This is a genomic window from Pseudoalteromonas sp. SWYJZ12 (assembly GCF_015864395.1).
GTDB lineage: Bacteria > Pseudomonadota > Gammaproteobacteria > Enterobacterales > Alteromonadaceae > Pseudoalteromonas > Pseudoalteromonas arctica.
Map to the genome: position 1 here is coordinate 57,672 of NZ_JADYXH010000011.1, position 53,569 is coordinate 111,240.

44 protein-coding genes and 4 pseudogenes (1 of these 48 running past the window's edge) are annotated in these 53,569 nt (G+C 39.2%); 33 read left to right on the top strand and 15 right to left on the bottom strand.

Annotation, left to right across the window (positions count from 1 at the left end; genetic code table 11):
- The 12 genes and pseudogenes from I6F42_RS13075 to I6F42_RS20375 all read left to right on the top strand — a co-directional run.
- On the top strand, nt 1–3,919 hold the 3' portion of the coding sequence (locus tag I6F42_RS13075; protein ID WP_197152401.1) for an RHS repeat-associated core domain-containing protein. Its footprint begins 497 nt before the window's first position; only the last 3,919 of its 4,416 coding nucleotides appear in the window; its start codon lies beyond the left edge, outside the window; its stop codon occupies nt 3,917–3,919.
- A gap of 314 nt (nt 3,920–4,233) precedes the next feature.
- Nucleotides 4,234–4,515, top strand: a pseudogene (locus I6F42_RS13085) (RHS repeat-associated core domain-containing protein); the annotation flags it as partial.
- A gap of 141 nt (nt 4,516–4,656) precedes the next feature.
- Nucleotides 4,657–4,998, top strand: a complete 342-nt coding sequence (locus I6F42_RS13090) for a polymorphic toxin type 37 domain-containing protein (RefSeq protein ID WP_197152403.1) — start codon at nt 4,657–4,659, stop codon at nt 4,996–4,998.
- Nucleotides 4,999–5,592: a hypothetical protein gene (locus tag I6F42_RS13095; RefSeq protein WP_010554428.1), complete on the top strand. Its 594-nt coding sequence runs from the start codon at nt 4,999–5,001 to the stop codon at nt 5,590–5,592.
- A 74-nt stretch (nt 5,593–5,666) separates the two neighbouring features.
- Nucleotides 5,667–6,347, top strand: a pseudogene (locus I6F42_RS13100) (RHS repeat-associated core domain-containing protein); the annotation flags it as partial.
- Nucleotides 6,348–6,353: 6 nt separating this feature from the next.
- Nucleotides 6,354–6,590: a hypothetical protein gene (locus I6F42_RS13105; protein ID WP_010554430.1), complete on the top strand. Its 237-nt coding sequence runs from the start codon at nt 6,354–6,356 to the stop codon at nt 6,588–6,590.
- Between the two features lie 10 nt (nt 6,591–6,600).
- Nucleotides 6,601–6,714 (top strand): annotated as a pseudogene (locus I6F42_RS20335) (RHS repeat-associated core domain-containing protein); the annotation flags it as partial.
- A gap of 102 nt (nt 6,715–6,816) precedes the next feature.
- Nucleotides 6,817–7,077: a hypothetical protein gene (locus I6F42_RS20210; protein ID WP_231616360.1), complete on the top strand. Its 261-nt coding sequence runs from the start codon at nt 6,817–6,819 to the stop codon at nt 7,075–7,077.
- Nucleotides 7,078–7,503, top strand: coding sequence for a hypothetical protein (locus I6F42_RS13115; RefSeq protein WP_010554432.1), 426 nt, complete (start codon nt 7,078–7,080; stop codon nt 7,501–7,503).
- Nucleotides 7,504–7,617: 114 nt separating this feature from the next.
- Nucleotides 7,618–8,262 (top strand): annotated as a pseudogene (locus tag I6F42_RS13120) (RHS repeat-associated core domain-containing protein); the annotation flags it as partial.
- A gap of 434 nt (nt 8,263–8,696) precedes the next feature.
- Nucleotides 8,697–8,993 (top strand): SH3 domain-containing protein, encoded by a 297-nt coding sequence (locus I6F42_RS13125; RefSeq protein WP_010554434.1) that lies wholly within the window; start codon nt 8,697–8,699, stop codon nt 8,991–8,993.
- A 128-nt stretch (nt 8,994–9,121) separates the two neighbouring features.
- Nucleotides 9,122–9,487: an RHS domain-containing protein gene (locus I6F42_RS20375; protein ID WP_010554435.1), complete on the top strand. Its 366-nt coding sequence runs from the start codon at nt 9,122–9,124 to the stop codon at nt 9,485–9,487.
- Between the two features lie 37 nt (nt 9,488–9,524).
- On the opposite strand, the gene I6F42_RS13135 is transcribed toward I6F42_RS20375, so the two are convergent.
- The 3 genes from I6F42_RS13135 to I6F42_RS13145 all read right to left on the bottom strand — a co-directional run bounded on the left by I6F42_RS13135 (nt 9,525) and on the right by I6F42_RS13145 (nt 12,119).
- A complete protein-coding gene (locus I6F42_RS13135; protein ID WP_197152405.1) occupies nt 9,525–10,712 on the bottom strand; it encodes a VWA domain-containing protein in 1,188 nt (395 codons plus the stop codon).
- Nucleotides 10,713–10,978: 266 nt separating this feature from the next.
- Complete coding sequence (locus I6F42_RS13140; RefSeq protein WP_010554437.1) at nt 10,979–11,827, bottom strand: MoxR family ATPase; 849 nt, start codon at nt 11,825–11,827, stop codon at nt 10,979–10,981.
- A 52-nt stretch (nt 11,828–11,879) separates the two neighbouring features.
- Entirely contained in the window at nt 11,880–12,119 is a 240-nt protein-coding gene (locus tag I6F42_RS13145; RefSeq protein WP_024594065.1) for a DUF1653 domain-containing protein, read from the bottom strand.
- 60 nt (nt 12,120–12,179) lie between these two features.
- Between I6F42_RS13145 and I6F42_RS13150 the strand changes: the two genes are divergently transcribed.
- The 11 genes from I6F42_RS13150 (at nt 12,180) to rpoS (ending at nt 19,765) form a co-directional block, all read left to right on the top strand.
- Nucleotides 12,180–12,659: a DUF2947 domain-containing protein gene (locus I6F42_RS13150; RefSeq protein ID WP_010554439.1), complete on the top strand. Its 480-nt coding sequence runs from the start codon at nt 12,180–12,182 to the stop codon at nt 12,657–12,659.
- Nucleotides 12,660–12,733: 74 nt separating this feature from the next.
- The gene (locus I6F42_RS13155; RefSeq protein WP_002958964.1) at nt 12,734–13,369 is read left to right on the top strand and encodes a hypothetical protein; all 636 of its coding nucleotides are present in this window, start codon (nt 12,734–12,736) and stop codon (nt 13,367–13,369) included.
- Between the two features lie 37 nt (nt 13,370–13,406).
- The gene (ftsB, locus tag I6F42_RS13160; RefSeq protein ID WP_007584772.1) at nt 13,407–13,694 is read left to right on the top strand and encodes a cell division protein FtsB; all 288 of its coding nucleotides are present in this window, start codon (nt 13,407–13,409) and stop codon (nt 13,692–13,694) included.
- The gene (ispD, locus tag I6F42_RS13165; RefSeq protein ID WP_197152407.1) at nt 13,684–14,385 is read left to right on the top strand and encodes a 2-C-methyl-D-erythritol 4-phosphate cytidylyltransferase; all 702 of its coding nucleotides are present in this window, start codon (nt 13,684–13,686) and stop codon (nt 14,383–14,385) included. The genes ftsB and ispD overlap by 11 nt, the downstream gene beginning before the upstream one ends.
- Nucleotides 14,382–14,879, top strand: a complete 498-nt coding sequence (gene ispF, locus I6F42_RS13170; RefSeq protein WP_197152409.1) for a 2-C-methyl-D-erythritol 2,4-cyclodiphosphate synthase — start codon at nt 14,382–14,384, stop codon at nt 14,877–14,879. Before ispD ends, ispF begins: the two co-directional genes overlap by 4 nt.
- Nucleotides 14,876–15,928: a tRNA pseudouridine(13) synthase TruD gene (gene truD, locus I6F42_RS13175; RefSeq protein ID WP_197152411.1), complete on the top strand. Its 1,053-nt coding sequence runs from the start codon at nt 14,876–14,878 to the stop codon at nt 15,926–15,928. The genes ispF and truD overlap by 4 nt, the downstream gene beginning before the upstream one ends.
- Nucleotides 15,909–16,673 carry a 5'/3'-nucleotidase SurE gene (surE, locus tag I6F42_RS13180; protein WP_007584778.1) on the top strand — a complete coding sequence of 255 codons (765 nt, stop codon included), beginning with the start codon at nt 15,909–15,911 and terminating at the stop codon, nt 16,671–16,673. The genes truD and surE overlap by 20 nt, the downstream gene beginning before the upstream one ends.
- Nucleotides 16,663–17,301, top strand: coding sequence for a protein-L-isoaspartate(D-aspartate) O-methyltransferase (locus I6F42_RS13185; RefSeq protein WP_007584780.1), 639 nt, complete (start codon nt 16,663–16,665; stop codon nt 17,299–17,301). The genes surE and I6F42_RS13185 overlap by 11 nt, the downstream gene beginning before the upstream one ends.
- 9 nt (nt 17,302–17,310) lie before the next feature.
- A complete protein-coding gene (locus tag I6F42_RS13190; RefSeq protein ID WP_007584782.1) occupies nt 17,311–17,889 on the top strand; it encodes a YqaA family protein in 579 nt (192 codons plus the stop codon).
- A gap of 41 nt (nt 17,890–17,930) precedes the next feature.
- A complete protein-coding gene (locus tag I6F42_RS13195) occupies nt 17,931–18,755 on the top strand; it encodes a peptidoglycan DD-metalloendopeptidase family protein (protein WP_197152414.1) in 825 nt (274 codons plus the stop codon).
- A 35-nt stretch (nt 18,756–18,790) separates the two neighbouring features.
- A complete protein-coding gene (gene rpoS / locus I6F42_RS13200; protein ID WP_197152416.1) occupies nt 18,791–19,765 on the top strand; it encodes an RNA polymerase sigma factor RpoS in 975 nt (324 codons plus the stop codon).
- 91 nt (nt 19,766–19,856) lie between these two features.
- Here rpoS and mutS read toward each other — a convergent pair whose 3' ends face one another.
- Nucleotides 19,857–22,442 (bottom strand): DNA mismatch repair protein MutS, encoded by a 2,586-nt coding sequence (gene mutS, locus I6F42_RS13205; protein ID WP_197152417.1) that lies wholly within the window; start codon nt 22,440–22,442, stop codon nt 19,857–19,859.
- A 21-nt stretch (nt 22,443–22,463) separates the two neighbouring features.
- Here mutS and I6F42_RS13210 point away from each other — a divergent pair, with 21 nt between their 5' ends.
- On the top strand, nt 22,464–22,952 hold the full coding sequence (locus I6F42_RS13210; protein WP_197152418.1) for a CinA family protein: 489 nt from the start codon (nt 22,464–22,466) through the stop codon (nt 22,950–22,952).
- 68 nt (nt 22,953–23,020) lie between these two features.
- On the top strand, nt 23,021–24,064 hold the full coding sequence (gene recA / locus I6F42_RS13215) for a recombinase RecA (protein ID WP_024591486.1): 1,044 nt from the start codon (nt 23,021–23,023) through the stop codon (nt 24,062–24,064).
- 313 nt (nt 24,065–24,377) lie between these two features.
- On the opposite strand, the gene I6F42_RS13220 is transcribed toward recA, so the two are convergent.
- Nucleotides 24,378–26,501: a TonB-dependent siderophore receptor gene (locus I6F42_RS13220; protein WP_197152419.1), complete on the bottom strand. Its 2,124-nt coding sequence runs from the start codon at nt 26,499–26,501 to the stop codon at nt 24,378–24,380.
- Nucleotides 26,502–26,722: 221 nt separating this feature from the next.
- Nucleotides 26,723–27,889, bottom strand: coding sequence for a DcaP family trimeric outer membrane transporter (locus I6F42_RS13225; protein ID WP_197152420.1), 1,167 nt, complete (start codon nt 27,887–27,889; stop codon nt 26,723–26,725).
- Between the two features lie 440 nt (nt 27,890–28,329).
- Here I6F42_RS13225 and acs point away from each other — a divergent pair, with 440 nt between their 5' ends.
- Nucleotides 28,330–30,270, top strand: coding sequence for an acetate--CoA ligase (gene acs, locus I6F42_RS13230; protein ID WP_197152421.1), 1,941 nt, complete (start codon nt 28,330–28,332; stop codon nt 30,268–30,270).
- Between the two features lie 104 nt (nt 30,271–30,374).
- Nucleotides 30,375–31,025: a response regulator transcription factor gene (locus tag I6F42_RS13235; RefSeq protein ID WP_007584799.1), complete on the top strand. Its 651-nt coding sequence runs from the start codon at nt 30,375–30,377 to the stop codon at nt 31,023–31,025.
- 181 nt (nt 31,026–31,206) lie between these two features.
- On the opposite strand, the gene purU is transcribed toward I6F42_RS13235, so the two are convergent.
- A complete protein-coding gene (gene purU / locus I6F42_RS13240) occupies nt 31,207–32,037 on the bottom strand; it encodes a formyltetrahydrofolate deformylase (RefSeq protein ID WP_007584800.1) in 831 nt (276 codons plus the stop codon).
- 213 nt (nt 32,038–32,250) lie between these two features.
- Complete coding sequence (locus tag I6F42_RS13245) at nt 32,251–34,137, bottom strand: hypothetical protein (protein WP_165722861.1); 1,887 nt, start codon at nt 34,135–34,137, stop codon at nt 32,251–32,253.
- 217 nt (nt 34,138–34,354) lie between these two features.
- On the opposite strand from I6F42_RS13245, the gene I6F42_RS13250 reads away from it, so the two are divergent.
- Nucleotides 34,355–35,329, top strand: a complete 975-nt coding sequence (locus I6F42_RS13250; RefSeq protein ID WP_197152422.1) for a DNA topoisomerase IB — start codon at nt 34,355–34,357, stop codon at nt 35,327–35,329.
- Nucleotides 35,330–35,377: 48 nt separating this feature from the next.
- On the opposite strand, the gene pelG is transcribed toward I6F42_RS13250, so the two are convergent.
- From pelG to I6F42_RS13285, 7 genes are read right to left on the bottom strand one after another with little or no spacing between them, the layout of a single operon-like run.
- Nucleotides 35,378–36,742, bottom strand: coding sequence for an exopolysaccharide Pel transporter PelG (pelG, locus tag I6F42_RS13255; protein WP_197152425.1), 1,365 nt, complete (start codon nt 36,740–36,742; stop codon nt 35,378–35,380).
- Complete coding sequence (gene pelF / locus I6F42_RS13260) at nt 36,730–38,247, bottom strand: GT4 family glycosyltransferase PelF (protein WP_197152427.1); 1,518 nt, start codon at nt 38,245–38,247, stop codon at nt 36,730–36,732. The genes pelG and pelF overlap by 13 nt, the downstream gene beginning before the upstream one ends.
- Nucleotides 38,240–39,223 (bottom strand): protein PelE, encoded by a 984-nt coding sequence (locus I6F42_RS13265; protein ID WP_197152429.1) that lies wholly within the window; start codon nt 39,221–39,223, stop codon nt 38,240–38,242. The genes pelF and I6F42_RS13265 overlap by 8 nt, the downstream gene beginning before the upstream one ends.
- Entirely contained in the window at nt 39,220–40,518 is a 1,299-nt protein-coding gene (locus I6F42_RS13270) for a PelD GGDEF domain-containing protein (protein WP_197152430.1), read from the bottom strand. The genes I6F42_RS13265 and I6F42_RS13270 overlap by 4 nt, the downstream gene beginning before the upstream one ends.
- Nucleotides 40,515–41,030 (bottom strand): hypothetical protein, encoded by a 516-nt coding sequence (locus I6F42_RS13275; RefSeq protein WP_007584808.1) that lies wholly within the window; start codon nt 41,028–41,030, stop codon nt 40,515–40,517. Before I6F42_RS13275 ends, I6F42_RS13270 begins: the two co-directional genes overlap by 4 nt.
- 14 nt (nt 41,031–41,044) lie before the next feature.
- Nucleotides 41,045–44,326, bottom strand: coding sequence for a tetratricopeptide repeat protein (locus I6F42_RS13280; RefSeq protein ID WP_197152431.1), 3,282 nt, complete (start codon nt 44,324–44,326; stop codon nt 41,045–41,047).
- Nucleotides 44,326–47,034 carry an endo alpha-1,4 polygalactosaminidase gene (locus I6F42_RS13285; RefSeq protein WP_197152432.1) on the bottom strand — a complete coding sequence of 903 codons (2,709 nt, stop codon included), beginning with the start codon at nt 47,032–47,034 and terminating at the stop codon, nt 44,326–44,328. The genes I6F42_RS13280 and I6F42_RS13285 overlap by 1 nt, the downstream gene beginning before the upstream one ends.
- 487 nt (nt 47,035–47,521) lie before the next feature.
- Here I6F42_RS13285 and I6F42_RS13290 point away from each other — a divergent pair, with 487 nt between their 5' ends.
- The 5 genes from I6F42_RS13290 (at nt 47,522) to I6F42_RS13310 (ending at nt 53,498) form a co-directional block, all read left to right on the top strand.
- Complete coding sequence (locus tag I6F42_RS13290; RefSeq protein WP_197152433.1) at nt 47,522–49,189, top strand: methyl-accepting chemotaxis protein; 1,668 nt, start codon at nt 47,522–47,524, stop codon at nt 49,187–49,189.
- Between the two features lie 120 nt (nt 49,190–49,309).
- Nucleotides 49,310–49,825, top strand: a complete 516-nt coding sequence (locus tag I6F42_RS13295) for a MarR family winged helix-turn-helix transcriptional regulator (RefSeq protein ID WP_231388420.1) — start codon at nt 49,310–49,312, stop codon at nt 49,823–49,825.
- A gap of 133 nt (nt 49,826–49,958) precedes the next feature.
- The gene (locus I6F42_RS13300) at nt 49,959–50,708 is read left to right on the top strand and encodes a serine/threonine protein kinase (RefSeq protein ID WP_197152434.1); all 750 of its coding nucleotides are present in this window, start codon (nt 49,959–49,961) and stop codon (nt 50,706–50,708) included.
- Between the two features lie 314 nt (nt 50,709–51,022).
- A complete protein-coding gene (locus tag I6F42_RS13305; protein ID WP_007584828.1) occupies nt 51,023–52,375 on the top strand; it encodes a magnesium transporter in 1,353 nt (450 codons plus the stop codon).
- Nucleotides 52,376–52,430: 55 nt separating this feature from the next.
- Entirely contained in the window at nt 52,431–53,498 is a 1,068-nt protein-coding gene (locus I6F42_RS13310; RefSeq protein ID WP_197152436.1) for a CNNM domain-containing protein, read from the top strand.
- Nucleotides 53,499–53,569 lie beyond the last annotated feature (71 nt).

Below are 53,569 nucleotides of genomic sequence, written 5' to 3' on the forward strand. Positions count from 1 at the left end.
CTATATATTCCAATATGGTTTTACATATCAAAAAATATACTGGCAAAAAGCTGCATGTACCCAGCCTGGTTATGGAACGGGGGCTCCTTCATATATTTATCCTTTGCCATTTATCATTACTTATGATGCAAATGAAGAAAAAGACTGTGATGATGGTTGCCCACAAGATAATGGCGTAGATGCTTTCTCAGGGCAGATAAATAACTCAATACCTGCATTAGCACAAAAAGAATCAACGAGTTACAGTTCTGGTGTGTTCCATACTTTACAAGACTATTTTCCGCTTGATTTTATTTATTCAACCAATACGACTACCGAAACTGAAAATATTACTGAGATAAGTGGTCAATGGGTTAACCAACTTGATATACGAATGAATACAGGATTTGTATCGCCATACAAAGATGAAAATTGGCAAGCAGTAAATTTTCTTAAAGAAGTTAGTAACATACAAATTTGGCGAAAAGGAAAGCTATCATCGTCATTTGGTTACTTCGATTACGACATAAACAACCCACAATGGGTTAGCCGCGTTGGTAAATATCAAGAAAAGTTAACCGGCGGGCAACAACTCAATACTGAAAGTTCTGATTTTATTTTAAGCAAAGCCAACTTAGACAAAGAATACTTTAGTAAAGGGCAACTCACTAAAATAAAAAAAGCGGATGGTACGGTAGTAAAAATTAATTACTTATCCAAGGTTACCTCTACTTTTAGTATTTCTAAGGGGCCTGTACCCAGTGTTCAAGGTAGTATTACTACCATATACGATGATACCGGTTACTTTTACGATGTTACTCTGGGTAATTCATTGTTTAGGCATCGTTTTGATAATAATAAACGGCTACTGTATATAGAAAAACCTAAGAATAAAAAGGGTATCCACTCAAGAGTTAATTACCATTATGATGATGAGCGTAATTCAAGCTTGTTAACTTCAGTAACCAATGAATTAGGCAAAACAACATTAACGTATCAATACGATGATAAAGGCCGTGTAGTCGAAACTTCAGACGGCAGCGATTATGGTGTTACGAGTATTAACTATAAAAATGATAACCAAAGAGAAGTCACAGGCAAAACCGGTAAAGTTGAGCTGTTTGACTTTGTGATGGGCAAAATAGCAAAAGTAGAATGCTTAACTTGCTTAAATGAATCGGTTAAAACTCAAATTATTGATTTTGATAAAGAGTATGTTGATGTAAATGGTACAGTGACATTGCAAGAAAAGGACTATTTCACAGGACTTTTATCATCAGTTACAGTGGATGCAGAAGGCCTAGAGTCAGACATAACAGAGTATTCTTGGGAATATGAAAAACCTTTGCTAAGTGGAATTAATAATAACGGTATTTATACCCGTTTTAATTATGATGAAAATGACTGGCTAACAGAAACGTCAATTGGGAATCGTCAAACAACGCAATACGAATATAATGAGTACGGGAATATTACTAAAGTCGATGGCCCAAGAGTCGATGTTAGTGATATCACCCTGCTAACCTATAACGACCAAGGTTTAGTGACTGAAATAAAAAATGCACTATATCAACCGCAGTTAGTTGTCTCAGCGTATGATGATATGGGCCGTATTACACAGTATAAAGAGTTAGATAACCATAGTGTTAGTATGAGCTATACAAACACCGGGCAAGTGTCCTTATGGGATAATGGTATAACCCAACTTAACTACGACTATTATTTAAATGACCAATTAAAATCGGTGACAGACAGTCAGGGTATTACCTCAAGTTATACTTATGATGACAATCAAAATTTAAACACGATAGCAGTCAATGCGACGAATAAAATTAAGTATCAGCGAGATAGCGCAGGGCGTGTGATTGCCACCCAACTTATCAATGAAAATAATACCGTTGTTTACAATCAAAGCAATCGTTACGATGTAGACGGAAATCTTGCCTCGGTGTCTGACTTTGGTGTTGAAAACACATTTACCTACGATGCCAAAGGCAACGCCCTCACTAATTTAGATGCGAACCAGCAAGCAATCAATTATCAGTATGATGGCTTAAATCGGTTAACTCAAATACAAGACCAAAATGGCTATACCACACTGTACGACTACACTGTAACAGGTAAGTTATCTGCGGTGACAGACGCAACAGGCAAGGTAACACAGTACACCTACAATGATATTGACGAGCTAATTACACGTACCAGCCCTGATTCAGGTATAACACATTACGAATACGATGAGGCCGGTAACCTGATAAGCTCTACCGATGCGCGTAATATCACAGTAAACATTGAATACGATGCACTTAATCGCCCTATTGCTATTCGATATCCAACTCCTCACGAGCAAGTGTTATTTACGTATGACGAAGCAACCGGCAGTAATAATGGCACAGGTCATCTAACGTCGGTTACTGAGCACAGCGGTACTACTGGCTTTAAATACAATCAATTTGCTCAATTAAGCGAAACAAGCTGGTCTAATAATCAAGTCCAATTTGCGTTAGGGTTTGATTATGGAGATAGTGACCGATTACAACGTTTGCATTACCCAAGTGGTAATAGTGTTAGCTACAGTTACGATACGTTGGGGAATATTCAATCAGTTGAGTTAACTACAACAAAAGGGGTAACGCAAATAGCATCGGGCATCCAGTATTTACCATTTGGACCGATGACGTCAGCCGAATTAGGGAATGGGCTTACATTACAAAAAACGTTCGATACAGCGTACCGTGTGACCAGCCAGCAAGTAACAGGGTTGAATCATATAAATTATATTTATGACTTGGTTGGCAATATTTCAGATATTACGGACCAAGAGCAACCGCAATTGAGTCGTCATTATACATACACTCATGTCGGGCAGCTTGCCCTAGACAGCTGGGTTGCGCGTGAATTTGAATACGACGGCATAGGAAATCGTTTAACGCATACACAAGGTGACACACCTAATGTAAATTATGTTTATGCTGATACCGAGCACAGATTATTAGCCGTGAACAGTCAAACCCCGTTATTATTTACCTATGATGCACGAGGAAATGCCATTAGCCGTGGGAAAATGACGCTGAACTATAATGACGCAAACCGTTTAGAGTCGGCCACCAACAATGGGTCAACCACGCACTATCAGTACAACTACAAAGGGTTAAGGGTTCAAAAAACAGTTGCAGGTAATAACCGCTATTATTTTTATGATGAAAATGGTTTATTAATCAGTGAGGCTAATAGCAGTGGGCAAATAACCAAAGAATACATTTATCTACAGGGTGAGCCATTGGCAATGGTAAAAGCAGGCGCTATTTATTATTTTCATAACTCGCACTTAGGCGCCCCACAAAGGCTAACCGATGAATATAAACAAACAGTATGGCAAGCCCAGTATAATGCCTTTGGTACAACCCAGATTCTTAATGAGCAAGTAACGAATAATCTTCGTTTTCCGGGGCAGTACTTTGATGCAGAAACAGGGCTCTATTACAACTGGCACAGATACTACGACCCAGAAATTGGTAGGTACTTACAATCAGATCCGATAGGATTAGCCGGTGGAATTAATACCTATGGGTATGTTGGGGGGAATCCGGTCATGAGATATGACCCAGATGGAAAAGAGTTTCTAAATTTTCAAAGCTGTGCAATGACTGTTGGTGCTTTTCAGTTATACAGCGATACCAGTACATTATTATCCGCAATGGATTCTTCCCTTGTGAATATCAACCATTTAGAAGAGCTAGTTGATCAGGAGATTTTAGAGTGCAGTAAAAGTGATACTGAAAAGCTAAATACGCTATTAGATCTTAAACACTCTTTAGTAAAACAAAAGGGGCAGATTATGAATGGAAAATTTGGAAATATTAACCTGGTTTTAAGTGGCGCAATGGTTGCGACTGCAGGTGCTGTCTGTGGTACGTTATCTTTAGTTCCAGGAGTATAAAGTGAATAAGTATATTAAATTGAGCTTGATGTGTTTGTGGGGGGGAGTGGTGTACGTTCTTGTTTCAACTTTAATACATGTATGGATATTATGCGATACCCTAAAGAATAATGAATCGGCCCCTATCGATATATCAATAGTGACGCATAATGCTGAATTAGCTACAAAGTTATTAAAAATAGAGCGAAGTGAAAAAGAGAGTATTTATCAAACTTTACTTATGCAATTAGATAAAGACGTTAAATTGCTATCTTTTCTATTATGTGTGTTGTTAATAACTGCATTAATTTTACTCATAAGTAAGTACAGGCGCCCCACAAAGGCTCACTGATGAATATAAACAAACAGTATGGCAAGCCCAGTATAATGCCTTTGGTACAACCCAGATAATTACTCAACAAGCAGTCGCTGAGCAAATAACGAATAATATTCGTTTTCCGGGGCAGTACTTTGATGTAGAAACGGGGCTCTATTACAACTGGCACAGATACTACGACCCAGAGATTGGTCGGTACTTACAATCAGATCCGATAGGATTAGCGGGGGGTATCAATACCTATGGGTATGTTGGGGGGAATCCAGTTAGTTATGTCGATGCGAATGGTTTAAGAGCCATCCCCGTTACGCCGATTAATAGGCCTTACATATCACCTTTGGCGCCAACGGCTTCTCCTGTTTACCAAGGAGGACAAAGTGTTACTGGACTACCTACAAGTTATACCCGCCCAGCTGTCAACTTGGATATTGGCAGTTTATTTAGACCAAACCCAATTGCTCAAGCTCTGTTTAACTATGTGTTTAATGAAGAAGATAATGAATGTCCTAATAATTTGCCTGATTTTGATTTTGAAAGTCCTGCTAATCATCCTATTGGGCAAGATGGTCTTAAGTGGCCTTGGCATGGAAAACAACCACAAAGAGGTAAATTCGGAGGGTATAAAAATCCCAATGGACCTGAAAGTATACACCCTGATTTAGATCACGGAGAGCCTATCGGTCCCCACTGGGATTTTAACGATAGAAAAGGACCTGGATGGAGAATTTACCCTAATGGTGGAGTTAAAAAGAAAGGAAAATAAATGTTAAATATTGAAGATGAAAATAACGTAAAAAATTATATTGATGAAGTACTGTCTTTTAACAACACCATTTGTAAGCAAGCTAAATTATTTATTAGTTCTAATGATGTTTCATATAATATGGAGTTACCAGTACTAGGTAATATAGATAGAACTTTTACTCCTAGGGATGGTGGGAAAATAAAAAAAGAAATAACTAACTCTAAAGGAGTAAGCCCAGTAAAAGATATGTCACATTGGCTTGCTCATTATTTATATAAAAAAATAATAGAGTTAGATGTAATTTGTATTTTTGATGATGTAATGGGTACGGAGGGGGATTTAGTTGGTTTTGAAAAAACTTCATTTATAAATAAACATGAAGAGATGGTGCATATTGCTTGTAAAAAAAATATTAGTTCAAAAAATGAATTGATGAAATTGATTTTTGCATCAAAGGTGAGTTGGCATTTTGTATGTGTAATTGCTTATACGGATAAAGGTTTTACGACCCCTGAATATTATGAGACTGACTCTCTAAAAGTAAAGGAGGTTGTGATAGGTGCATGTGATGGTGAAGCTTTTATAGTGGTAAAAAAGCTTTACGAAAAGTAGTTAAACTATGCGCCTCACAAAGGCTTACCGATGAATATAAACAAACAGTATGGCAAGCCCAGTATAATGCCTTTGGTACAACCCAGATTATTACTCAACAAGCAGTCGCTGAGCAAGTAACGAATAATATTCGTTTTCCGGGGCAGTACTTTGATGCAGAAACAGGGCTTTATTACAACTGGCACAGATACTACGACCCAGAGATTGGTCGATATATTCAAAGTGACCCAATAGGATTAGCCGGTGGCATAAATACTTACGCTTACGTCTTAAATAATCCTTTGAAATACATTGATCCGTTTGGATTAGAAACTCGTGCGTTAACTTTTGAAGGTGTTGATTGGGGTTCGTCTTCATTTGGTCATACCGCAACAGATATAAATGGCACTACATATACATATGGGCCAAATGGTATGACAGTTCTACCGACCTCTGAATATTTGGAAAGAAATAATTTTAGAGATGCGAGAGCATTAACTTTAGATTTAACTCCAGAGCAAGAGAGAAAGCTCGAAAAGAGAATGAAGTGGTTAGTAGATAAAGGTAGCTATGGTCCTTTAGGTAATAATTGTACAGACCCTTTAGAAAATGCACTTGAAGAACAGGGGTATGATTTAGGCATTAACGTTACCCCAAGTGGTTTGCATGATGCTCTCAATAATCAAAGTCTTATTACTGGAGAAAGCTATTACCCAAGAGGCTCATCTAATGAAGCGCCTAGTTGGTATCAGAGTGCTCCATGGGCGGGATGGTAATTAAAAGTGAAAAAATTATCTTTAGCTGTGTTATCTATTGTCGTATTGTATTTTGGTTTTATTGTTTTCCTGGCCTTCTCGAAAGGATATGACATTGAACATATGGATTGGAATAATGATGGCACTACAACATTTTTTGAAATGCTTGATTCTGAAGGTATTGGATTTAGAAATATTGATGAAAAGTGTGGGGAATACTATTCCCTTAAAGATGGTTTAGAAGTCAAGAAAGTTTGTAAATAACTACAACTGGCACAGATACTACGACCCAGAAATTGGTCGGTACTTACAATCAGATCCAATAGGATTAGCGGGCGGTATCAATACCTATGGGTATGTTGGTGGGAATCCGATTACTAGATATGATTTAAATGGATTAGTATGGATAACAAGGGATTATGATCACCATGCACTCAAAAATTTGACAATTGGTCTCTTAGATAGAATATCTTCATTGCAGGAAGGGGCTGTGATGAACGCTCACAACTTTGAACATTCGACGAGAGATGTGGTGCAGCAGTGGTACGGTACAAAGGAAGATAAACGTATTGAAGAGCAATACAATGAAAATGGACAATGCTCGACTAATTATGGCGTGCAAGATGGTGATTACAGAAAGATTGAACAAGCATTTGGCAACTATAAAGATGATTGGTCTGTAAGTGGTAAATCTTGGCATTGGGCTCCTGCTGTCCCCAATAAAACTTATAAACATTTTCCGAGCAATTAAATGAATAAAATTATTAAACTTTTTGGCGTAATAGATTTGCTGTTTATTTCTTGGTTGGTTATTTCGTCGGTTATAAATGGGAGTATTCCATTCTACACTGGTTTACTCGATGATATTAAATCGTCAGGCGGTTTTGCTATATGGGCTGTCGCTTTTACTATTTTGGCTCATTTGGTTAAAGTGTCAATAATTGCTTCTGGTTATCTTTTAATTAAGGAGAGGAAACTTGGTGCGTACGTAGCTCTAATACAATTCCCATTTAGGTTGCTACTTATCATACCGCCAACACTTTTCTTTTTTAGCGCCTTAAAAAGTATAATCCCTTCTTTTACAATCGTAATTATAACATTGTTATTAGTTTTGGAGGTCGCAAAAGTACTTATACTTCTCAAGTGGCTACGAAATAGTAAACGTAGTGAGAATTAATTTTAAATATTATTGCTAATAAAAACGGTGTTTTAATTTGTTGTATTTCATAACTCGTACTTAGGCGCCGATGAATATAAACAAACAGTATGGCAAGCCCAGTATAATGCATTTGGTACAACCCAGATAATTACTCAACAAGCCGTCGCTGAGCAAATAACGAATAATATTCGTTTTCCAGGGCAGTACTTTGATGTTGAAACAGGGCTCTATTATAACTGGCACAGATACTACGATCCAGAGATTGGTCGGTACTTACAATCAGATCCGATAGGATTAGCCGGTGGCATAAATACCTATACTTACGCTCTAGGTAACCCTGTGAGGTATAGTGATCCGCTTGGCTTAAAAGTGCAGATATGCAGCCAACCCGCATTTGGTTTTATGCCTATAGATCACCAGTGGCTAAGAACCGATACAAGGGAAGCAGGAATGGGGCCTGTAGGCGGTGATGGTAATGCTGGAAATCAAAGTGGTGATATGCCTGGAGACCATGTCGAGGTAACTGCTCATACAGGAAGGAACTCTCAGAAGGGGGCGAGCTGTGAAGTGGTTGATGATGTTGATGAAGATAGAGTAAACGAACGTCTTCAAATTGGCAGAGGCTTAGGCCGTTGGGGGCCAACAAATCAGTGTCAATCATTTGTTTCTAGTGTGATTGATTCTTCTCGAACTGAAAGTTGGCGTCAACAGGAAGCTCGAAGAATACAAGAGCGAACAAGAAGAATAATTGAGAGCCTTAACCAGTTGAATTTATAAAGAGCAGAAAAACGTGAAGAAATATATATATTTTATTTTTAGTTTTGTCTTTCTCGTTGTTTCCTTATGGGGATTGATGTGGGTATTCTCATCTGCAAGTTTAGCTAGTGGTTTTTGTGAAAATGAATTTGATTTGTTTCATGAAAGCTTTAGGTGCAGACAGCCTTATATTGCGGCAGTCCTGTTTATTTTTTCAACCTTGACATCTATTGTTTTACTTGTTTTTGGTGTCAGAAATAGGAAAAAGTAGATTTATATTCAATTAAGGGAAAGTACTACCAAAAGCCTGCTCAGCAAGGCTTGCAGAATGTTGGGGTTAATATTGGCAACAGCATCTTGCCGGTATCAGTAGGGAATGCGATATTGAATTCCGGCGCTGCTAATGGGTACTCTTTCCAAGCAGCGTCACAGCCAGCAACGGGGACCAGTGCGCCATGGGCAAGATAAAATCGTTCTTATTATCATTTTGGGTTATTGGTCTGATGGCTGGTTGTGATGCATCTTTAGAAAGACTTGAACTTCATGAAACCACAGAATTGTTGAAAGAGCCGGGGGTGCAAAATTTGGGTTTCCCTGAAAAACAGGTTGCCATTCTACCCAGTGGGACTAAAGTCGTTGTTCTTGATAAGAGGTACGGTAAAGATTATTTGGCATACAAAGTCGAAACAGATGATGGGTTAAAAGGGTATATTATTCATTCAAGCCGAATGACCCTTACAACCCACCAGTAACTAACATGTCGGGCAGCTTGCCCTAGACTGCAGGGCTGCACGGCATAGAAAATCGTTTAACGCATACACAAGGTGACACACCTAATGTAAATTATGTTGATGCTGATACAGAGCACAGATTATTAGCCGTGAACAGTCAAACCCCGTTATTATTTATCTATGATGCACGAAGAAATGCCATTAGCCGTGGTGAAATGACGCTGAAAACAGTTGCAGGTAATAACCGCTATTATTTTTATGATGAAAATGGTTTATTAATCAGTGAGGCTAATAGCAGTAGGCAAATAACCAAAGAATACGTTTATCTACAGGGTGAGCCACTGGCAATGGTAAAAGCAGGCGCTATTTATTATTTTCATAACTCGCACTTAGGCGCCCCACAAAGGCTTTTTGATGAATATAAACAAACAGTATGGCAAGTCCAGTATAATGCATTTGGCACAACCCGGATTTTAATGAACAAGGAAAGAGTGGGGTCGTGTCTTGCTTTTTGATGATCGGAAGTGCTGCTTAGTTGTGGTTAATTCACCTTTAACTCAGCTCTTTTATCGCTCTACTTATCCCATCTAAGCTCAGCGGGTACATGCGGTTATCCATTAGCTGCTTTATAAAATCAATTGATTGATAGTACGGCCAGTGTTCAACGGGTTGTGGGTTGAGCCACGCGACTTTATCAAAGTGATTGGTGACTCGTTGTAACCAAGCACTGCCGGGCTCTTCGTTGTAGTGCTCTACTGAGCCGCCGGGGTAGGCGATTTCATAGGGGCCCATAGTGGCATCACCCACAAATATCACTTTATAGTCGCTGGTAAACTTGTTTATGAGCGTCATGGTGTCGATTACGTTTGAGTGGCGCCGCGTATTGTCTTGCCAAACGTGCTCGTATAAACAGTTATGAAAGTAGTAAAACTCTAAGTGCTTAAACTCACCATGCGCGGCACTAAATAACTCTTCACAGGTATGAATGTAGTCATCCATTGAGCCGCCAATATCAAACAGCATCAACACTTTTACGGCATTGTGGCGTTCGGGTGCCATTTTCACATCAAGCATGCCGCCTTGTTTTGCAGTAGCGCGAATAGTCTCGTTTAAATCAAGCGTGTCGCTTGCGCCAGTGCGGGCAAATTTGCGTAATTTTTTAAGGGCGAGCTTAATTGTGCGCGAGCCAATCTCTCTGTCGGTATCGAGGTTTTTATATTTGCGTTTATCCCACACTTTTACTGCTTGGCGATTACGGTTACCGTCTTGCTCTATACGCACACCTTCTGGGTTATAACCGTATGCACCAAAAGGTGAGGTGCCACCGGTGCCCACCCATTTATTGCCGCCAGCGTGGCGTTTTTGTTGCTCTTCTAAACGTTCTTTTAGGGTTTTCATAAGCTCATCGAGCCCGCCCATGGCTTTAAGTTGGGCTTTTTCTTCATCGCTTAGGTTTTTTTCGAATTCTTTACGTAGCCAGTCTTCAGGTAAGTTGTGCTGTTGCTTTAAGCTCTCGAGCAAATCGAGGTCAGCAATACCACTAAAATAGTCGCTAAAGGCTTTGTCAAATCGGTCAAAGTGCGTTTCGTCTTTTACCATTATGGAGCGTGCTAAATGGTAAAAGGCGTCTACGTCGGCAAATATAACGCCTTTTTTTAAGGCGTTTATTAAATCGAGTAGCTCGCGCAGGCTTACCGGTAAGCGGTATTTTCGTAGCGTGAAAAAAAACTGTACTAACATGTTAGGGCCTGTTTATCTTTCGAGGTTAAATTTGCAGCAGTGTGTTTGGTATTTAGGCAAGGCAGAGCCTATGTAGTGTGGTTATTCCCCATAAATAGGCGATAACACAGCATAAATACCAAACACGCGCTGCCTGAAGGTTCGTCCTAGGGACGAATAACTCTTTGTTGCTCGGCTTTTACTTAGCCCACTAGGTTACAAACCTCGCGCCACGATTAAATCGTCCCTAGTTAGAACAAATTTTAATCCTGAAAGGTCAACAGGCCCTAGCGACGGCTCATAAAGGCAAGTTTTTCGATTAGGCTTATGTCTTGCTCATTTTTAAGTAATGCGCCAAACATTGGCATTAAACCGCCTTTTTTAGCTTTGTCGTGCAGTGTTTTAGCGTCTATGTCTTCTGCCATTAGTAATTTAAGCCAGTCGAGTAATTCGCTGGTGGATGGCTTCTTTTTAAGACCGTTTGCTTCGCGCAGGTTAAAAAACACTTCGAGTGCTTGGCGTACTAAATCCTGTTTAACGTTAGGGTAGTGCACGTCAATAATTTGCTGCATTTCGTCGCTGCTAGGAAAATCAATATAATGAAAAAAGCAGCGGCGTAAAAATGCGTCCGGCAATTCTTTTTCGTTATTTGATGTGATGATTACAATAGGGCGCTCTTTTGCGACAATGCGCTCGTTAGTCTCATAAACATGAAACTCCATTTTATCAAGCTCAAGTAGTAAGTCGTTTGGGAACTCTATGTCGGCTTTGTCTATTTCATCAATCAAAAGCACTGGGCGTTTGCCGTTAAGCTCTGCATACGTAAATGCCTGCCAAAGCTTACCTTTAACAATGTAGTTGCCAATATTGTGTACACGTTCGTCACCTAATTGACTGTCGCGCAGGCGCGAAACCGCGTCGTATTCGTATAAGCCTTGCTGTGCTTTAGTGGTCGATTTTATGTGCCACTGAATAAGCGTGGTATCTAAGCTTTTAGCCAACTCCTCAGCCAGCATGGTTTTACCTGTGCCTGGTTCACCTTTAATTAAAAGTGGTTTTTCAAGCATAATGGCAGCATTTACAGCTTGTTTAAGCGCGCTACTCGCTATGTAATTGTCAGTTGAATTAAATTGCACGGTGTACCCTTGTCTGGTCTGAGGAGTAAGTTATTTTGTTATAATGCCATAGTTAAACGGCAGGTCCAAGGTAGGCAAAACGCTGTATGACCTCACCTTCTTTTTCAACAGTTTCTAAAAACATACTAAGTGGGCGCGCCCACATACCAAATTCACCATATAGCGCTTGATAAATCACAAGCTGCTCCTCGGTTTCGCTATGGGTGGCAACATGAACAACTTTGTATTGCGGCCCTTTGTAGTGTTGGTATATGCCTGGTTTGAGTGAAAGTGGTTTTATTGCTGTAGTCATGTTTTGATCTCTTGTATAATTTGGCTTTGCACTTTTAATGTTAACTAATTTGCCAATACTATGAACTATATTTCGCTAGATGATTACAAAAAAGCATGGGTTTTTCGTCATAAAGACTTACCTGTATCAGATGAAGACGCAGTAAAAATAAAGCCTATGGGAGATGAGCGCGCAGCCGTACTTTGGACAACCATGGTAAGCCGTGAGTTTGATCACCCAGATTTTTTTGAAGACACCGATTGGTGTGGCCAAGAAAAAAGCTTTAGCCAAGAAGTAGATTGGCAAGATGCGTGGGAAAATGGTGATGCGCAACCACCAGAAGCAATCTTAACGTTTTTAGATTGGGAAGCTAACACCACTGTTTATTTTTGTATGGCACGCGATAATATTATCGAAACAACATTTGATGTATTTAAACGCAATTGGCAAAACTTTATGTTTTTAGCTGATGGCAGTTTGCTGATTGGTAAAAAGCGTAATACGGTTGTGCAATTTTTAGAATCAGGTAAAGCAAAATTAGGTGAAAAGCCAAGCGCTTAATTAGTGCGCTGTGCTTAAAAAACATTCAATACTGTGTTATAAAACATTTACCCGAATATTTTTGAGTACAGCTTTTGGTCGCTAAAAATCAGTCACTTGGTGCTCAGCAGCAAGTTGAAATTTGGCAAACTGATGCACAAAAAGTGTTGTATGCACAATTGTGTAATGCGTTTTATCAGCGTGAGGTTCAGCGATTAGTTGCAGAGCCTAATGCCGATAAACTGCGCCGCCAGTTAAAAAGCCTACCTTATTATATTGAGCGAGCTGCAACGTTAGTTGCCAATGGTGACACGCCTTTTACGCTGGACGCGCAAAATGGTACGTGGCTCGAAAAGCAAAAACCGACCCCACCCGATGTGAATGTTCAAGCTAATGAACTTTTTTATCAAACGTATGCCAAAGTGGGGCTTATAGTGCCCGTTATATTGCATGGCTACGATCAGGTGCGTCTTAGAATAGACAGTATCGATCAGTTAGGCGAAAATAAGCTGCATTGTAACGAGCTTGGTTGGTTTGATTTTTTAGGAAATGGGCTAGAGCAGCAAAATGCTCAGCTAATAAAGCCAAGTAAAGTGAGTTTAACCGCTGCATGTTGCGGGCATCAGTGGCAATTTTCGAAGCGTTGTATGCCACGGGTTTTATCACTACGCGAAATGCTTTTAGCGGGTAGTATTAATTGGCGCAATTTAAAGCGTCCCTTAGCGTATTAAAGTTAAGGTATTTGGAATTTAAAATAAGGAGTGTTAAATGCGTATTTTTCAAGTTGGCTTACTGTGCTTAGCACTGTTTGTACAATACAGATTATGGTTTGGTCATAATGGTTTACAAGACTACACACGGCTAAAAGGTGCTGTAGCGTCGCATCAAGAAACCAACGAAAAGCTCATTAAACGTAATAAAGTACTTAAAGCAGATATTGAAGACTTAAAGCTTGGCCAAGAAGGCATTGAAGAGCGTGCACGCAACGAATTGGGAATGATTAAACCGGACGAAACATTTATTCGTGTTTTACCGGGCAAACAATATGACAAATAAACAGACTATTGCAGCAATTGTACCTGCTGCGGGCGTTGGCAGTAGAATGCAGCACAATGCGCCTAAGCAATATATACAATTAGCCGGTAAAACCATTTTAGAACACACCTTAGCTAAACTTTCTCAATTATCTCAATTACGCACTATTGTTGTTGCCCTTAGCGACAGCGACCCCTATTTTGACGAACTCCCACTGCTTGATAAGCGCATTGTTCGCGCCAGTGGCGGTAAAGAGCGTGCTGATTCTGTGCTCAATAGTTTACTTTTTTTAGCGCCTAACCCCCCAACATGGGTGCTGGTGCACGACGCTGCCCGTCCGCTAGTTAATATCAGTGATATAGAACGTTTAATTGATGAATGTATACGCGCTGATGAAGGCGGTATTTTAGCTAGCAAAGTAAAAGACACCATAAAACGCGGCCACACTCATGCCCTACAAACTGTGCCACGAGACGATTTATGGCAAGCACTTACCCCGCAGTTTTTTAAATATGACGAGCTTAAAAATGCACTTCAAGGCGCATTAGCAAGTGGGGCAACTATTACAGACGAAGCAAGTGCAATTGAATGGGCGGGTAAGCCAGTAAAGCTTGTAGCAGGTCGCAGCGATAATATTAAAATAACCACGCCAGAGGATTTAGAATTAGCTGGGTTTTTATTACATAAACAACAAAACGAGAGTGCATTATGATACGAATTGGCCATGGTTTTGACGTACATAAATTTGGCGGCGAAGGCCCGTTAACTATTTGTGGTGAAAAAATTGATTACCCACAGGGCTTTTTAGCGCACTCAGATGGCGATGTTGCTATTCATGCATTATGCGATGCTATTTTAGGCTCGCTTGCAATGGGTGATATTGGTAAGCACTTCCCAGATACGGCAAGCGAGTATGAAAATATCGATAGCCGTATTTTACTTCGCCATGTGGTGAGCTTAGCTAAAGAGCAAGGTTATGTAATTGGCAATGGCGATGTGACTATTGTTGCACAGGCGCCAAAAATGCTGCCACACATTCAAGCTATGCGTGCTAATTTAGCCAGCGATTTAAATTGTGACCTTAGCCAAATTAACGTTAAAGCCACTACTACCGAAAAGCTAGGCTTTGAAGGGCGCAGGGAAGGTATTTCGAGCCATGCAGTGGTTATTATGAGTAAAGAGTCTATGAGTACAAAAAACGCATGAGCGATCTAAATTATTTATACGGTGCGCCGCTTTCTAAAGCTGATTTTAAAACCACTGCTGAAGACTTTATGGTTGATGAAGACTTAGGTATAGAGTTTACCGGTAGTGGCGAACACGTGTGTTTGCAGGTGGTTAAAAAAGGCGAAAATACGCAATATGTTGCCAAGCTAATTGCGCAGCGTGCGGGTGTTTCACCGCGAGACGTAAGTTACGCCGGCATGAAAGATCGCCACGGTGTGTGCTCACAGTGGTTTAGTGTAAAAGTACCGATTAAAAAGCCTATCGATTTTAGCGATTTAAATAGCGAGAGTATTTTTATTGTGTCGCAACAGCGCCACGACCGTAAATTACGCACGGGCTGCCACAAAGGTAATAAATTTACTATTACGCTTCGTAACGTAACCAAGCCCCTCGATATTTTATGCCGCATTAACGCAGTACGCGCAGGTGTGCCTAATTACTTTGGCGAACAACGATTTGGGCATAGCGGTCATAACTTAGTTATGGCTGAAAAAATGTTTGCCGGTGAGCGCATTCGCGATAAAAAACTGCGCGGTATTATTATTTCAGCAGCGCGCTCTCATGTGTTTAATCAAATAGTAAATTTACGTGTTAAAGAGCATGGTTTAGCTAAAACAATGCACCGTGAAGTATTTATGCTCAGCGGCAGTAATGCATTTTTTGAAGATGCAATTAACGACGAAAACATAGAGCGATTAGCTACTGGCGATATTATGATGTCGGCACCTATGGTGGGGAAAAGCGAAAAAGGTTTAACTGAACAAGAAAAAATATGGCTTGAACCTTTCCAAACATGGTGTGATGGCTTGGGTGAGTTAGGCCTTAAAAATGAGCGCAGAATGCTGCGTTTAATTCCGCAAAACTTAACGGTTGAGACCATAGATGAAACCAGTTTAAAACTGAGTTTTGGTTTGCCAAAAGGGTGTTTTGCAACTGCATTATTACGTGAGCTGGTGGATTATAAAGATGCTAGCCCTCGAGAGCGCAAAGAAAAGGATAATGACATAAATGAAGATACTGTTAAGTAACGATGATGGCGTAAATGCTAAAGGCATTGCGGTTTTATATCAGGCGCTTATACAAATTGCAGATGTAACCCTTGTTGCACCTGATCGCAACTGTAGTGGCGCAAGTAATTCTTTAACATTAATGAACCCACTACGAGCGACTACACTCGAAAATGGTTTTATGTCGGTTAATGGCACACCTACTGATTGTGTACATTTAGGTGTAAATCAGTTAGCTGATGAAAAACCAGACCTTGTTGTTGCTGGTATTAACCATGGTGCCAATTTAGGCGATGATACGCTTTACTCTGGCACTGTTGCAGCTGCAACTGAAGGTCGCCATTTAGGCTTACCTGCAATTGCGGTATCGCTTTGCTCACATAAAGGTGAGCATTTTGAAACAGCCGCTGCTGTTACCGTAAATATTATTAAAGGTTTGGCTTCGCATCCGCTTCCAAAAGATCAAATAATAAATATAAATGTGCCAGATATTCCATTAAGTGAATTAAAAGGGGTGCAAGTAACTCGTTTAGGTGCTCGTCATAAAGCAGAAACCATGACCAAACAAACCGATCCTTGGGGTCGAGATATTTATTGGTATGGATCGCTGGGCATAGAAAGCGATGCAGGTGAGGGTACCGACTTTTACGCAATCAATAACGGTTATGCCTCTGTTACGCCATTAAGTGTTGATATGACAGCCAAAGACAGCCTAAAAGCAGTAGGAGACTGGTTAGCCGATTTGGAGATTAATCGTGCTCGCTAATTATACCCGCAGTGCAAAAGCGCTATCTGATTTACTAAAGCGCGAAGGCGTTGAAGATACACAAGTACTGAGTGCTATAGCTGATATTCCGCGACACATATTCGTAGACGATGTGCTAAAACACAAAGCTTATGAAAATACGGCGCTACCTATTGGGCAAGGGCAAACTATTTCCCAGCCTTATATAGTAGCGCGCATGACAGAGCTACTTCGCTTAGCAGGTGTACGCAATAAAGTGCTGGAAATTGGTACTGGCTCTGGATATCAAACTGCAATATTAGCCAAAACGTTTACAAAGGTTTATTCGGTAGAGCGTATTAAAACGCTTCAGTGGCAGGCAAAGCGTCGATTGCAACAACTCGATTTATATAATGTAACCATGAAGCATGGTGATGGTTGGCAAGGCTGGCAATCACAAGCACCTTTTGATGGTATTATAGTGACTGCTGCGGCCTCTAAAGTTCCGCAAGACTTACTTGCTCAGTTAGCCGATGGAGGCGTGTTATTAGCGCCCATTGGTGAGAGCGATCAAAAATTAGTAATGGTTATTCGCGAAGGCGATAATTATAAAGAGCATGTTATTGCTCCCGTTAGATTTGTGCCGTTAGTACCTGGCGATATTGAATAGGAATTCATTTTGAAGTTGTTTACCAAGTTATACGATATGGCCCTAGTGTGGGCAAAGCACCGCCATGCGGAACGTTATTTAGCTGCAATGAGCTTTGCAGAGTCAGTTTTTTTTCCAATACCGCCCGATGTAATGCTTGCACCTATGTCGCTTGCGCAACCCAAAAAAGCATGGCGTTTTGCAAGCTTTGCCACAATAGCATCGGTTGTTGGTGGAGTAGTTGGTTACTTGCTTGGGTTTTGGCTATTTGAACCCGTTGTTGAGCCATTGATTGCACAAATGCACTGGCAAGAAAAGTTTGATATCGCATTAAATTGGTTTAAAGATTACGGTGTTTGGGTTGTGTTTTTAGCTGGTTTTTCGCCTATACCATATAAAGTATTTACCATTGGCGCAGGTGTTTTACAAATGGCGTTTTTGCCATTTTTACTCGCATCGGCGATTGGACGTGGTGCGCGATTCTTTTTAGTTTCAGCCTTAATGAAGTGGGGCGGGGCTAAAATGGAAGCAAAATTACGTCAATATATTGAAATACTTGGTTGGGGATTAGTGGTATTAATTGCGCTAGCGTACTTTTTATTGCGTTAAGCGTTAAAAATATCAATTGTCTAATTTGGGAGAAAAATACAATGAATAAACAGTTTTTACTGTATGTGACTATATTTGTTGGTGTTTTTCTTTCTGGTTGCTCTTCTCGCCATGTTCCTGCGCCTGTTAGCAGTCTAAATAATAATGTTAACGATTTAGGTCATACTATTAACATTAATGGAAGCAACTATAAAGTACAAAGAGGAGATACCCTTTATTCTATCGCCTTTAGTGCCGGTCAAGATTTTAGATTACTTGCAAAAAACAATTCAATTCCATCACCTTACACTATTTTTCCTGGACAAAATATATCCTTAATCCCTAAGCCAAAAAAAATAAAAAGGGATGAAAAATATACGAATCCGAGTAAAAAGTCTACAAAAAAAACACAAAAAAATAACATTATATTAAAGAAAGAGCTTGATCCTCCAAAACAACGAGAGTATGTTCAGAAACAAGCCAGTAACAAAGTTAGTAATACTAAACGTTTGTCGAGCAGTAAAGTTAAGTGGTCTTGGCCTGCAAAGGGCAAAATTACCAAACGCTTTTCTAATAAGGAAAACGGTTATAAAGGTTTACAGATTACTAATCGCAAAGGGGCTTCAGTCTTAGCCGCGGCACAAGGAACAGTGGTGTACGCGGGTAACGCTCTACGAGGTTATGGTAGTTTAATCATATTGAAACATAATGATGATTACCTAAGTGCTTATGCACATAACTCAAAATTACTTGTTAAAGAAAAGCAGAAGGTTAAGGCAGGACAAAAAATAGCAGAAATTGGTAATTCAGAATCTCCGGTCACCGCGCTTCGTTTTGAAATTCGCTACCGAGGGCAAGCTGTCAATCCTGCTAAATACCTACCCTAATTTTCAGGTATTGATAATTGCTCGGGAGAAGGCTTATGGCTAGCGCAGCAAAACTTGACAAACACACTACGACTGACGAAAAATTCGATGACATCGCTGCTGATGAAAGCACAACTCTACTAGAAAAAGTAGAAGACGATGAAATCTTTGCAAAAGAAGAAGTAACTAAAAATCTTGATGCAACCCAACTTTATTTAGGCGAAATTGGTTTTTCTCCTTTGCTTAGCGCAGAAGAAGAAGTGTTTTTTTCTCGTAAATCACTTCGAGGTTGTGAAGCCTCACGCAAACGTATGATTGAAAGTAACTTACGTTTAGTTGTTAAAATAGCACGCCGTTATAATAACCGTGGCCTTGCTCTACTTGATTTAATTGAAGAAGGTAACTTAGGCCTAATCCGCGCCGTTGAAAAATTTGACCCTGAGCGTGGCTTTAGATTCTCTACTTACGCTACATGGTGGATACGTCAAACAATCGAACGTGCCATTATGAATCAAACTCGCACCATCCGCCTACCAATACATGTGGTTAAAGAGCTTAATGTTTACTTACGTACAGCGCGTGAATTAACTCAAAAACTTGACCATGAACCAACAGCTGACGAAATTGCAGCTTGCCTAGACAGACCCGTTGAAGACGTAACTAAAATGCTACGTTTAAACGAGAGAATAGCATCGGTTGATATGCCGATTGGTGGAGAAAACGACAGTGTACTGCTTGATATCATCCCAGATGAAAAAAGTGCAGGCCCTGAAGGCGAAGTACAAAATAATGATATTAATAAACACATTGTAGACTGGTTAGGTGAATTGAACCCTAAACAACGCGAAGTGTTAGCACGTCGATTTGGATTACTTGGCTACGAGCCATCTACACTTGAAGATGTAGGTCGTGAAATAGGCTTAACACGTGAGCGTGTAAGGCAAATTCAGGTAGAAGCATTACGTCGTTTAAAAGACATTTTGCAACAAGAAGGTTTAAGTACAGATAGCTTGTTTAATCAGTTTTCGTAACAGCGTAAATAACTTAAAAGACTATGTGTGTTAAAAAGCCGAAGAATTTATTCTTCGGCTTTTTTTATGTTTGTAAATTAGATGATATAAATTACAACAATGCTTTTAGTTTATATAATAAATCGTGCGCTTGGCGTGGCGATAAATTATCAGGGTCAATAGCTCCCAACTGCTCTTCCACTTCTGAAGGTGTATTTTGTGCAGCTTCATTATTAAAAGTAAATGCTTGTTGCTCTGTATTTGGTGCAGTAACGCTTTGATGATTTTCGAGTAACTTAAGTTTTTGCTTTGCTTGTGCAATAACAGCTTTTGGCACACCCGCAAGAGCAGCTACCTGTAAGCCAAAGCTCTTACTTGCTGCGCCATCAAGTACTGTATGCATAAAGGCGATTGTATCGTTATGTTCTATTGCATCGAGGTGCACGTTTACCAGACCTGTTGTTTGTTCAGCAAGTTCTGTTAACTCAAAGTAGTGCGTTGCAAACAATGTTTTAGCTGATATTTTTGACGCTAAATGATCGGCTGTTGCATACGCAAGCGAGAGACCATCGTAGGTACTTGTACCGCGACCAATTTCATCCATTAATACCAAAGACTGCGCCGTGGCATTATTTAAAATAGTCGCTGTTTCGGTCATTTCTACCATGAAGGTCGAGCGACCTGATGCTAAATCATCGCTTGCACCAATACGTGTAAATATGCGATCGATATTGCCAATTTTAGCGCTGTCTGCAGGTACGTAACTGCCAATGTGAGCCATTAATACAATAAGTGCTGTTTGGCGCATATAGGTTGATTTACCGCCCATGTTTGGACCTGTAATAATCAACATTTTACGTTGGCTGTTTAATTCAACAGGGTTAGCAATAAACGGTTCTTTCATTACTTGTTCAACAACAGGGTGACGACCTTGCTTAATGCTTATATTGTCGTTATCGCACAGTTCTGGTTTTGCATAATTGAGTGAAAGTGCACGTTCGGCCAAGTTATTTAATACGTCTAAATCGGCCAGTGTTGCTGCCATCATTTGCAGCTGTTCAATATGTGGAGCGATAAATCTAAACAACTCTTCGTATAGTTGCTTTTCAAGTGCGAGTGCTTTTGATTGGCTACCAAGTACTTTATCTTCGTGCTCTTTAAGCTCAGGAATAATATAGCGTTCGTTATTTTTAAGCGTTTGGCGGCGAATGTAGTCGGCTGGCACTAAATGAGCATTGGCGCGGCTTACTTCAATAAAAAAGCCATGTACGCGGTTATAACCAATTTTAAGCGTACTAATACCTGTGCGTTCGCGTTCACGCAACTCTAGTTGATCAAGTACGTCGGTTGCACCTTTACTTAAGTTACGCCACTCATCTAGTTCGCTGTTGTAACCAGGGGCAATAACGCCACCATCACGAATAAGTACCGGTGGGTTTTCTATCACTGCACGTTCTAATAACTCTTGTAAATCAGGGAGCTCAGGCGAGTGCTTGATAATACCCGCTATACGAGGATCGTTAGCATCACCTAACAAAGTATGCAGTGGTGCAAGTGCTTGTAATGCGCTGCGAAGGCGAGTTAAATCGCGCGGGCGAGCTGTGCATAAAGCTAGGCGTGCAATAACTCGCTCTACATCACCAATCTCTTTTAATGATTCGTGTAATTCGCCGCACAGTTGTACATCTAAAATAGCGCTAATTGCATTTAAGCGAGAATTTAGCTCGTCTTTATTACGTACAGGTGTATGAATACGGCGCTTAAGTAAACGAGAACCCATAGGTGTTGCTGTTTTATCAAGAACCTGGGCAAGTGTGTTTTCAAACCCACCTGATAAATTAACGGTAAGTTCTAAATTTTTACGGGTTGCGGCATCTAAAATAACAGCGTGTTCGTTGTGCTCAAGCGTAATTGAACGAATATGTGGCAGTGCAATACGCTGTGTATCTTTTACGTATTGCATCAGGCAACCGGCAGCAACAAGCGCGCTGTGGGCTTTATCAACACCAAAACCTACTAAATCTTTAGTACCAAACTGATCGCATAATAAGTGCTCGGCCGTATCTAAGTCGAACTCCCACTCTGGGCGGCGGCGGGCACCTTTTATATGCTCAATTAAATGAAAGTTTTGAAAGCTTTCGCTATACAGAAGTTCTGCCGGAGCTAAGCGCTGAATAGTTGAGCTAAAGGCTTCGTCAGTGTTAACCTCTACAACGTTAAAGCGACCAGAGTTAATATCAAGGTACGCGATACCGTACAGACCTTTTTTACTTTGCCAAACGCTGGTAAGGAGGTTGTCTTGTCGTTCTTGTAAAAGCGCTTCGTCAGAAATTGTACCAGGTGTAACTATACGAACAACTTTACGATCGACAGGACCTTTACTGGTTGCAGGGTCACCCACTTGTTCGCAGATAGCCACTGATTCACCCATTTGGACTAGGCGTGCTAGGTAGTTTTCGACTGCATGATAAGGCACGCCCGCCATAGGGATAGGATCGCCACCGGCTTTACCGCGATGTGTTTGCGAAATATCGAGTAATTGAGCGGCGCGTTTAGCGTCATCAAAAAAGAGTTCGTAAAAATCGCCCATACGATAAAACAATAAAATATCGCGATGCTCTGATTTTATTTTTAGATACTGCTGCATCATAGGGGTTTGTTGTTTTATAGTGTGTGGTGCATAAAGATCAAACGACATGTATTTACCCAAAGGCTGAATATGGAATTACATCAAGAGATTAAAACACTTGCTGCGCAATTAGGCGCTATTTTAACGGATAAATGCTTATGGATCACTAGTGCTGAGTCATGTACTGGTGGCGGAGTGAGTTATGCCCTTACAGATACGCCCGGAAGCTCTGCTTATATTGACCGCGCATTTGTGACTTACAGTAACCAAGCAAAGCAAGACTTACTAAATGTAAGTGCCAGTACATTAGCGCAATTTGGTGCTGTGAGCGAGCAGACAGTACGTGAAATGGCACTAGGGGCAATAAAGGCAACAAATGCAAATATATCTATAGCTGTATCGGGTATTGCAGGACCTGGCGGGGCAACAGAAGGCAAACCTGTGGGACTTGTGTGGCTTGGCATACAAATTAATGACAAAGTACTGACCTTTAAACAAGTATTCTCTGGCGATAGGGCTCAAGTTAGACTGCAAGCTATTGTATTTGCATTGAAAAGTGTAATAAATGAGATAAAATAAAAAAATTAGCTTGATACTGTAATTTCATACAGTATACTTGATTCCATTAGCTGGATTTGGAGAATAAAATGAACGATAACAAACAAAAAGCGTTGGACGCTGCACTATCACAAATTGAACGTCAATTTGGTAAAGGCTCAATTATGAAATTGGGTGATAACAAAGCGTTAAACATTGAATCTGTATCTACAGGCTCATTAGGTATTGATATTGCTTTAGGCATAGGTGGTTTACCTATGGGACGTATTGTTGAAGTATACGGACCTGAGTCATCTGGTAAAACAACGCTTACTTTACAAGTTATCGCAGAAGCACAAAAAGAAGGCAAAACATGTGCCTTTATTGATGCTGAGCATGCTCTAGATCCAGTATATGCCCAAAAATTGGGTGTAAATATAGATGAATTATTTGTATCTCAACCAGATACAGGTGAGCAAGCACTAGAAATTTGTGACATGTTAGTACGCTCAAGCGCAGTAGATGTTGTTGTAATTGACTCGGTTGCTGCACTAACACCAAAAGCTGAAATTGAAGGCGACATGGGCGACTCGCACATGGGCTTACAAGCACGTTTAATGTCGCAAGCATTACGTAAGCTTACTGGTAACATTAAACGCTCTAACACGTTATGTATTTTCATTAACCAAATCCGTATGAAAATTGGTGTTATGTTTGGTAACCCAGAAACAACAACGGGTGGTAATGCACTTAAGTTTTACGCATCTGTTCGTATTGATATTCGTCGTATTGGTTCTGTTAAAGAAGGCGATGAAGTTGTTGGTAACGAAACACGCGTTAAAATTGTTAAAAACAAAGTTGCGCCGCCGTTTAAACAAGCTGAATTTATCATCATGTATGGTGAAGGTATTTCTAAGCAAGGCGAGTTAATTGACTTAGGTGTTAAGCACAAAATTGTTGAAAAAGCAGGTGCTTGGTATAGCTACTGTGGCAACAAAGTTGGCCAAGGTAAATCTAACTCAATTAAATTTTTGAAAGAAAACCCAGAAATTGCAGATGAGATTGAAGGTAAGTTGCGCGAAATGCTTTTACTAAAAGCAACTATTGAACCAGATGATGGTGAAGATAAGTTGGGCGATGACGCTGACCTTTAACAGCATCAAAATGAGTTTTTAAGCTTGATTTGACCCGAGCTTTAAAAAGCGCTGATCAGTAATGATCAGCGCTTTTTTGTTGTTAAAAACTTAAAGTAGATAACCTGAGCTCTGGATAATAAATCTATCTCGAGCAGCTATTTTCAGCGCTAACTGCGTTGAATTTACTTGCAATAGGCCAGCTATTGACGCGTAAATTCGCCTTGTTTCCACTGAAAATCTCTGGCTAGAGAAAATAAAAACGACACATTAAAAATGTGTCGTTTTTTAATTTAACCGCAAAAATCTACAGCCTTTAATTAATCAAATATATTTATAACTGCCAATTTACAGATAGAGCGTAGTTACGCGGTGCACCGTAGTAACCTTGTTCCCAGTATAGGCTGTGCAAATATTTTTCACCTGTGGTGTTATTAACGTTGAAAGTGACTCCTACGTTATCTGTAATTTTGTAAGTGGCCATTAAATCAAGTAACCCGTATGCATCTTGGTTGGTAGTAACACTTGCAATACCATTAGCATCTTTAACTTGAACTCGGCTAGTTGAATCCTGCCAGCGATAGTTTGCACCAAATGATAAGCCATCAACTAAAGGTACTTGATAGGTTGCGGCCACTTTAAGTTGGTTTTCTGGTGTGTAATCTTTTACTAAATCATCACCATCAATATTTAAATTACTAAAGCTAATACTTGCACTTAAATCATCTGTAAATTTACCACTTAACTCTACTTCAAAACCATTACTACTAATGCCATCAGCTGCATAATAACGCGTATCACTTGGTAATGAGTTAGCTATAGCAACAGCAAGGCCATCTTGTTTTGCATCAAAATAAGCAAACGTTACAAATAACTGGTCGTCTAGAAGCTGGGCTTTGACACCTATTTCGCTACTTTTTCCAGTAACAGCAGGTAGTTGATTGGCATTTATGTCTAGTTCTTTTTGCGGTACAAATGTTTCTGTATAGCTTGCATAAGCCGATAGAGATTCGTTAAAGTCGTACACTGTACCAATGTACGGTATTAGCTCAGAGTCACTTCTAGTTTGAGCAACGCCATAGGCTGTGCCTTTTGTTTCCCAATCGGTATAACGCACGCCAGCGAGCACACTTAAAGGCTCACTTAATTTAATGCGAGTAGATATGTAAGCTGATTTTTGCTCGTTAGTAATATCGCTACCATTTACGCCATCAGCAAGTGTTGCCTCTGGTACTACACCATCCCACGTTTTAAGCGATGGCATATCTGGAAAACCATTGCCTGTAGTGTAATCGTAAAGAGACTGCTCGTTGTAATCCATTTTTGCTTGGCTAACACCAAATGATAGATTGTGCTCTTGATTAAATAAATCAAATTTACCACTGGCATATAAATCAAATAAGTCATGCTTATCTTCGTAATCATAACGACTTGCATAACCTGTTAAACCAAGTTCAGTATCTTTATCAGGGGTACCGTATACGTAGAACAGCTCTGAGTTTTGCTCGTTTTCGATGTGAGCATAGCGTGCTCTAGCCACCCATGTTGCTGATAAGTTTTGTTCAAGCGTTACATATACTTGCTCTGCACTGTTATCCCAGTAAGACCAATCAGCAGCAGTACTGGTTGATTCGTCATAGTCTGTTGGTGAGCCGTCGGTGTAATAAAGAGGTAGTGCCCCCCAAAGTGGGCTATCAGCATCTTTTTGTTGGTTAACGTAGTTAACGCTTAATAATGTGCTGTCTGTTAATTTGCCTTCGTAGGCTAAATAAATAATTGTTTTATCTGTTTCGTAGCGATCTAGGTATGAATCAGCTTTTTGCTTTGTAAATACAGCACGTACGGCGTGTTCTTCATTTATTGGCGTAGATACATCTAAATCTAAACGTTTTTTATTCCATGAGCCATACGAGGCTGATGCATTTGCTTGTGTTGTGTAAGTTGGTTTCTTTAAAACCATATTTACAGTTGCAGAAGGATTACCGGCACCGGTCATTAAGCCATTAGCGCCACGAACTATTTCTACACGGTCATAAATTGAAGTATCAAGACTGCCTTGAATAGATCCAGAGCTTTGTGGAATACCTAAGCCATCAACTTGAAAGTTAGTAATTTCAAAGCCACGAGCTTTAAAGTAAGTACGATCTGTTTCTATTTGCTCTACTGTTACGCCGGGGGTGCTTTCAAGTACTGAGTTTATATCGTCTAGTGAAAAGTCGTCCATTAATGCGCGTGATACTACCGAGATTGACTGTGGTGTTTCTTTAATTGTTAAACCTAGTTTGGTAGCTGATTGCGCTTCTTCTGTTATGTAGTTTTTGTGATGTTGACCATATACCGCAATTTTTTCGAGAGGTTCATCTTTTACAGTTGCTTCATCAGCAAGTGCATAACCAGATAGAATTAAAGAAGTAGCAAAGCTTAATTTAGATAAACGCAAAACTTGAGGGGACGACATAAGTTTTTCCAGTTAGTTCAAAAAGAAGTGCGTAACTTAATCTAAATGATATCGATTTGCAATTGAGTTGTGTGTTTTACCTATTATTATTCTATTTTGTTGGATTTTAGCGTCACATAAAGAGATTATGGGTACGAATTGATGAATTATATAGAACTTAATATCCCTTATAAAAAAAAGCGGCCTAGGCCGCTTATTTAAAGTAGTTAGCTTTTTAGTTATTAAAAAGAGTATTTAACAGAGAATTGTAAACGATCTAAATCGCCATCTACGCCACTTTCAGTTTCACGCTCAGCATGTTTTAGCTCAGCTCCAAATGTTAGGCGTTTAACAGGGGAATATAAAATGTTAGCGCTATAGCTTTGGCTTGATTCAGTCGGATCACCAGAAATAGCTAATAAATTAGTGTTGTTATCAGCAGAGAAGAAAGAGTATAAGAACGTTGAACGCCATTGGCTTGTCCACTTGTGCTGGTAAGCAACAAAACCAGAAGTCGAATCAATGGCATCTAGTTCATCGCCATTAAGTACTGCGCCGTGAGCAACGTTTAAGCCTACGTAACGGCCTAAGCCTTTACCTTGAGTAAGCATAAATTTAAGGTTGTCTTCACCAAGGTTTATTTTACCCGACGCACTAATACCAAAAGATGTTTCATCTGCATCAACACTGCCTACTTTATAAGTTAGTTGGCGAGCAAGCGCTGCAACAACAATGTTACCCCAATCAGCTTTGTGTGTGTAACGAGCTGTAAAGTCAGGCAAGGATGCATCATCAGTTACTACCATACCGCTAGTAGTAGAAATTGTACTTTCTGGGTTTTCTAATGAGAAAGACCATGCGCCAGTGGTATATTTAATTTGCGATTGGCGAACAAATATAGTGCCTTCAGCTGGGCCTACAAAATCAAGCGTTTCAGCAAGGGCACCCACGTTTTGAAAGTTAGACCATGTTTGACCAAATAACCAACCGTCGTATGTCACAAACGCATGGCGAATACGTGGAGCATAAGAGTTTGATACACGTTCATTGCCGCCAGCAGCTGAGGCTAAAAAATCAATCTCAATTTTAGTGTTAACGGTCTTACCGTTATCCATAACAGTGGCTGTGCCAAAGTTAAAGCGTGACTCGCGAGCATGCATATCAAACACAGCATCTGAGCTGTTATCGTCGCCAACTGTTAGCGTACTTGGTACGTAAAAGTCACGGCCTACGTTTGAGCCTGCAGGCGCACCCGCTGAATAATCACTCCACATAGAGTCGAGTTTAATGTATCCACCGTAAGTAAATTCGGTATCACCAATTTTTGCAGCAGTTGCCGCGTATGCAGTACTTGATAGTGCACATAGTACAGCGCTTGCTGCCAATGTTTTTAATGGGGTAAATTTCATTGTGGTGTCCTTTATAGGCTACTTGTTATTTATTACTTTTTTTTCATAGATATTTGTATTACTTGCTACGAGTATTACTTACGAATAAAAAGGGTTGTTAATTTGGCTTTCAATTCACTTTCTATTTTCATTCGTTAAATAAAGCATTTTAGTAAGTACAACAAAATATCTTTATTAGAGTACGAGAACACTGTTGAATATGTGCAATATTTACTCAATTACCTATTGGTCTATAAGACTAAGGTTTGAGAGCAGATTAGTTTATATTTACTTACATTTAACGCGTTGTATTATTTATGTAAAAAAATTGAAAGCAGAAGGATTATAAACTACAAATGATGAAATTGAAGGGGTGTACAACTAAGGTCTAATACTTAATGTAGCACTGCTGAGTAATCCTTGATAAAAGCTTAAGGCAAGTAATTTAAATGGAGACTAAGATGTCACAAAGTATCTATCCAGTTCCTGCGCATATTAAAGATGCGACTCTTGTAGATAAAAATAAATATAATACGCTTTACAAGCAATCTATTGATGACCCAGAAAGTTTTTGGCGTGAGCATGGCAAACGTCTTGATTGGTCTACCCCTTATACAAAAGTTAAAAACACATCATTCGACAAAGGCCATATAAATATTAAATGGTATGAGGATGGCTACCTTAATGCTTCGTACAATTGTATCGATCGTCACTTAAAAACCAAAGCAGACAAAACTGCGCTTATTTGGGAAGGTGACAGCCCATCTCAAAGTGAGAATATTACTTATCAACAATTGCATGATGAAGTGGCTAAGTTTGCCAATGGTTTAAAAAAGCTAGGTGTTCAAAAAGGTGATCGTGTAGCGATTTATATGCCTATGACGCCTCAAGCTGTTTATGCAATGCAGGCTTGTGCACGTATTGGTGCTATTCATTCGGTTGTATTTGGTGGCTTTTCACCTTCTGCGATTGCAGATCGTATTCGAGATTCGGGTGCCAAAATTGTTATTACTTCGGATGAAGGGCGCAGAGCAGGTAATTGTGTTCCATTAAAAGCAAATGTAGATGAAGCGGTAGCGCAAGAATCTGTAACCTCAATTGAGCATGTTATTGTGCACCAATTAACCGGCGGTGAAGTTGATTGGAATGAGCACGATATATGGTGGCATGACCTAGTTGCTGATTTACCAGCAAAGTGTGAACCAGAGCCAATGAACGCTGAAGATCCATTGTTTATTTTATATACATCAGGTTCAACAGGTCAGCCGAAGGGGGTTGTGCATACTACTGGTGGCTACTTAGTTTACTCATCAATGACACATGAATACGTATTTGATTTAAAAGAAGACGATGTGTATTGGTGTAGTGCCGATGTAGGTTGGATCACAGGTCACAGTTACATTGCATACGGGCCATTAGTAAACGGTTGTACACAAGTATTATTTGAAGGTGTACCAACTTATCCAACTGCAGGACGTATGGGCGAAATTGTTGATAAACACGGTGTAACTATTTTATATACTGCGCCTACAGCAATTCGTGCGCTAATGGCGAAAGGTGATGAGCCAACAGCTTCGTCAAATCGCGATAGTTTACGTATTTTAGGCTCGGTGGGTGAGCCAATAAATCCAGAAGCATGGACGTGGTATTACGAGAGTATTGGTAAATCTAATTGTCCGATTGTTGATACGTGGTGGCAAACAGAAACCGGTGGCATAATGATTACGCCTCTACCGGGTGCAACTGATACAAAGCCTGGCTCTGCGACCCATCCATTTTTTGGTATTGCGCCAGCATTATTTGATGCTGAGGGGAATAACCTTGAAGGTGCTGTGGACGGTAATTTAGTTATTTTAGATAGCTGGCCATCACAAGCGCGAACTGTTTATGGCGACCATGAACGTTTTGAACAAACTTATTTTAGCGCTTACCCAGGTGTTTACTTTACAGGTGATGGTTGTCGTCGTGATGAAGACGGTTATTACTGGATCACAGGACGTGTGGACGATGTACTTAACGTATCAGGCCATCGCTTAGGTACTGCCGAAATTGAAAGTGCGTTAGTTGCGCACGAAGCAGTAGCAGAAGCAGCAGTAGTGGGTTACCCGCATGATATTAAAGGCCAAGGTATTTATGTTTATATCACGCCTAACGAAGGTGTAACAGTAAGCGATGAGTTAACCAAAGAGGTACGTAACTGGGTTCGTAAAGAGCTTAGCCCAATAGCATCACCAGATATGATTCAATGGTCTCCAGGTTTACCAAAAACACGTTCAGGCAAGATTATGCGTCGTATTTTACGTAAAATCGCTGCAAATGAGCACCAACAACTCGGTGATACGTCAACGCTTGCAGATCCATCTGTAGTCGATGAACTAATCGAGAACAGATTAAATCGTTAAATGTGCGTTAAAAACTTGATTACAAGTTGATTCTAAACGTAGTATATCGGCTGTCAGTAAGGGTTTTATACCTAACTGGCAGCCGAATTTATTAGGAGTGAACCATGAGTCAGTTTTTAATAGCGGACGACCATCCGTTATTTCGTGAAGCACTAAAGGGCGCATTGAGCGCAAAATTTGAAGGTTTAGAGGTTTTTGAATCATCCGATTTTGACAGCACACTGCAAGTGTTAAGCGAGCAAGAGGATCTTGATATATTACTGCTAGACCTTCACATGCCAGGTAATGGTGATTTATATGGTCTTATTCGTATTAGAGAAGAATACCCAAGCTTACCTATTGCCGTTGTTTCGGGTAGTGAAGACGCTAATATAGTTTCTAAAGTAATGGGTTACGGCGCTATGGGATTTATTCCTAAATCGTCATCGTCTGATGATATTGCCAGTGCAATTAACCAAATACTTGAAGGCGATACATGGCTACCAAAAGAGTTAAAAAACAAAGTAGCTGAAATTGAAGGTGAAGACCGAGAAATAGCAGCGCAAGTTGCCTCATTAACACCTCAACAATACCGAGTGCTGCAATATCTGCACGAAGGTTTACTTAATAAGCAAATTGCTTATGAACTGCACATATCAGAAGCAACAGTAAAAGCACACATTACAGCCATATTTAGAAAACTCGGCGTGTACAATCGTACCCAAGCCGTTTTAATTGCCGCTAAATTAAAACTCGAGCCAATAGAGCAGGCATAATTTACATTTAAAAAGTCACTTGCTTATTTATGAGCAAAAAAATGCCAGCAACAATGCTGGCATATTTTTATGTGTAGAATAATCAATTAGAATTCAGGTTAATAACAAAATGCATACCTTGTTATCAACACTGTTTTATTACCTCAAAATAAACTACTTAATTAAGCGAATTGGTACAATGCTAAGAAAACACTACAGTTTTATTACCATTAATAAATAGCTTATGCTCTGATGCAAGTTGGAGTGCTTTACAAAACACTGTTTTCTCTACATCTTTACCCATTTTAGCCATCATTTCGGCGGTATTAGCATGTGTAACGCTTGTTACATCCTGCAAAATAATAGGGCCTTCATCAAGCTCATTATTCACAAAGTGAGCGGTAGCACCAATGATTTTTACGCCGCGCTCAAATGCTTGATGATAAGGTTTAGCACCAATAAATGCGGGTAAAAATGAATGATGAATATTAATTATTTTGCCTTCGAAGCGACCCACAAATTCAGGGCTTAAAATACGCATGTATTTGGCAAGACCAATAATATCAGGGTTGTAGCTGGCAATTAAATCACCTACTTTTTGATCGTGCTCGCTACGAGTTAGTCCTTCGTGCGATACAACATGAAAGGGCACATCAAACCCTTTTGCTAAAGGCTCTAAATCAGCGTAGTTAGCAATAACGGCTAATACTTCAATATTAAGAGTTTGTTCAAATTGCTTTAGCAACATACCACCTAAACAATGGGCTTCTTTAGTTGCAAGTAAAACAACTTTAGTTTTTGCACCGCAATGTAGGGCAAGCTTAGCGCCTTGTGGCAACAGTGCGCGTAGTTGATCTAAAAAGTCGCTTTGTGGCTCGCCTGTAAGCTCTGTGCGCATAAAAAATCGCTGTGCGTCTTTATCTACAAACTCGTTGTTACGCGTAATATTTAAATTGTTTTTATGACAAAGCCCTGTGATTTTAGCTATTAAGCCTACGTCGTCAGCACATTGGGTGGTTAGTATATAGCTCATTGTCCTCATTCTTACCCTGTGATTAATACTTCATTATTTGTGTTTTGGCACATAAAGCAAGGGCTTTGTGGACTAATCCAATATTAATCATGTTGTTGAGTATAAAAGAGGTAGTAAAGTTAAAAGGTATTGAATAGAGGTTAATAAAGGATAAAAAAATGCCACCTAATTTACAAGGTGGCATTAATACTAATAATCCAGAGTTTAAGTTAATTAACCCTTTGGCTCGGGAGATAAGTTTTCTTCTTGTCTTAAATACCCGGCAGCTTCTTCGTCATCTTTAGCTATCGCTTGCTGAGTAGGTATAGCACGCGTTTGCTGGTTTAATTGATGTATTTGTGACGCATTGCCTAAATCACGCTCACTGGTGATTGAGGCGATAGATTCACGGTCTTTCAAGAACGCGATAACGTCTTTTTTGATTGCTTGTAATTGTCCTTCGTCTTTATGCATTTCCATAATATGGCGAGGATGTTCAAGATTTTTCATACCTGTTGCTGCAAACGTAGTAGAAACAACACGAGAAACAATAATCCAAGGCGTTATGCTACTGCGTACTAAAGTATTTTCTGAGCGAGTACTATCGTGAATACCAGTACCTGTTGATATTTTAGACTCAGTAAATGTGCCTTCGCATTTAAAGTACACTAGTAGTGATTCAAATTGCATTTCAGCAAAAAATAGATGAGCTGTATTTGTAAGCAATTGCGCAAATGCTTTAATAAGTATACCTATTAGCAATAAGTGAAAGCTTGTCATTAATAGCTCACTAAATTGAATAACATGTTGGTTATTAAATGCTTGTTTAAAGCTACTAATATTTGCAGCGTCAACGTAATGATAAATATTAATAAACGAATACGCTAAAAACACAGTAAACGCTAAGGCTATAATATAAAGCAAGTTACCACTTACTAAAGCAAGTAACCGTGCTAGCGTAAAGTTTTTACCTAAGTCTATTGAGTGCAGTTTAGGTTGAATCTCTTGGATCATTTCACCTTTAAAACCGCCTTTACCTTCAATTTGTTCTTGAAGCTTAGGATCTAATTCGCGATAAACTCTGTTAGGTACTTCTTTATAACGACGGTTAGCCATTACTAGATTGTCTAGGTTTATAAAAATTTCGTCTGGATGAACAGACTCTTGCCAGTTTTCACGTAGTTCTGATACTTCAGCAGAAGGGGTAACTGCATTTAAACGCGCTTTAATCATAATAAAAGCAATTGCGCAGCTCAGAGTGGCTAATACAATAATCGCAATTAAGTACATGCCAGCATGAAGACTAGGTAGTTGCTCAATCCAGCCATCTATTTCTTGTTTGCTAATGTGTTGTTCTTTCATCAGCCATGACATAGAAAGGCCAATAGCGATTGGTAGAATAAAAGATAAAGAAATAATTTTAGCGAGTGCACCGGTACCAAGTGCTTCAATATTTTTTTCAGCGTTTCTAGAAATAGGTTTACCCGTAGAGCGCCACGAAAAAAGCACGTAGAACATTAATATGGCACTATAAACAGGAAATGCTAATTCGCCTGCTTCACCGGTAAAACCCGATAAAGATACAAATGCCACAAGGCCATAAGCAATAAGTGCAACAAGGGTACTTACCCATGAGCCAAATAAGCGCTGAGCAACATTACGAATAGGATAAGGTAGGAATAATAACTTAGGGATTAAGCTGTGAAGTAAACGTGATAAAAAACCATTAGGCTCTTTAAACGTACTGTTTTTACGACCAACCAGCATTTCTTCGAGTGATTGCGCGGTGTAGGCTACTTCTTTTTCTTCTTCTTTGGCGGTTGATGCTTGTGATTTACTGTAGTTATAAGCAAGTGAAGTAGGGTGGTTTCTGCCTACAAAATACTTAAGAGTTGCATAAATACCACTTGAAAGTGAGCGAATGCCGAATGCTAAAATAAGCATGCCAAACACCATTAAAATCCATCCAGCGGTTGTATCTTCTTTTACTGAGCCCGCAGCAATAACAAGTAAACTAATACCCGCTATAGACTCGATGAGTCCTCTTACAGCTGTTACTTTACCTTCAAGTTTGAAGGGGTTTTTTAGTCCAAGATCAATCGATCCATAATCAAAAGCCATTGAATGCTCCTTTTAAACAGCATGCCCAATTAAGGGAGAATATAAGCGTAGTTATAATAACCATTATATATATCGTATTTTTGTTTTTGCTCAATTTTTGATTATATATCAATAAAGTCGTTCAGTTTAAGGTTATTTTAAAGTGGTACATTCTATGCTTTGAAATATAAGCTTAAGCGAGTTAACAATATCTCTTTTAAATGCTTGAGGAGGAATGATGGAATTGATTTACGTTGATGATAGTTTGCCCGGAATTACCCGAAAGCAAAAAAACAAACATTGGCAGTATTTTGACCCAATAGGAAAAATAATTAAAGAGAAGGCCGTTATTGAGCGCTTAAATTCACTCGCGTTCCCGCCTGCTTATAAAAGTGTATGGTTTTGCCCTGAAGAAAATGGGCATATTTTAGCAACAGGTTACGACAGTAAAGGACGAAAGCAGTACCGATATCATCCATTATTTACACAACAACAAGATGCTAAAAAGTATCAAGCTTGTAGTGTGTTTGGACATAAGCTACCGTTACTTAGGGCTCAATTAAAGGAAGCATTGCAAGGTGATGAGCTCGATTATGAACGTACTTTAGCAGCCATTGTTAGATTAATGGATTTAGGTGCTTTACGGGTGGGGAATGAACGTAATGTAAAACAAAATAAAAGTTTTGGTGCGACAACCCTAAGATCAAGGCATGCAAAATTAACAGGTAAAAATATTAGATTAAAATACCGTGCAAAGTCAGGTAAAGAAAGGGAAGTAAATATAACGGATAAAGCATTGAGTAGTGTTATTAAGGGGCTTCAGGACTTACCCGGGCAACACTTGTTTCAATATATAGAAGAGGGGGAGCGCTCTAACGTTACTTCGACTGAAATCAATCAGTATATTCAAAATATAATGGGTGAAGAATTTAGCGCAAAACACTTTAGAACATGGCGAGCAAGTGTGATTGCTTTTAAAGAAGTGTATGAAGCAAAAGGCGCTATTACATTAAAAACAATGCTTGATGAAGTGTCTTCAAAGCTTGGGAATACGCCAACAATAGCGCGTAATTCTTATATTCACCCTGATGTTATTGAGCTTTGTAAGAAAAATGAATCAGAACAAACTCATTGGCGCGACAATTTTAAATTACCCCGTAAAACAAAGTATCTTAGTCGGTTTGAGCGCGGTTTATTAGAGTTTTTAACGTAACGATAAAGGCTGTAGCTTACAGCCTTTATGCTAAGTTTTTATATTATGCTATTGCAGCATAAACGTTTCGTATTCTAAATCTTCAAATTGTTTTGAAAGCCAAAACAATCCTACTACCGAGGTAATAATGGTCGCTAATGCAAAGCCATAACCATAAAACTGCGGCCCAAAAGCGATTGATAGCAAAGTTAAAACAACGTTTATTACCAAAAATAGCCCCGCTAAAAATAGGACGGTTGAGCGTTTATCTAAATAAAACAAAATATTTAAAATAGACAAAAATATAACTTGTACACCCACACCAACTACATCAATAAATAAAAGCGTTTTATAGTTTGGATCAATACCAATAAAAGTAAGTATTTGCTCGCCCCATAATAATAAGCAGGCAACGGTAATACCTTGAATTTTAAATATATCGTATAAACCGGCACGTGCAGTTTGGATCATATTGTCTTTTAAATAGTAAATTTCTTCTAACGATGATCCCTCTCGAATAGCTGTGTAAAAACGGTCGTATTCTTCTACAAAGTCGGTTTCCATTTTTACTAAAAATACTGCCATACCGGGAATAATAGACAAATAAGCCAAAAATATAGGTAAGTCATAAATTGGGCTGGCTCTTAATGTGCCAATAATTTGAATTGATGTGCTTGGAGAATACCAAAAAATGATTTTATCAGCCCATACACCAATGTTATAAAACAGACCACAAAAGAATAGGCTGTAATACACTTTTTTATTGCTTAAAAAGTCAAAGCTTATAAGTTTTTCACCTGGGTAGCGGCGAATAATCATAAATAAAAAGCTAAAAAAGAGCAGTGCTTCGCCAGCAAAAAACGCAAAAAATAAGCCGTCTAACTGCCAGTCTCTTAATAAATATGCAAGCAATACCATAAAGGCGTAACCACTTAGCATGGTAATTAAAATTAACCGGTATTCTTTCATACCTGATAGAAAAATAGCACCAAGCCACTGATTACATAAGCTTACAAAGGCACCTAAAATTATAACCTTAGTAACAACGGGTATAGGGAGCATAGGCCATACAGCCAAGCCCACCAATAACGCGGCTATTGTTGTTATAAGCTGTGCACCGAGTAGGTTAGGCAGTACCTTTGCTTCTTCTTTTTGAAAAAATAAATCGGCAATAAATCGAGTTAGTAATAACTGCAAGCCACCCGTTAAAATAAGTGAGGCAGCCATCATGTAGGTAACAAGCGTTAAAAATTGAATAATAAGTACTTTAGGTAATACAATTCCTAAACTTAAAATACCAATTAGCATTAACGCTACAATAGAGAGCAGCCAGGGGCCTGAGCCTATTAAACCTGCGTAGCCGTATGCTTCAAAAACTGAGAGCAGGGTATTTTTTTTGAGAATTTTTCGTATCTCAAAACCTATTCCGGCCATGCCATTGTATCCTTATAAAGTTTATCGTAACGGGCAAACATGTGGCTCTCGTCATAAAATTTTTGTACGCGGTCTAAACCACTTTTTTGATACTCAAGCCAAGCTTGCTCATTTGTTAGCATATTTGATATTTGTTGTGCTGTTTCGCTAGGAGAAGCAATTGAGACAACTTCACCTGCTTTACCTAATGCTTTATCTTCATCGGTTCCGCCTTCGATTATTTCGCGGCACGAGCCAACATCACTAGCCAGTACAGGCACACCGGCCGCCATTGCTTCTAAAAGTACTAAAGGCTGCGCTTCGGAAATCGAGGTTAAAGCAACAATTCCGAGCTTAGGCAAAATTTTGGTAATATCTTGCATACCTAAAAACTTAACACTGTTTTGTAAATCAAGGCTGCCTACAAGTAGTTCACACTCTTTGTAATATTGCGGATCTTCTTCATAAGGGCCGATGATCCAGCCTTCGACCTCTGGTAATATCGATTGCGCTTCTTTAATCGCACGTATAAAGGTTTTAATATCTTTTATAGGCACTACACGTCCAATTAACCCAACAACCGGTGGTATCTGTTTTGGACGCTGATCAAGCGCTTCAATAAAGCGTACTGTTTTAATGCCATTAGGTACAACAAATGCTTTTTCAGGCGCTGCACCATCTTTTATTTGGCGCTGTCTGTTACCGTCGTATAGCGAAATGATCTTATCTGCTTCTTGATATGTTGTTCGGCCTATTTGCTCAAAAAAGCTGATCCACATTCGGCGAATAAAGCCCATCTCGGTATTTAAGTTTTTACCTAGGCTTTGTTCAGACTCTTTGATCCAACTGGCTTGAATAAGATCTATTTTTCTCTCTTTGGTGTAAATACCATGTTCGGTCAACAAAAAGGGAGTATCGCTTATAACACTGGCACCAGATCCTAAAATACCAGCATACCCGGTAGATATTGAGTGAATAAGTTTAACTTTTGGAAGTCCACGTGCAATTTCGGCTATTTTAAATAGCGGTTTATATAAATTGCGATATGACCAAAAAAAGTCAATAAAAGAGGATTCATCACAAAAAGTTGAATAGTAATTAGTGAGCACTTGCCACGATGATTCACTATATAAAAAGTCGGCTTCGTTAATACCGTCTTTTTTAGCCAAAGTTTCAAATGCAAATTTTAACAATTCAGTCGGGATAGGCTCGTTACAATCTCTAAAATAATTTTGTAGTTGTTGCCAGAAATCAAAGAGCTCTTTTTTATATTTAACCCCATGCTTGGCTTTTATTTCAGAAGTGTCATTTTCCACTAAATAATGAACATGCAGCTTGGTAACGTTTTCAGGTAAAGTATATTGAATCTCGCCATAATGCTCTGGTGCTCCACCTATAAAAACAAGCTCAAAGTTATAATGAGGTAACCCTTCAATTATTTGATGAACCCAACTAGATACACCACCACGTACGTAAGGGTAGGTACCTTCCAAAAGCAGTAAAATGTCTGCATCTTTATTACTCATGCCAATACTCCTGCAAATGACGTAATTCACTGCCTTTAGGTTGTTCTGGGAGTTCTTTTAAGTAGCGTTTACAGTCGTCAAACTTGTTCATACAAAAGGCAACTTCGGCTTTATAAGGGAGAACATGACGCCTTGCCATACCAAATTCAGTTGCTTTGAGTAAGTACTCATGGGCTATTTCGTATTTGTCTAAGGCTAAAGATATTCGGCCTAAAAATATAAAGGTTGCAGGTGTTTTTACGTGCTCAATACTTTGCTCTGCAAGTGCTACTGCCTTTTCTAAAACGTATTTACGCAGTGCACCTTGGGCTAAGCCTAAGTAGCTTAGTTCCCAATACAGTTCGGCTAGCTGTTTTTGTAAATGGCTCAATTTGGGCTGCTTAGTCGTAACGGCTATTTCTTGCTGATACAAACTGATTTTTTCGTTGAGTTTGGTTTCTTTACCATCAAGGGTTGAGTAGGCGAGTAGTCGAATATCATCTTCTAAATCTTTAAGTGCTAGCTTTAAAATAGGAATAGCTTGTGAGTCACTCATGTGACGAGCTGCCATTACAGCACTTAGACGTTTATTTGGTTCACTCGCGTGCTTCAAAATTGCTTTAAGTCCGCCAATAGAATAGGTCGGGTTTGCTGATATTGCTCTGGCTTCAAAAGGAAGCTCAGGTATTTTATGCTCTTCTATTTCTATCTCGTCGTTTTTGAGAGGTTTACAAAGAGCAAACGTAAGCGCTACTACAACACCTATAATTCCAAGTACTGGTAATGTAAACAATAATAAAAACATGAGTAGCAAAGAGCTATAAGGAGTCGTTTTGTATTTTTTAGGTATAAAAACATAACTAACAATAGCAAAAAGGATGCTAGCAATAGCATGCAATAATATAGCTAAAAACCAATTAGGTGTTTCCAGTACTTCTATTAGTGCAAAGTACTGGCAAATACACCCTAAAATAGCCGCTACAATAATTATAATCATGAAAGTGAAACCAATCTCTTTATGTCATCTGAGCTTATTGGTAGTGCAAGTTGTTGCTCAATAACAATATCAAGCTCAGCTAAAGTGTTACCAGTGCGCTCTTTACACCAAGTGTTCATTCGGGCAATAAAGCCTGCTTTTTCAAGTTCATCAGCTAATGGCATTAATAGCAGTAATACCTGATTTTGATTATCATACAAATAAATGTCTAAACCACGGCGTGCTTCACTTAAATAACTCATAAGTTGAGTCGATTTATCAGTAATATTATTGGCTTTTATTTTTAGCAGCTGCGATGGAATGTTGTATCGTTTAGCTTCTTTATTCGCGCGTTTAACTTGGCGAATAAAGTATGGAGACTCTTCATACGTCATTACTGGGTTTGTTATTTCATGGCGCAGTAGGTCGCCAATATGCCCAGCCATAACAGCAAGTAGTGTAAGAGTGGTATTTTTAAGTGCAAAAAATTGTACTCTTTCAACTAAAATAGCGCCATAAACTGTATTATTTACGTCGATAAGTGGGATTGCCATATGGTATTTACTTATACCCGATGATGCTTTTTCGTCTTTTACCGATACTAATTCTTTTTCTTCGATCATCGCTAATATAAGAGGATCGTTTTTAGCTATTTGACTCATCTTACCTATAGAGGCAAGTGGTGGTTCTAAAACACTGTCGTTTTCAACTTTATATAACCCCGCTCTTTCTAGCGAACCGTACTCAACAAATAAGTCGATTATTTTTTGCGCTGCGCTATCAAGCCTTCTTTCTTTCAATAGCCCGATAGAGGTTCTTACTGCTTGTAGCGATTCACGCAAACTTAACGTATGGCCAGCAAGCATTTGCTCTATTCTATCGTGAGATGAATTAATTAAGTGATACTGACGAGTAAATGTTTCAAGGCGATCGGTTACGTACTCAAGCTGAATACTTTGTTGTTGATTAGTACGTTCCCACACATCCCTAAATTCGCCAGTGATCATAATTACAATAATGTAGCCAATCATGGCGTTAATATTGAAGTCGCTTTGTGGTGATAAAATATTTGCTTGAAGTAAAAAAAGTTGACCAACAAGCAAACATAAAATACTAATAAAGCCTTTTGAAAAGCCATAACGTAGAGAAACTAAAAGTGGGCCAAGTACAGGCCACGAAAACCCTCCCTCAGTCCAAAATGGGTCCTCTGCGTTAAATAATACAGGCAGCCCTAAAGCAAGCGCGGTAAATATAAATACCTCAGCCCATATTTGTAGCTCAGGAACGTCTCTTGGTCTAAGGAAATGTGTTTTCACTCACTAACCTCTATATAAGAAATTAAATCGGCAATCACATCTTGTGCTGTTGCTGCAATGCTATCGCGGCCCCAACCACTTTTAGCAATAGTACCCGTCCAAATCGGCGTTGTTTGTCCATTTTCAGTGAGTGATAATGTAAGTGCAACAACGGGTTCGCCGTCAAGCCCCGCTTTGTAGCGCCACTCTTCAATACTGCCTGTTAGTACATAGTCAGCTTGTTGAGTGCTTAACCACTGCATAGCATTGTCTAAGCGGTATTGATCGTCCAGTGGTGGAAGCTCTTTGGTGTTTACGCGAGGTGCGCGTATAAGTGTTGGCAATTTATTTTGTTGCCAAATACTGGCTAAAATATCTTCAGCACGCTCACCTGCAAGCGGTGTTTGAGCATGATTAACAAGTGGCATTAATGCCACAATTTTTGAAGGGCTAAGCTCTACATCATCAGCAACTCTGCTGGTGGTACATGCTGATAATAGTAATACCAAACACGGTATAATTAAACGAAACATACTCTCTCCTAACATTAAAAATGTACGTAATAACCTAATTGTAATTGTGTATCTGAGTTACCCACTTTATTACTACTTTGGTAACCTAGCTGTAATTTAAATAAATCATCGCCCAGTACAGACCAACCAGCGCCACTCGAAACTGATACATCTACTGTATCGTTAAGCGTTTGATAGCCAGTACTTATATCGAATAGCCATGAAGGGCTTGCGCCTAAATAAGGAGGTTCTAAAGAGCCAGTTGAAGCAAATGAGGTCCCTAGTGCAAAACGTCTAAATGGTTGAAGGTCAACTCTTAGAGGTCTTGATTCTGTATTTATTAATGCATTTACACGTTCAAAGTCTTGCCATTGCGCACTAAAATAAGCGTTCCAAATTGGGCGGTCTTTTAAAATGCTGTATTGGTAACGTGCATTATATTCTTGGCCATTTATTAGTGAGCTGCCATCGCTTCTTCGAGAAAAAGACATCGCTGCTGCTGATAGCTGTACGTTTTGTCTACCATCAATATTGTAGTTAACATAGGCCGTGGCTTTATCTAGCTGAGCATAGCTAAGTAGCGCTTCTGATTGGCGGTTTTCAACATTATATTCAAGCTTTAAACCTACCTGTGTACGCGAATCCCATTGATAACGAGAGTCCAAGCTAAAACCTTGACGGCTAACTAAGCTGCCTTGGTGAGAATCTATTTTTGCATCAAAATACCAACGACCAAATGTCATCTTATCTTCTATCGCAAACAGTAATCCGTTGTTATCAAGATTTTGCTGATTACTTAAACTTAATTTCCATTGCCCATTAGCATAAGGAAAATAAACGTTTACATCGTACTGGCTACTGTTTAAACCAGCCTCTGGCGATAGGTTTATTTCAAGCGCTCTAAAATAGGATGCGCGTGCATTTCTGAGTAAACTCAATTGCGATTCATTTGCCTCGCCAGTAAGTTCTTCGTACCAACGTTGCATGGTGGCATAGGGTTGTTTTAAATAGAGTAGGGCGTTTAGCTCATCTAATTTGCTTAGTGAACCTTCAGCTATAAGCTGTTTCGCTTTATTAAATTCGCCGTTGGTCATATAAAGTTGTAGTTTTTGCCATGGCTCTAATTTTTGTGCAGCCCTGCGCGCTAACCACCAGTTTGTTTGGGGCTCACCAATAGTGTCGGGAGCAAGTTCTTCCATTGTGTTTAATTGCATTAAATGAGGAACAGCCATCGCGCCCGCCCAGCGGAACATTAAGCCTCTGTATGCATATTTATCTTTAGGTAAGTGTTGCAGTAAATAGTGATTAAGTTCAGCAGCATTTGCATAATAACCAAGTTGCTTCATTACATCGGCTAAGTTAACCAGTGTTGTTAAGTCACTTGGATCTGCAATGGCCAATTTACGCAAATAAAAGTAAGCACTGTTATATGATTTTTCATAAATAGATAGGCTTGCTAATAGCTGGGTCCACGCATAGGAAGTGTCGCCTTGAGAATAGCGCGTTAAAATGCGGCCAATCATTACAGTGTCGTGCATTTGCAGCGCTAACCAACCTTGTGCAAGCACAACATCAGAGTCATATTCACTTAATTTAGCGGCGCGGTTTAAAGTTGTATAAGCTGAATTTAAATCACTTTGGTTTTGATACCAATTAGAAAGAATTAACCAAGCAGGGTAGAGGGCTTTATTGTAGCGCTGCTTATCAAGTTCAGCATGAATACGTGCAACTGATTTAGCATCATTTACTTGTGTACTTAATAATGCAATTTGAATCAATTGACGGTCAGTTTGCGACTCACTTTTCCATAAATAATCAAGAAGCTCCTGAGGCCGACCTTCAAAGCGCAATTGTTGGTAGTGCAGCATGTCGCCTACGCTTAAAGGGCTTATTTTTTGTAACTGCTCTAATGCATATAGCTCATGAGCTTTGTCTTTGACTCGCGTAGCCATATCTACATTGGCGCTCCAAAACTCATCATCAGAACTTTCTTGCTTACTTTTTAGTACTTGCAGAGCTGTAGCAAAGTCATCTTCTAGCCAAAATGCGCGGGCAATCCAAAGTAAGTCTTCTTCATTTTTAGGCCCTTTATATATAGGCCACAGGGCTCTTAGCGCTTCTAAATTACCAGTATCGTGAAGTACTTTTGCTTTCCAATATTGTGATAATGCACTTTTACCATTTATTTGCTCAAAGCGTTCAATATTGTTTAACTCTTGCTTTGTGTTACCAATAAATTCGTTAGCTTGCATCCAATTAGCAAAACCATTGCCTTTCAGACTTCTGTTTTGAGCTTTATATTCGTATATATCATTAGCATCTTGGTATAAATATAAAGCGGTGGCATCGTTAATACTGTCGGTAAGCATCGCAGGAGTTACGGCTTTGTTAGACATTAGCCACTTAAATTCTCGAAGTGCTTCTTTAGGCTTGTTTTGCCAGCGCTTTATCTTCCAATTTAATAAATGTAGCTCTTTGTCATCTGAGCTCTGTAGTAATAACTGTGCGAGTAATTGTTCTGCCCCTTTTGCATTTCCATTTGCTAAACGTAGGTGCATTGCTTTTGTTAAGTAGTCGGTGTTATTTGGCTCAGCTTTTAATAAGCTTTCAATGGCTTGAGCTGCATCTTCTGTGTTGCCAGCTAGGTTAGCTAAATAAAGAGTGCGTTTAACATCGGCTTTGTCACCATAGGTTTTCCACCATGCATAAGCTTGAATCGGGTTATTTGCGCCCAGTGCAGTTTCAATCGCTTTAGCTGCAATGTCAGCATTTATATTTGTTTTATAAATTGCGAGTGCTTTGTCAGGTTCCCCTGAGCTTAACCAGTAATCGGCTGCAAGGAGTGGCTGTTTATTTTTTTGATAGTACTGAGCAACTTTTGCGTTTAACCCAACTGCTTTTGCAATAGTTAGTATTTGTTCGTTCCAATTTTTATGAGCACCTATTTTTAAAGATAGTTCTTCAAAACGGTCGTCAATATTAGCCCCGCTTGCTAGCCATAATGAGTAAAGCAGCTTTATTTCAAGCGTCGCTTTGCGCTCACCTCTAGGTAGTTTTTCAAGCTCGTTAGTGGCTTGTGAATACTCACTAAGCCCTATATGCAGCTCAACTAATTTTGCGCGTAGCTTTTCGTTGTCGGGCTCTGTGTTGAGCGCTGCATTAAGGTACGATTTTTCAAAGGTATAATCTTGTGAAAGTTCATCATCTTCAAAAAATAAGGTGTGAGGAAATAATGCATAAAGTGCAAAACAACTTACAGCTAATATTGCTAATATTGTTTTTACAGAAATTAACTGAGGGCGCTTTTTAGCATTCATTATCGAGCGACTCCATTGCAGTTAAGATAACCATAAAATTGACCCTTTGGCAGATTAAAGTGTGTCACATTAGCGCGTGTTACACCTTTAAAGTGCTCACCCAAATTAGATACAAATTCGCAAGAGCGTGCATTCATTAAATCAAGTGAAGCGGGTACCCACGCTTTAAAACTAACAGGCCCGTTAACTTGCCAGTTATTAATAACAACATTTGCAGACGCTAAATAAGGTTTTTTACTATTTTGGCTGTGATCAAAGCTAAGGCGAGCTATGTTATTTATAACGTGTATGTAGTCACCTTTTTCAGTTACACCCGATACACCTTCACTTTGAGCTATGTTTGGCACATCAAAATCGGTAGGTATCCGTAGAGTACGAATGTACTTTGAGCTAAATAACCATTCATTATTATTGTTTTTTGCAAGTGCAGAAAAGTAAAAATCTTTTGCTACTTTTGCATAATGGCTTAAATGCACAGGCGTATTTGGTCTTGCTAAAACATAATCTATGTTGTGTTTAAGAGCGTCTAAACCCGCAAGAACTTCGCCTGAGTAAAAGTGATAGTAAATAGTGTAAGGTTTTAACCTATATGGTTTTTCTGTTATTTCGAAAGTTTCGGTTAAACGTCTAAAGCCGTAATAAGGGCCATGCCATAGGTTTGTGTAAACATTTTCATTTAATATGGGGGCATAAATTTGATACAGCAAATCACGCTCAGGTCGGCCAATAGGTGATATATGTGTAAGACTAGGATTATCGGCATTTACATCAGTGTTACCACCGTTGACATTTAACACACCTGCATCACGAGCAAGTTCAAGTGCTTTAGGACCAGGAGTTGCATCGCCTGACCATAACATCATCACTGTTTTTTTATTTTTAGGTGTGAGCTTTTCATCAATGTACTTTATTGAATCTGTAATTTCTTTTTTAAGGCTGATAGTGTTGTAGCCAGGTACATCTAGATGAAAACCGTAATCGGTGTCGTCTTCATCTATTTTTTTTCGCCCAGACAGTGCTGTCCAAAAATAGGGGTGACTATAAGTATGCGAAGCAACTTCTACGTAAGGTAGGTTAAAAATACTACGTGCAATGCCTTCAAGTTTGGCACTTTGTTTAGAGTGAATACCGCCTTCTTCAATGTCAGCTTGGATCACAGATGACGTTAAAGGCAGTTTATAGCGTTTAATTATTTCATCTCGAATCACTTCTGCTGAATAAGGCTTACCTTCGTAATGGGCAACACTTGTAAATCCATCTCCATCGATATGCAGCGTTAGCATTCGCCTGCCACTTTCGGTGGTTGTATCTGGCACTAATATAGGCGGTAGTCCCATAGCTTGAGTTAGTAGTGTACGCGGATCAATAACCCATTTGCTGCCTTCCATCGGAAATGTATCAATTAGCCAAGGAGCAACGACGACTGCACCATATTTAGTTTTAGCAGCTTGTACAACTATTGTGTCATCTGATGATTTTATTGTAATTAAAGGAGTCGCATCAGTTGCTAATTTGAGTAAGTATGGTTTAACAATAGGGGGAGGTGTTGTGGATTCTCCTTTGAGCCAAGGTGCAAAGCTATCTTGTTTATATGGACCTTCAGGCAGTGTGTTTAACGACTCAATACCCAAGCTTAATAATAATTTAGTTGATTGTGGTAACTCGCCTAAAATAAGCTCTGGCACCACACCTAAATTAGCTTCAAGCCAATTGGTAAGTGTTGGTGTGTAAAATGCGTCGCTTGAGGTCCACGAAATAATACCGGCATGTAAGCTAGGGTCAACCAAAGGTAAATCGCGCTTTGCCATATCTATGTAATCAGGTATATACCCCAAATACTCAATCATGGTCGCAAGCTTTAAATGTACGGTAGTGTAAATGAGTGGCTTTACGTTACTGTTATAAGGGATCAAAATGCGCCTAGGCACCGGTGTAATTGATGATGTTCCCCATGTTTTCAGGTGACCATCGGTTACCCATGGATTAAAACCGGCGTCTATAATATTTTGTGCCATAGCGAGGCGATTATCGGGTTTTGCATAATCAATAACTTGGACGTTAAGGCCTAAGTCTTGTGCTGTTTTTAATTGTGCGCTTAGCCAATCTTGGTCGTTTTTGTTGGTCAGCTTATAGCTATTGTCGGTTGGATTAAAGTGGCTATACAAACCCTCAGCAACTAAGTCTTTAGCTAAATTAGCGAGTTTAGGCAATAACTCAAAGCCCCGGTTAAGAATAAGGTGCTTATCAAAAGTCTCAGATAGTGAGCTTATTATGGTGACTAACCCAGCTTGTTGATCGGGTTTACTGTGTGTAGCATCTAATAGCTGATAGCTATCAAGGGTATCTAAAAATAAGCCGCTAAAGCCACGTGCTTTTAATGCCGCAGCGCTATTTGCAATATATTGTTGCCAATGTGCTGATGTTAAATCCGCAATGTGGCTATTCCAGTTGGGGTTTATGCTAAGTGATGACTCACTTTGATTAAACGACTCACCAACACTTAAATAAGCATAAACAGCAATATTACGCTGTTTAAACCAATTAAGTTCGTGCTCAGTCACAAGATCAGGCTGGACTACAACGCGAGAATAAAAGGTCATTTCGGCTAATGGCATCGGCGCTGAGTAGTAAAAAGCGATACTATTATTTACAGGTGCTGAGAATGCATGAGCAGACACTAAAAGTGCAAGGTATAAAATATATTTCATTAATAATTCATTTTTATTAGATTATAACTGTGACTCAAAGTGATGCGTTCCGATTTTCTAGTTGTTTGGTATTAGTAATATAGGGTTATTATATGTTAATGGAAGTTTAATATCTATATGTTCATTATTTATATGAACCTAAAATCAATACTAACATGAGTCGTGCGTTAACTCATTACATAGCTGGTGATTAGCCGTCTCAGTACGCTATAAAATTAAGTTTAGATCAATGCAGCTGCTAGAACTTTAAATCTCTAATGAAAGAGTGGCAAATTATATATTAATTAATACGAAGGTCTCAGTGTTTTTAGTGTCCAAATACCTTCCTTGTGACTATAATATCTGCTAATTGAGCATAGTATGAGTTTACTCCCACCAATTTGTTTTTATTTACTATGCTTTTAAACCCAATAAAACAATGTAAACAGCCGTAATTTAATTTTTGGCTATTGTCGCTATATATGCATTTATATACCCCGGAGAAATAATGAGTAATTTAAGCTTGAAAAACAAACTGTTGTTATTAGCTATATTGCCCTTAATGCTACTTTTGATTAGCTTGATGCTGAGTTCTTATTATTTAGAGAATAAAAATCAGCAACAAAATTTTGAAGCATTTCAAACTAAACTAATAAGTGACAAACAAACGTTGCTAAGCACCGAGGTGGAAATTGCCAGTAAAATTGTGCGCTATCAAATAGCAAATGGCTCTGAGCAAGATGCTAAAAACGCTTTAAGAGATTTAACATTTGGTCAAGGTGGTTACTTTTTTATATACGACACAAATGGCGTTAGTGTTTTTCATGCATTATTAGGTGATGCTATTGAAGGGCAAAACAAAATAGGGATGACTGACCCTAACGGTAAAAAAATAATAGTGGGCTTATTAGATCAAGCTAGAAAAGGCGGTGGCGCTTTTAACTATCATTTTCAAAAACCAAATACCACAGGCTTAGTTGAAAAAATGGGCTATGCAGCAATGATCCCAGGTACAAACTGGATGATTGGTACTGGCGCATATATGGATGATATAGGCGCAGAACTACTTAAATATCAAACAGCAATGCAAGAGCACATGAATGATAAGGTAGTGACCTTATTGCTAATTGCTTTATTTTGGGTTGTGTTAACTATTGTATGTGCGTTAGTTGCCGCAAATACAATGGTAAAACCAATACAGCGCATGGCGCAAAGCCTTGACGACATTGCTAAAGGTGAGGGCGATTTAACCAAACGTTTAGATATTGATACTAACGATGAAATAGGCCAACTTGGCGAAGCATTTAATATGTTTGTAAGTAAGCTACATGGCATTATTGCCAATGTGGTTGATGTAACACACGATGTAAAAACAGCCTCTAGTGATATAAATACACAAACACGGTTAATTGAAGACAAGCTACTTAATCACAATCATGAAACAGACCTTGTTGCGACGGCTATTACCGAAATGTCGGCTACTTCTCATGAGGTGGCTCAAAATACGAATCAAGTGGCAGAGTCAACCCAAGCGGCAACGCAAGAAGTTGCTAAAGCTCAAGAGTGTGTTGATATTTCACTCAGTGAGGTGTCTAACCTAATGGGCGAGATAAACCTAGCCGCAGAACAAGTTGATTCACTCAGTGATCAATCTAAAAAGATTAATAGTGTACTAAGCGTAATTGGTGGAATTGCCGAGCAAACAAATTTACTTGCACTTAATGCTGCAATAGAAGCTGCACGAGCAGGTGAGCAAGGGCGAGGGTTTGCTGTTGTTGCTGATGAGGTAAGAAGCTTAGCAAGTCGTACTCAAGTTAGCACATTAGAGATTAGTGAAATGTTGAGTGAGTTACATAATTTAGTATCGAATGCTGTAGCCGCAATGCAAGCGAGTCAGAATAGTTGTAATCGCTCAGTAGAATCGTCTCGTGCTATTTCAGAAAGTTTAGGTGCGGTAACAACCTCAGTTAGATCAATTAACGACATGAGTACGCAAATTGCGACAGCGGCGCTGGAGCAAAGTAGCGTTACAGAAGAAATAAACCGTAATGTATTTGCCATTCAAGAAATCGTTAATGAACTAACTATTTCAAGCAAAACTACCTCTTCGGTAGGCCAGCATTTAGCTGCGCGTGGTGAAAACTTAGGCCAGCTTGTTGGCCAGTTTAAAATTTAACAAAGTTTAAAGCTTTACAGTAAAAGCCGCTAATAGCGGCTTTATTTTTGTGGCTTAGTTTTAGCTGCTTAGTTTTTATAAAAATTATTGAATTTTTTGTATGTGTTAAGGTCTATCAGCATGCAAATATACCTATACAGTGGAATAACCATGCAAAACATGCCATCAATTAAACGTTGTACTCGAGAAGAGTTAGCGCCAGAGCAAGACTTGGGGCGTTTAGTGTCTTTTTTACGCTCGAGATTAGCCATTCATGTTGATGCCAAGTTACTTCCTATGGACTTAACTTCTGCGCAATATATTGTGGTTGTACTACTTGCGAGAGAGTCGGTTAATACGCTTGCAGGACTTTGCGAGTATATGGTTTATGATCGTGGCGCTATGAGCCGCTTACTAAACCGACTTGAAGAAAAAGGACTCATTATTAAAACGCAATGTGAGCTTGATAAGCGCTCAACTATTTTGTGTTTAAGTGAAAAAGGTAAAGCTCTTTGTCCTGAAATTATGCCTGTAGTAAACGAAGTCTATGCTCAAGCATTAAGTGGTTTTTCAGAGCCAGAAAAAAACCAAATAATCGACTTACTATTCAAAGCTATAAATAATCTTGATTCACTGCCAGACTCCCCCCAAAAGTAGATTATCAATAAAATAGCGATACTGTTTCAATAGAAAGTTAGCGTGCTAATTAGTTGATCTGATTGTGCGCAGAATCTAACTTTGATAATATAGTTGCCTAGGCAATTAAAGTTATCATCTTGTTAGGTTTGTTATGATTGAAAATAATTTGTTAGTACAATTACAGCAGCAATTTCCAGAACATACTTTTATGCAACATCACTTAAGTGTTGTCCATAAGGGACGTTTTGCTAACGCGATTGTGTATCGATATAAAGATAATGAATTTGATTTAATTGTTAAAGATTTTAGCCAAAGCCCGTGGTTTATCCGCAAAACATTTGCGCGACTATCTGTAAACCAAGAATATAAAGGATTGAGCCGTTTAGCTGAGCTTGATGCAGTCGCTAACCGCTTTTGTAGATTATCGCCGATAGCCGTAGCTTATAACTATATTGAAGGCACGCCACTGCGCGCTTTAATTCATGAAGACAAAACACTACCTGTTAACTTTTTTAGTGAGCTTGAGCGTCAAGTAGCAAAAATGCATCGCAAAGGCATCGTGCATTTAGACTTGCGCAATATGGGTAATATTTTATGCGGCGCAGACGGTAAACCTTATTTTATTGATTTTCAGTCCACTATTAGCTTTTCTCGTTTTCCACGTTGGTTGCAACGCTTTATGCGAGGGTCTGACATGTCAGGCGTATATAAAGCATGGAATAAATTGGGTGAGCAACCTCTGCCACAAAAAAAGCAAGACTATTTGGAGCGCTTTAATCACGTGCGTAAACGCTGGATTTTTAAAGGTTACCCAATACAGCGAGGCTATGCGTGGGGCGCTGCACTTATTACTCAATTTGTAGATTCTGACTTAGTACGAAATATTACTGATAGACTTTAATTTAAAGCATAAACCGTAATTTAAAAACACCTAATTCATTGTGTGATTTTGCCCATATTAGCCTAGCTAATATGGGATTTTTTTTATTATAAGTAATCCCTTTGGTTTGCTTACTTGTTGTTTAATCCCTCAAAAACAATTCCTTTTACTGTTTTTTTAATTTTTTAAAATAAATATTAGTACTGCATTTAGTTTGCCCATACAATGCGCAAAAATAGCTTGCGCATGCTTAATAAGTTCACGTTTTTTCTGCAATTTTTTATTGTTCAAGTAGACTATAAATAATGTGCGCTTTTAAATTTTAAGGTTTTAAGATGATTGAGTATCCGGTAGACCAACTTCCACAGCTCATAAATGATTTATTGCAATGCGATACAACAGAACGCAAAAATAAATTATTAGCAGATGCGCAGTTAACGCTTTCAACAGAGCACCTGTCATTACTTTTTGAGGCGATACCAAAAGAACAACGACTTGAAATTTGGCAGTTGCTTGACGAAGACACGCAACACGAAATTTTTGTTAATTTAAGTGAAGATAGTTGCTTGTGGTTGCTGCAAACACTAGAAGACACTGAGGCTTTTAAGCTTCTTGATGAAGTTAATGTAGAAGAGCTACTGGAACTTGAAGAAGTTATACCAGAGCGATTTGTTGAGTATGCAAAAAAGCAACTCGATGAAGCGCAAACCAAACAATATGATTTAGCGCAGCAATACCCGCCAGAACAACTTGGTCACTGGTTAGGTTTTGACTTTTTAAAAGTATCGGAGAAGCTAACAGCCGGTGGTGCTAAAAAATTGCTACATAAAGGTTTACCGCAATACAGTGAAGTTATTTATTTAGTAAGCCGCAAGGGTAGTTTAATAGGTGAGGTTGCGGTAAATGATTTAATAAAAGCCAGCGACACCGATAACTTAATGACATTGGCAAATCATGACTTTTCATCGCTCCATGCTGATGATGATTTATATGAAGCGGCAGAAGTGGTGATCCACAGTGAAAAAATGGCACTGCCAGTGGTTAATGCTGATAACAAATTACTTGGGCGATTAACCATTGCCTCTGCTTATGAATTACGACAAGAAATTGCTGATGAAGCAGCCGCTAAAGCCGGTGGTTTACGTGAAGACGAAGACCTGTTCGCAAGTGTGCGAAAAAGTGCTAAAAACCGTGGTATATGGTTAGGTATTAACTTAGCTACTGCCTTTTTAGCGTCTTGGTTCATCGGTTTATTTGGCGCAACTATAGAACAGGTTGTAGCACTAGCTGTATTAATGCCAGTGGTTGCTTCTATGGGCGGGATCGCAGGTAGTCAAACATTAACCGTTATTGTGCGTGGTTTAGCGCTTGGACAGGTTACAGATTCAAACCGCAATGCGTTACTTAAAAAAGAGCTACGTGTTGGCGCTGTAAATGGCTTGGTATGGGCGTTTGTAATAGGCCTGCTTACCTTCTTATGGTTTAACGATTTAATGCTCAGTATTACGATTACGGTAGCCATATTATTGAATTTAGTCGCTGCGTCACTAGCGGGTGTTGTTATTCCGTCTATTTTAGACAAAATGAAAATTGATCCTGCGTTATCTGGCTCGGTAATTTTAACTACCGTTACCGATATTGTTGGGTTTGTTACCTTTTTAGGTTTAGGCAGTTTATTGCTTTTATAAGCCTTATACCAATTCGCTTAATTAAGTGAATTGGTATTACTAACAGGAAAATACAATGACCTTTGAAGTCATGATTTGGTGTGCAATTGCTTTGTGTATTTCACAATCGGCAATATTTTCGGGCTTAAACTTAGCGTTTTTTTCACTAAGTAGGCTTCAGCTTGAAATGGAAAGTGCAAAAGGGAACGAGGCGGCCATAAAAGTCATGGCCCTTCGAAACGACTCTAACTTTTTATTGTCGACTATTTTGTGGGGTAACGTAGGTATTAACGTACTACTTACACTACTTTCTGATTCGGTATTAATGGGCGCAAGTTCGTTTTTATTCTCAACTATCGCAATTACTATTATTGGTGAAATAACACCGCAGGCTTATTTTTCGCGTAATGCGTTAAAAATGGCAAGCCTACTTTCGCCGTTAATTAAGTTTTATCAGATTCTGTTTTATATAGTTGCTAAGCCAACGGCTTTAATTCTCGATGCATGGTTAGGTAAAGAGGGGATTACGTACTTTGCTGAAAGTGAGCTCAGAGGTATTATTCGCAAACACATAGAGGCTGAAGAAGCTGATGTTCAACACGTTGAGGGAATAGGCGCGCTTAACTTTTTTAGCTTAGATGAAATAAGCGTAACCAAAGAGGGTGAGGTAATTGATCCAGACTCTATTATTGCTTTGCCTACTAAGCTTGATTTGCCTATTTTCCCAGACCTTACATTAACGACTGATAATGAGTTTTTACGCAAACTACATAAGTCAGGTTATAACTGGGTGATCATTACCAATGAAGACGGTTGGCCTTTATTAGTGGTAGATGCTGACGGCTTTTTAAGATCAGCGTTATTTGAGCCAGATACGTTTGACCCTTATCATTATTGTCACAGACCTATTATTGTTGCTGATGAGGCGATGCGCCTGAGTGAAGTTATTTTAAAAATACGGGCTAGTCATTCTTTAGATAAATCGTTTGATGGGGCCATTGATCACGATGTGGTGTTAGTGTGGAGTGATGTGAAGCGCATTATTACCGGCGCTGATATATTTGGTCGGTTACTCAAAGGTATGAGTGCACCAAAACTCGAACTGCATGAAAATACAGAGAATAAAAAGCCGCCAATTGGCTAACACCATTCAGTTAAGCATGCTTTGACTTAATGGTGTACCGAGTTTTTGAAATTCGAACGGTCCTACTTTTG

Coding starts and splice junctions, on each gene's coding strand:
- I6F42_RS13095 (WP_010554428.1), top strand. CDS start 4,999: ATGTTAAATATTGAAGATGAAAATAACGTAAAAAATTATATTGATGAA.
- I6F42_RS13115 (WP_010554432.1), top strand. CDS start 7,078: ATGAATAAAATTATTAAACTTTTTGGCGTAATAGATTTGCTGTTTATT.
- I6F42_RS13125 (WP_010554434.1), top strand. CDS start 8,697: ATGGGCAAGATAAAATCGTTCTTATTATCATTTTGGGTTATTGGTCTG.
- I6F42_RS13135 (WP_197152405.1), bottom strand. CDS start 10,712: ATGTTAGTACAGTTTTTTTTCACGCTACGAAAATACCGCTTACCGGTA.
- I6F42_RS13145 (WP_024594065.1), bottom strand. CDS start 12,119: ATGACTACAGCAATAAAACCACTTTCACTCAAACCAGGCATATACCAA.
- I6F42_RS13150 (WP_010554439.1), top strand. CDS start 12,180: ATGAACTATATTTCGCTAGATGATTACAAAAAAGCATGGGTTTTTCGT.
- ftsB (WP_007584772.1), top strand. CDS start 13,407: ATGCGTATTTTTCAAGTTGGCTTACTGTGCTTAGCACTGTTTGTACAA.
- ispD (WP_197152407.1), top strand. CDS start 13,684: ATGACAAATAAACAGACTATTGCAGCAATTGTACCTGCTGCGGGCGTT.
- ispF (WP_197152409.1), top strand. CDS start 14,382: ATGATACGAATTGGCCATGGTTTTGACGTACATAAATTTGGCGGCGAA.
- truD (WP_197152411.1), top strand. CDS start 14,876: ATGAGCGATCTAAATTATTTATACGGTGCGCCGCTTTCTAAAGCTGAT.
- surE (WP_007584778.1), top strand. CDS start 15,909: ATGAAGATACTGTTAAGTAACGATGATGGCGTAAATGCTAAAGGCATT.
- I6F42_RS13195 (WP_197152414.1), top strand. CDS start 17,931: ATGAATAAACAGTTTTTACTGTATGTGACTATATTTGTTGGTGTTTTT.
- rpoS (WP_197152416.1), top strand. CDS start 18,791: ATGGCTAGCGCAGCAAAACTTGACAAACACACTACGACTGACGAAAAA.
- mutS (WP_197152417.1), bottom strand. CDS start 22,442: ATGTCGTTTGATCTTTATGCACCACACACTATAAAACAACAAACCCCT.
- I6F42_RS13210 (WP_197152418.1), top strand. CDS start 22,464: ATGGAATTACATCAAGAGATTAAAACACTTGCTGCGCAATTAGGCGCT.
- recA (WP_024591486.1), top strand. CDS start 23,021: ATGAACGATAACAAACAAAAAGCGTTGGACGCTGCACTATCACAAATT.
- I6F42_RS13220 (WP_197152419.1), bottom strand. CDS start 26,501: ATGTCGTCCCCTCAAGTTTTGCGTTTATCTAAATTAAGCTTTGCTACT.
- I6F42_RS13225 (WP_197152420.1), bottom strand. CDS start 27,889: ATGAAATTTACCCCATTAAAAACATTGGCAGCAAGCGCTGTACTATGT.
- acs (WP_197152421.1), top strand. CDS start 28,330: ATGTCACAAAGTATCTATCCAGTTCCTGCGCATATTAAAGATGCGACT.
- I6F42_RS13235 (WP_007584799.1), top strand. CDS start 30,375: ATGAGTCAGTTTTTAATAGCGGACGACCATCCGTTATTTCGTGAAGCA.
- purU (WP_007584800.1), bottom strand. CDS start 32,037: ATGAGCTATATACTAACCACCCAATGTGCTGACGACGTAGGCTTAATA.
- I6F42_RS13245 (WP_165722861.1), bottom strand. CDS start 34,137: ATGGCTTTTGATTATGGATCGATTGATCTTGGACTAAAAAACCCCTTC.
- I6F42_RS13250 (WP_197152422.1), top strand. CDS start 34,355: ATGGAATTGATTTACGTTGATGATAGTTTGCCCGGAATTACCCGAAAG.
- pelG (WP_197152425.1), bottom strand. CDS start 36,742: ATGGCCGGAATAGGTTTTGAGATACGAAAAATTCTCAAAAAAAATACC.
- pelF (WP_197152427.1), bottom strand. CDS start 38,247: ATGAGTAATAAAGATGCAGACATTTTACTGCTTTTGGAAGGTACCTAC.
- I6F42_RS13265 (WP_197152429.1), bottom strand. CDS start 39,223: ATGATTATAATTATTGTAGCGGCTATTTTAGGGTGTATTTGCCAGTAC.
- I6F42_RS13275 (WP_007584808.1), bottom strand. CDS start 41,030: ATGTTTCGTTTAATTATACCGTGTTTGGTATTACTATTATCAGCATGT.
- I6F42_RS13280 (WP_197152431.1), bottom strand. CDS start 44,326: ATGAATGCTAAAAAGCGCCCTCAGTTAATTTCTGTAAAAACAATATTA.
- I6F42_RS13285 (WP_197152432.1), bottom strand. CDS start 47,034: ATGAAATATATTTTATACCTTGCACTTTTAGTGTCTGCTCATGCATTC.
- I6F42_RS13290 (WP_197152433.1), top strand. CDS start 47,522: ATGAGTAATTTAAGCTTGAAAAACAAACTGTTGTTATTAGCTATATTG.
- I6F42_RS13295 (WP_231388420.1), top strand. CDS start 49,310: ATGCAAATATACCTATACAGTGGAATAACCATGCAAAACATGCCATCA.
- I6F42_RS13300 (WP_197152434.1), top strand. CDS start 49,959: ATGATTGAAAATAATTTGTTAGTACAATTACAGCAGCAATTTCCAGAA.
- I6F42_RS13305 (WP_007584828.1), top strand. CDS start 51,023: ATGATTGAGTATCCGGTAGACCAACTTCCACAGCTCATAAATGATTTA.
- I6F42_RS13310 (WP_197152436.1), top strand. CDS start 52,431: ATGACCTTTGAAGTCATGATTTGGTGTGCAATTGCTTTGTGTATTTCA.